Origin of the sequence: Marinococcus halophilus (assembly GCF_900166605.1) — a bacterium.
GTDB classification, from domain to species: domain Bacteria; phylum Bacillota; class Bacilli; order Bacillales; family Marinococcaceae; genus Marinococcus; species Marinococcus halophilus.
Window position 1 is genome coordinate 1,718,627 of the sequence record NZ_FVZD01000006.1, and the last position, 56,936, is coordinate 1,775,562.

The window sequence follows — 56,936 nt, forward strand, 5'->3', positions numbered from 1 at the left end:
CATACCGCCCGCCTGAATTATGCATATCTTCCGCACAGTCGTGCAGAGCCTGTGTACGTCTTCTTTTTAAATCTTCAACGCTATGAATGTAATCCCATTCGTAATTACCTTCGGCCTTCGTTATGTGTTCCGCCGCGTGCTCGATATCCTGAAGTCCTTTGTGTTTCAGATCTTCGCCACGGTGATCGTACGCAACATCACAGGCTGTCACCTCTGCTCCCAGGCTGTTTGCGATGGCTGTAAATGAACAGGCACCGGCCGGGCAATCAAGAATGCTCCTTCCCTGGATCCTTGCTTTGGAAAGTGCAAACATATCCAGGTATTCGTCGAATGTGCGTCCGATAAAAACAATACGCTCCAAATCAAGCTTCGTTTTCTTTTCTCTGCTCAACTCTGCTAACCTCAAATAAAAAAGATTACCCTTAAGGTAGCATACGATCTGCTCCCAGGGTAAGCTATTTACGTATTTTAGGTTCTCTGCCTACGGGCAATTGCGATAACCGTATTTAAGATGATTTCCAGAAATTTTATTAGTGTTACATATAATCATTCACCGGGTATCGATAGTATGATCAACAAAATTTTTCGCGGTTTAGAAATACTTATGGTCTGAAGAAAGGAGTAAATTTTAATGAAACAGTGGCTTAAAATCATTATGGTTACTCTTCTTATGATCGCCCCCTTAAGCTCTCTTTCAGCCTGCGGGGATGATGAGGAGTCCGACGGTATGCCGGAAGAAATTCCAAATAATGAAGATGAATAACAACAAAAATGTTCTGCGTGTCTATGTACGCAGAGCATTTCGTCTTTAATTTACAAACGAAACGAGGCTGGAGATTACGCTAACGAGCCTCCGTCAACAACCATCTCGTCCCCGGTTACAAACCGGGATTCTTCGGAAGCATAGTACAGGGCGGCGTAGGCAATGTCCACCGCTTCCCCGTGGTGAGGCGGAAGAGGCACAACGTCCTGATTATCCTTTGAAATGGTTTTCTGCCGCTCGCCCATGATTGGCGTCCGGATCGGGCCGGGATGAATGCTGTTCGCCCGAATGCTTTCTTCGGCAAAATGAGCAGCCACGTGCGTCGTCATTGAACGTATCGCCCCTTTGGCCGCGCTGTAGGCTGTGCCGTTGCCGCCAGCCGCTCCGGAACCGGTTAAGGCAGCCATCGATGCTATATTAATAATCGATCCCTGCCCGGCCTTCTGCATTTCCGGAATAACCTCGCGCATGCCGAGAAAGTACCCGGTCGAATCTACGTTCATGACTTTATTCCATTCCTCCAGGGAGGTTTCGAGAATCTTGCTCGGATAGTGGATGCCCGCGTTGTTTACCAGAATATCCACCTGCCCGTAGGTATCCACCGCTTGTTGCACCGCTTTTTTCCAGTTTTCCTCTGAGGTGGTATCCAGTTCGAAGGCAGTGATATCCGCCCCATCTTCCTGTATTTTCTTTACTTCCTCCTGCAGCAGGTCGAGCTGAACGTCGGCTGCTATAACCTTCGCTCCTTCTTCTGCAAACAGTCTGGCAGTGCCGAGGCCAATCCCACCGGCTGCCCCGGTCACAATTGCAACTTTGTTTTGTAAACGTGCCAATCTATTTCCTCCTTCGATGCTTCAGGCTCCTCCGTTTTCTCTCGTATAAATACCCATTATGCGCGGCGGGTAATCAATACCCTTTGAAATGGTATAATTTCTACAAACCCGTAAAGTCTTAAGGAGGGATTTTCCCATGGTGGAGAAAAACGATACATCCAAGCAGCTTACTCCCGAACAGAAGAAAGCCATTCTGGCAATCCTCGAAGACCGTTTCGAACAGCATATGCACCGCCATGAAGAGGTAACATGGTCTTCTGTCCTGAAAAAGCTTGAGGCAGACGACGAAAAGCTGTGGTCATTAAACGAGATGGAAGTGACCGGCGGAGAACCGGATGTGATTGGCTATGACCATAAAGAGAATAAATATTTATTCTGTGACTGCTCGACCGAAAGCCCTAAGGGTCGCCGGAGCGTCTGCTATGACCGCGAAGCACTGGAGGCAAGAAAGAAGCATAAGCCTGAAACAAGTGCTGTCGACATGGCTCAGGCTATGGGCATCGAGCTTTTAACCGAAGAGCAGTACCACACTCTTCAACAGCTGGAAACAGTCGATACGAAAACATCCAGCTGGATTCAGACACCTGCGGATATAAGAAAACGGGGCGGCGCTTTGTTTGGTGACCACCGGTACGGCCGCACGTTCGTCTACCATAACGGCGCCGAATCGTACTATGCCGCGAGAGGCTTCCGGTGCATACTGAAAGTATAAAACACTATTTCAATTCTTCGGCACTTCCTTTGCTACGGGTGTTTACAATTTGATTATCTTGTACAAACGTTTCCGATTCAATCATGCTCGGCTTCCCCATAGCGACTCCCTGAATGATGCGATAGGTATTCCATCCTTCCTCTACTGGAGGCAAAATCTTATGAACCGTTAAATAGGCGCCTAATGCCGAGGCAGCTACCCCGGTGGCCGGGTCTTCCGGATACCCGGCTCTTCGGGGAAACTGGCGCGCCTGCACGTATTTTTCATGTTGTTGTGAAATAGCGAAAGGATAAAAGCCGGTCGTGTTGAATTCGTCACATAAATCCCAAAGATAATTAAAATCAGGACGAAGCATGTTCAACGTCTCTACACTATTTAAAGGGATAATTAATTTATAACGGGACGTGGAAACGGATTGAACCGGCCATTTCGCCAGTTCCTCTGTTTTAATATTCAGTGCCCTGCCTATTTCTTCTTTCGACGGAACGGTGTTCAGAAACCCGGGCGAAAACTGTTCGACACTTATTTCCAGCTTTGAATCATGCTTTTCCCATTTTACATTTACAGGCCCAAGCATGGTCTCTACAATGACCGGGGAGTGGCTAATGGCCCCTTTGTTCACTAAAACCGTGATGCTCCCTATGGTGGCATGAACGCACATTTCCATCTCATGGGAGGGAACAAAAAAACGAAGCTTTAGATCACAGTCCGGGCGGGTGGAGGATATAACGAAGGCTGACTCATGCGCAAACTCCTTTGTCATCTGCTGCATTGTTTTTGTGGAAAGATGATCCGCGTCTAAAACGACAGGGCACGGGTTACCTCCGCCCTCTTCCAGAGAAAACACGGTGGTGTGTACAACCTGATAGTTCACTTTTCTCCCTCATTTCGTTAGCTTTCAGGTTTATTATAGCACTCAGGAGGTATTTAAAATCCGCCCCTTTTACACTTCTTTGTTAAACGCCTCCTGTATCTGCCCCGTCATCATGAATCCTGCAACTTCCCCGCCGTTCGCCGCTGCCGCTATCAGCTGGCTCCCAAAATTGTCCTTTGCTTCGCCTGCCACATACAGGCCTTTCACGGAGGTTTCTCCGAATTGACTGAGCACAAATCGGTTGTTTTCATCCCACTCCACGTCCAGACCGCTTAAAAATTCATAGTTGGTGTTCCAGTGCACGTACGTAAAAGCAACCTCTACCTCCACCGTTTCCCCGCCGGCCATTCTGATCGCCTTCAGCTGTCCCTTCTCTCCAGACATTTCGTCTATTTTCTCCAGATGATAAGGGATATTTTTATCCTCGAGTACCTTTTTGCTTTCCTTCGTCAAATCGTCGTGGCCGTCGGTGAATACTTCGAGCTGGTTTGTCCAGTTGGAGAGAAGCATAACCATATGCAAGACCCGTTCATCCGGATTGATGACGGCAAGCTTTTTGCTTCTCATTTCCCAGCCGTCGCACCACGGGCAGTAAAAGACGCTTTGTCCGTAATAGTGTTCGATATTTTTAATCGCTGGCAGCTGTTCGATTAATCCGGAGGCGACCAACACCTGCTTTGATTGAAACTGACCCGCTGGCGTTTGGACGATAAAGCCGTCATTATGCTGTTGGATTGCAGTCACTCTATCATTTAACAGCGTATTGCCCTCGTACTTCAGCGCATCCTCCCTGGCCCGCTTCCGGAACGTCTGCGGAGTCACTCTGTCCTGGGTTAAATAGGAATGCGTTTCATGCGTTACGATATTTCTCGGCTTGTCCTCGTCGATAATCAGCGCCCTTTTTAATCCCCTTCCAAAATAAAGCGCCGCACTTAACCCTGCAGGTCCTCCACCAATAATAATTACGTCATAAATCATTTTAAAACTCCTTTCTGTATATTAAAGATTCTTATTATCTATAATTATAATAAAGCAAAAGAATCTGCTACACCGTCAAATCCTTCAGCTTTTTGTTTTTTAGCGTGTTGATTAAATTTTCCTGTGCTTCCATCATAGTCGCCTGAATTCTGCATTCTTCTCCGTGATCAAAGCTGTCCTCAAATAGCGTCTGCACGCCGTCGATCGCAACTACAATATCGTACACGCTCACGTTTTCCCAATTCTGCTGCAGCCTGTATCCGCCCTTGGCACCGCTCGTCGAACTAATGTAATTCGCCTTTACGATACGCGTTAATACTTTGGATAAATACGTGGTAGAGACATTCAGCGCTAACGATAAATCCTGGACCGGGATTTTGGTTGTCTCCCCGTCACGATGAATCATATACACCAGCGCATGCAGGGCATAATCGGTGGCTTTTGAAAATTTCATTCCGTTTTTCACTTCCAATTATAGATATTATAAATCTATTATATACTGTTATTTTTCAATTCACAAGTTTAAATGCTCAATAAAGGGGCACAACCGATAATTCGACTAATCAGGCTCTTATTTTTGTCGTTTTCTGGGAAAAGATATAGAAGTTCCTTATACAACCGACAGCTATAAATAATATGAGTAAAAAGGAGAAAAACATGAAATATGACATAGTCGTCATTGGCGCTGGCCATAACGGCCTCGCAGCTGCCATTCAGTTTGCCAAGCAGGGAAAGCAAGTACTGGTGCTTGAGAAAGAACCCCGCCCAGGGGGAGCTGCTAAATCCGGTGAAGTAGCCGCTCCGGGCTTTATTCATGATTTATTTTCCATGAACGTCAGCCTGTTTTTAAAATCCCGTTTTTATTCGGAAAATCAGCGGGAGCTCGAGGCGAATGGCTTCACCCCTGTTTACGGACCCCACCCGTACGCAAGCGTTTTTCCCGAGGGGCATGGGCTCGCCATTAACAAAGACCCGGCCAAAACACACCGCAATATCGCCAGCTATTCCCTTGCCGATGCGGAGACCTGGAAAGATTTTGATGCCTTATACGACCGTGTCTCCCCTTATTTATATAAACTGATGCACCGGGAGGTTCCCTCGCTCCGTGCCGGTCTTGTGGTATTCAGGGCGCTGCTTGATTTAAAAATCAAATCCGCCCTGGAGGTCTCCAGCCAGCTCGCCAAGACCCCGCGGCAATTTGTCGATTCCTGGTTTGAAAATGATAAAGTAAAATCACTGGTCGTTCCGTGGGGCTACCAATTGGACTACGCCCCGGATGTCAGCGGGGGTGCTGCCTTTCCATTAATAGAAGCCATAGGACACTACCGGGAGGGGATTCCATTTGCCCGCGGCGGTATCCAAACGATGATCCAGGCGATGGTAACGATGCTCGAAGCAAGAGACGGCGAGCTGCAAACCAGCACCTGGGTAAATGAAGTTTACGTTGAAGATGGCGCAGCCAAAGGAGTGATTCTGGACGACGGAACGTATATAGAAGCCGGAGACGTCATTGCAACCGCTACGCCTACCCAGATCATTGATCATTTAGTCGATACGGCCCGTTTGCCGGCTTCCTTTGTCACTAAAGCAAACAATTACCAGTACGGACCGAAAACGATGGTGATCCACCTGGCACTGGACGAGCCGCTTCAGTGGAGCGCCGGGGAAGAAATCGGGCAATCTGCTTATGTCCACATAGCGCCGTATGTGACAGACCTCGCCCGCACGCATACCCAGGCGCTGAATGAGACGCTTCCGGACAGCCCCCTGCTGATCGTCGGACAGCCAAGCGCCGTCGATCCAAGCAGAGCTCCGGAGGGAAAAGCGGCGGTATGGATTATGGTTCGCTCCCTTCCCGCTCATCCTGAGTATGATGCACTAAATGAAATCGAGCCGGGCCCCTGGTCCTCCATCAAGGAACAATACGCCGACCGTATTATCGATAAACTGTCGGAATACGCTCCTAATGTGAAGGATACTATTGCAGGCCGGCACGTCTTTTCCCCGGAGGATCTGCCCCAGGAGGATCCGAATCTTGTCGAAGGTGACCATATGGCGGGCAGCCACCAGCTGTTTCAGCATTTTCTATTCCGCCCCTTCGTCGGCCACTCCCGCTATCAAACACCGATCAGCCATTTTTATATGATCGGGGCATCCACGTGGCCCGGCGGAGGATTAAACGCCGGCTCCGGGTATTTATTAGCAGAAAAGCTTAAAAGTAAATCCTTTTTTAAAATTTCGCCTTTGTGATCGGATTAATAGTCTTTTGATGTTTTTTCCTTAGTTAGTGTCAGCACATTGTTAAATTTTTATATGTGAGAATCACAATTTATTTGAATGTGGGAAAAGGATCTCTATGTTTTGACGACTCTCCGATGATAAAGGTAATGATAGCACTTGGCCTATCTCAATTAAGGTGCCTACACTTAGCATCGTTGAACCCGATTCGATACGCCGAATCGTGGACACCAACATTCCTATTTGTCCAGCTAGTGCTTGTTGCGTACACCCCTGGGCGTTTCGTATCTGTTTGATTTGAATGGCAGGCGTCCCCGAATTTTCGCCTCCTGCGCCTGGAAGTTTGACGTTTGTATACGGCTCTCCTCAGGGTCCTGCCTCGTAATAAACATTCTTGATAGAAGCTTTGTTTTCGCGGACTTCTAAACAAAACTAAAAGCCTCACCAGGTTGGATTAATGATAAAAGTAAATGAGATTTCGGGTGAACTCGTCCAACAACATTGACATTTGGATCAGCCGGCAGATCCTTCTTCGTTATTTGAAGCTCTCCATGGTACCTGCCGTATCGTTCGTTATCAACTGTAATCGTTCCAACAGGCCGGGGTTCTGCTGAATGAGAGGGTGAAATTTGAATTTGATTTTTTGCAGTGAAAGAGCGGGAAGGTTCCGACCGGATCACATCTCTTGCCGGGTCTGGCCGCTGCCAGTGTAGCATGCGAAGTATATCTGAGATACCAGTATCTTTCACAAAAAATGAAGAGCGAATTGGTATTTCATTCGTTTCTTCGTAGGTTTTAAAAAGTGAAGCTTCTTCAGAGGACAGCATGCTGTCCCCTATACATATATCATTGACAGCGCAAGTCCGCCATAAATCTAAAGCGGCTGCAAATGGAGCTGCTCCCCGGTGTTCTTCAAGTGTGGGAAGAAACTGATATAAAGGGCCCCGGGGCTTTTCATCCCCCGGTACAAAGGCGCAGGTCTGAATGTTTTCTGATTGCAGCCATTTATTCTGTTGGATGATTTGTTGTCGGTCGAGCCCAGTCTCAGGCCGGGGATAAAAGTTGTGCCAAGCAGCTAACGAGGAAAAATTAATGTCCCAGTCTTTCAAATCCTTGATCATAGATTCAGTTATTGTACTGGCGTTTAATAGCACACTGACATGTTCGGCAAGCGAGGCAATTTCAGGGGCCTCAATGCCATAATCCATCCTCACGCCGGTAAGGCCCCACTCCTTAAGCTTTTTCCCATCTGCATCTGAAAGATTCAGCAGCTTGAAGGATTTTGGTGATATATCTGCATATAATTTGAGTCCGAGCGACTCCGTCTGGCGTGCGAGCATTTGAAGCTGTTTTTTATAGGAAGAAATTTCGTCTTCTGGTATATGAAGTGAAGTAAAAACGTAAGAAAAACCACTGGTTTTCATGCGCGCTAAATAAGAGAATTGTTCCTCAGCAACATCAGTAAGATAAACGCTAAACCCTCTCATGGATGCCCTTCTTTCTGTGTAAAAGGAAGTTGCAAAAAAGCTTCCTTACCTTATTGAATATTTTCAGCCATTTTTTCGTTGTATCCGAAAAGATAAGTGAATAAAAAACCAAAAAAGTAGGCTGCCAGAAGGCCTAAAAAGTACATGACATATTGGCCATCGATAAGAGGAATCAATGACAGACCCGAAACCCCAATACCAGTCGAGGCTGTACCCATCACTGCCTGAAAGGCCCCTCCTACTGCCGCGCCCAGGCAAGCGGTTACAAATGGACGTCCAAGCGGCAGAGTCACGCCGTAAAGGAGAGGCTCACCGATTCCTAGAAAGCCGACTGGCAGAGCCCCTTTTACTGTATTACGAAGCTGCTGATTTTTTGTTTTTACAAAAACGGCTATTGCGGCACCAACCTGGCCGGCTCCAGCCATTGCAAGAATTGTAAGAAGCGGCGTAGCGCCCATGCTGTCAATAAAATCTAAATGGATGGGTGTCAGTCCGTGATGCATTCCCACCATAACAAGAGGAAGAAAGAAACCAGCAAGGGCTGCTCCTGCTACCGCCCCACCAATATTTAACACAAAATTGATAGCAGCAGTAATACCGGTAGAAATGAATCCCCCGAGTGGCTGCAAAAGAACGATTGTAGCAATACCTACAATTAGTACGGTAAAAAATGGAGTGAAAATCAAATCGAGTGTACCTGGAATAAATTTTCGGATAGTACGTTCAACAAAGGCCATCGCCCAGGCGGCCAGAATAACTGCAAAGATTCCGCCCTGCCCGGGTACAAGAGCTTCTCCAAACAGCGTAATATCGGCAAGGGCAGGATTGATAATTAAAATACCAGCAACAGCGCCAAGAGCCGGGGTCCCGCCGAACTCTTTTGCGGTATTCCAACCTACAAGAATGCCAAGATATGTAAAAATTCCTCCGCCGATCACAAGCAGAATCTGCAGCCAGGTCGTTTCCGGATCGACACCGGCATTTTGTGCAAAGTTGGCTGCACCATTAATTAACCCAGAAGCGATTAATGCAGGAATTAATGGAATAAAAATATTTCCGATACGTTTTAAGAAGTTTCGAATCGGCGTATGCTGCCGTTGTTTGATCCCAGCCTTAACATCTTCAACTGTGTGATCATCTCCCTGCACACTACCTGCTGAAAGATTTGTTATTTTTTCCAGTTCAGCCGCTACTTTGCCTGCAGTGCCGGGCCCGACCACAATCTGAATAGTATCCTCCTCTACGACCCCCATAACATTTTCGACCTTTTTTAATTGTTCGATGTCAACTTTTTCCGGATCGCGCACATTCAGACGAACCCGCGTCATACAGTTGTATAAAGAAACGATATTTTCACTACCGCCAAGGGGCTGAAGAACATCTTCAGCAATTTGTTGTTCTTTTTTCACCAGAAACACTCCCTTTTATGCAATTATTTGTTAATAATAGCTTCCCGGACCCTGCCATGATTTTGTTCAAGAAGTACAGTTGCTTCAGCAGGAGTGGCATCAGCCAGAATCATGACCACTGCTGTTTTCACATGCCGGCCGGAAGCTTCAAATATGGACGCGGCTGTTTGTTCATCCACACCGGTGACCTCCTGTATTATACTCATTGAGCGACGGGCCAGCTTTTGATTCGTTGCCTGTACATCTACCATGAAATTTTCGTACACTTTGCCAAGTCTGATCATCGTTATGGTAGATATCATATTCAATATGTTCTTTTGAGCAGTGCCGGCTTTTAAACGAGTAGAGCCAGTAAGTATTTCAGGGCCTGTTTCGGCTTCCACAGAATAATCGGCAAGTGCACTGATGGGGGCATCCTTATTACAGGAAATGCTTCCGGTTACGGCTCCGATTTCTTTAGCGTAGCTAAGAGCACCGATCACATACGGCGTACGGCCGCTTGCTGCGACTCCGATAACGATATCCCGGGAAGCCAGATGAATTTTTTTCAGGTCAGAAGCGCCAAGGTTTTCAGAATCCTCTGCTCCTTCCACTGCGGTAAGCAAAGCTTCTTTCCCACCAGCGATGATTCCCTGCACCGTTTCCGGTGTAGTGCCGAATGTAGGAGGGCATTCGGCAGCGTCCAGAATGGCGAGACGTCCGCTTGTTCCAGCGCCTACGTAAATCAAACGTCCCCCTTGGCGGATAGAGGTTTCTGCTTTTTCCACAAGAGGCTCAATGAAAGGAAGAGCTTCTTCTACTATGTTTGGTACAATTTTGTCCTCGTAGTTCATAAGTTGAAGTATTTCCCTGATGCTTAAATTGTCGAGTTCGTATGTATCCGGGTGCCTTTTTTCTGTTTTAAGTTTATTCATTTTCATCCCTCACGATCTTTATGGAAAACGCTTACAATTAATTATAATAACTATGAAATTTTAAATCAATATATAAATTAAAAAAGTGAAATTTAATTTTAAAAGGTAAAAAAGAACTTGAGTAGAATAAAAAGCATAAAAATTATAATTTCCGATGCTCTTCTGTTGTCTCTCTTGCTTGTTCGAATGCTTCTACCAGTTCTTCGCCAATAAGATGAAAAACAGCTACATATAAGGCATCAATATAATTCAACTGGCTGGTCCGTGAAGCAATGCTTCCAATTCTTCCTGATTGTTCGATATCTGGAATTGCCAGAACATAATCCGAATGCTTAACTAAGGGGGAATTGGCGTATTTAGTAATGCTAATAACTGTTAAATTCTTTTTTTGGGCATAATTGGCTGTATCAACCACTTCCTTCGTATAACCGGAAGTACTAAAACAGATTAAGACATCGTGTTTCTTCATCATTGTAATAAATGGAATTATGTAATGATAATCAGAAGAAGCAGAAGCATGAAGGCCGAGCCGCATAAATTTATACTGGCCGTCCACCGCTGGAGTGAAAGAACCGCCAACGCCAAATAAGCCAACAGTTTTTGCCTGGGAAATCAGTTTTACAGCTTTTTCAAATGATTGGTGATTGACGGTTTTTGTCATCATGTCAAGTGAAGCCCGGTTCAAAGAAGTAACTTTTTGAAATAAACTGTGGGAAGTATCACTGCTTTCAAGGAGGGACAAACTATTAATGGAAGCATCCATCTGAGACAACTCCTGGGCAAGGGCAACTTTAAGCATACGAAAACTTTCCATACCTATACGCTTGCAGAAACGGACAATACTTGCTTCACTCGCATTTGCCTGAACAGCCAATTGCTTGGTAGTCATTGTAGGCACAAATTCTGCGTGAATAAGCACATACTCTGCTACTTTTCTTTCAGAATTAGTGAAACTATTATATTCGGAACGAATTTTAGACACTAGTCGTGTTTGCATCGTGTGCTCCCCTTTTAATTATGATCATTCTATTATGAATATACTGAAGTATTTTTAGCAAATAAATCAATAAATATTGAAAAACCGCTATTGCCCTCGGCAAACATTTGCTTTTCCCCTGTTTTTACCAGTTATCGCCAGCATAAAAATTTCTTAGTTCATATACAAATATTGCAAATGTAAAGAAAATATAACAATATGCTGTTATGCAATGCTTTTTATCAAGCTTTCCCAACTCTTGCACTTACTTTAAATATTCTACCGGATCTAAATACCGAAATTTTTGTTTACGTATAGCTTTACGTTATATTTCCCGGCCCCCTTTGCATTAATCCGGTACGCTCATGCACTGTTTCGTTTCTTTCAGGACTATAAAGATTCTATCCAGGATATCTATTATAAGCCGGTCATGAGAAGATCTATATCGAAACGTCCAACACCCATGCACACAATTGTTGGAAAGACTTGGCAGCTATTCATGAACACCTGAACATTTTTTCTGGCTTAAGTGAATCAAATACTAAAAGCAAATAATTTTCAACGCTGTTATTTTTCCATAAATTGTGATATTTTAACAGAAGCTCTAATGTTGCAGTTTTGAAAACAAATGTTGGTCATGGATTTAAATATTGGAAATCATCGACAATATCATCCAACCGATGGCTTTGCGGGTCAGGCCACACGGTAAGCGTCATACACACTTTCCAGGGTGGCGCCCGCACGGGCGCGCTGATAAATATCCGCAATCTCTCGCCGTCGGTGATCCTGGTGACTGGCATGAAAGGCTTCACTGATGGTGCCCGCAAATGCCCACGCAAGCAGCAGCCAGGCGGTTTGGAGGAGAAGCAGGTAGCGTCGGATGGCCGGGGCGCTCCGCAACCGGTATCCGCCCATCGACAGCTTGCCCTTGGCTTCCTGGAAAAAGGTTTTAATCGCCCACCGGTGCTGATACCAGGATAAGACGTCCGCCGCGGTCATCGAGGGGTCGGTGGAAAAGAAAAACCGGTACGCTTCGTGGGAAGCAGAAGCCCGGGAACCAACGACTACGCCCGAGAGGCCACCTTTCAACCGACCCTGAAACCGGACCATTTCATACGTGGTGCTCCGGACGGTCACAAGGTCCAGATCTTCCACCTGCCGGGCCCGTTGGGCCCAGTCTCTGGCTGGTAACGGCATGGGGGCCGTGTCGAGCACGCGGTTGCTTTTGATGGCACCGATAAAATGCCAGCCCCGGTCCCGGACAGTACGGATCAGTTTTTCCGATGCGTACCAGCTGTCAGCCAGGACATACACGGGACGATCGCCCACGTCGATAATACGAAGCTGCTGAAGGGCCAGATCGATTTTACTGGGTCCGTGTTCTTTCTCATACCGTTCGATATGATAAGGATACAGGCGCTTGTTCGTGCCTGCCATGATGGTGAGCCATTGATGCCCGTAAACGGTCGTCCCGGTCTGATGATCAAAATGGTATCCGCCGTCGTCCATCGGGTGGTGCGCCTGTGACGAAGGTTTCGATTTGGGAACGACGGTATCATCGATGGCGATCAGCACCGGGTTGGTGGAGGAGGCCTGCCGCCGGATGTGCTGCAGTACCGAGCGCTGGAGCTTACGCTCCAGGGCATGGTCATCCACCCGGGACGTGCGAAAAAACCGGGTCACCGATGAATGGTGGGCGTGATGATTCGCAGCTTCCTGCAGGGCCTTCACGCTCCCGTTACGGTGCTCCCGGGTCCAGCCTTCCAGCAGCTTCTGCATATGCCGGGCAGCTGGGGAGGACATAAAGAACCGGAGGTTCCATTGATCAAAGGCGTTGGCGATGCAGGAGGAATATGATACGGTAGACATGAGGCAGAATCCTTTCTCGATGGTGTTTTGGTCGATGTCATCGTACCGTATCAACGGGGATTCTGTCTCTTTGTTATTGATAATGGAAATAATTGTTAGCAAACCTGCAACATTAGAGCAGAAGTTAAATCAACATTAATGCAACATTTTATCCAATAAAGCACTTTGACGAAAGGACGAAAGCCCATGTAGGCAGCTCATCTTTTTCCCATATAAAAACTAAATACTAGTGGGTGATATGATGGGCCGTAAGCGTTCGTTCTTTTTGTTGTTGAGTAATCAGTCTATCGCCAGTGCTGGCGATATTTTTTATCTTGTAAGTATTATCAGTGTCGTTTACGAGCGCACTTCTTCCGTGTTTCTCGTTTCTCTTATTCCTTTTATCAATACATTTTCCCGGTTTCTTGGCGGACTGTTCGCTCCCTGGATACTGGAAAAAGGGAGCCTGAGATCGATTTTAGCTTCGGCGTCCATTGGCAAGGGGCTGCTGTTGGTGATCCTGCCTGTGCTTCTCCTGCGAGGTATCGGGTCTTCATTTTTAATCTGGGCGCTGACGGTTGTAGGCCTCATTGCCGTACTGGACAGCTGGATCACCCCAGCCCGGAATGCTTCTCTCCCGAGAATCGTCCCCCGGCATTCGCTGGTTCGGGCAAACAGCCTGATGGCCATGTCGGATCAAACGATTCAATTAGCCGGATGGCCTGTTGGCGCTCTGTTCATCGTACTGTTTCCACCAGGCGCGGTGCTTATGGGCACCTCCCTTACCTTTATTGTGATTTCTTTTCTGCTTCTCGGCGTTCATATTGAGAGAAGCGACGCTTCTTTTCAAAAATCGTCAGCCTCCTCGATGATCGAAATCCTTCAATCGGGATGGAAATATATTTGGAAGCATCGTCCGCTGCGCACCATGTTTTTTGTCGACGGCATTACTTCTTTAACAGGAGCCATCTGGATCGCCGCGTTATTGTATGTGTATGTTGCCGACGTGCTGCAGGAAAATGAGTCGTGGTGGGGGTACATCAATGCTTCTTTTTTCGCCGGCCTGATGATTGGAGGCATGCTCTGCTTCCGGTTTGAAAAGGCACTTCAGATAAAAGCCCGGTATTTTTTAATCGGCAGCTCCTTTTGTGTTGCGGTGTTCACCTTTTGGTTCGCGTTTCCGGCTTCCAGCGTTTTTGCCCTGCTCATTTCCCTTTTGATCGGTATTCCGACGCAGGTTCAGGAGGTTACACAGATTTCTCTGATTCAAACCCATACGGAGGAAAAACAGCTAGCAAGGGTGTTTTCCGCCAGAGACGTAATTTTAACCAGCTTTTTTGGTTTTTCTTCGCTGCTGGTTGGCGGAATCGCGGAAGTAGTGGGAGTCCGCAGCGTTTTTATTATGGCTTCGCTCCTTTTGACTATCAGCGGCCTGATATATGTACGGCAACGGAGACTATTATCGGTATCTGCCGAAGAGGAAGAACTCTCTACTTAAAAATAAACAGCGGCGCTTTCTTTGTTTAGAGGGCGCTGCTGTTTGCATTGAAGTAAATAAAACTTTTCATTTTAATCGTAGAAAGGAGAATCTTAATGAATGTAGTTGACATGATTGTTTACGCTTCGTGCTTTCTATTAATCATGACCGCCGGCGTTATTATGTTCAGAGAGTTCAGAGAGTTCAGAAAATCAAAAAAGGTAAGCCGGCAGCCGAAGTTCACTATATCTATATACCTTTTACTATCGGCTTCTTTACTTCAGCTGATTTATGGTATCACCACTAATTTCTAAGAGCACAATCCCGAACGTGCACTGAGTGATTTCAAGTATTATTAAAAATTGATGACAGCACAGTTTAATAGCGCTTCAAGTATGTCCAGATTCATTTTCAAACACCCCATAAATAATTTAAGACCTTTTGATACGCAAAAGTGCTTTTTTAAGTCGATATATGGAATGACTAAAAATGTTTATCTTTAAAACAATAAACATTTCCCTATTTATGCCCACGAAAATAGCATGGAACGTCCATCGATAAATTTTTCATCCGTTCGTTGAACAAAAAGCGTTTAAAATGATCTCGAAGAGGAAAACCTAACACGCATACGTTTCTACTGCCTCTTGATCAGTAGCTACGGAAGAGACTATACACCGGTGAAAAAGGAGAGAGAGTCATGACAACATCACGGCGATGGGCTATCGCTTACCTGCTCGTTTTTGGCTTTATGATTTTTTTAAATTACTGGAGCACCACCAATGTTGGGACTGTAGCAAACAACAACCAGGCGATCATCCAGCCTGCCGGCTTTGCCTTTTCCATCTGGGGTCTGATTTATGTGCTGCTATTGGCCTGGATCCTCAAGCAGTTATTCACCAGTGGCCGGAAGGAAACCGTAGTGTCCCAATTGACATTCTGGCCGATCCTCAATTTCCTGTTAAACGGATGCTGGATCATCGTGTTCACCCAGCAGTGGTTGGTCACTTCTACCCTAGTCATTGCGGCCCTCCTCTATACATTAGGCGTCATGTACACCCTCACAGCCAAAGCCGGTTATCGAGGGTTCGACCGGCTGCCTTTTTCCATTTATTTTGCCTGGGTGACGGTCGCAACCATCGTGAACGTGTTTACGGTAATGGTCAGCGCGCAGGTCACCACATTGCTGGGCCTGCAGGAATTAGGCTGGACGTTGATCCTGCTTGGAGCAGCGACCGGCATTGGCGTCCTCATTGCCGCGCGATTTCGCGACTGGCTGTATCCCCTTGTTCTCCTCTGGCCCTACTACGGCATCTATGCGGCAAATGATCGGGCCTACGCAAGCCTAGACCTGACCCTGCTGCTTACCAGCATTCTCTTAGTGTTCGTAGCGCTTATCGTGGGAATCTATCAGCTGCGTCTTCAGCAACGGACGAGCCATCCACAATCCTTGTAAGTTCTGCTGGAATCGGTGCTTCATGGTAGTCGGTTTTCTGGAAGAAGACATTAAAGTCTCCTTCTTTGATGTTGGTTGTTGGTTCTGCAGTGTATTATGCTACTAGGCAGCTTTTTTCCTAGATGGACAACCAAAGTCTGTGCTTCTCTCACAGTACAGGTTTTTTTGGTCATAAAAATAGAAAAAACCGCTACTCGGCGGAGCAGCGGGACGAATCGTCCTGGTTCTACATCTGATCTTACAGGGACATCGGACTTAAGCGATTGATAATGTATTCTTTTTGTCTTTATGTTTGAATACCGTGAAATAGCTCCTCCTTATAAAAAGGAAGCAGACTTCTACTCTGTTTCCTTCTTTATATAACATTCACTAAACTACCCTTTAAGTGTAACTTTTGGGGAGGAGCACTAAAGAAAGATTCATACAAAAAGAAATATTTCGTATCACCTAACCTTTCGGACTAGAATTGAAAAACCCCGTCTTCCATTAATAAGACTTCTGTTCCGTCATCTTCGGTTCCCACCACCTTCATATCTTCAGTGCCAAAAGCCACATTAACCGACAGGAGAGACATGTTCAGTCCTGCTTCCTCTAACGCTTGCTCCGATAGAAGGTTGCCATGTTGAAGGTTAGTTGGGGAGGCGTTGCCGAGGCCAATATGGCAGGCCGTATTTTCATCAAACAAGGTATTGTAGAAAAGCGTATTCGCCTTAGCAAGAGGCGAATGAGGGGAAACCAGCGCAATTTCCCCTAAATACGAAGCACCTTCGTCGGTTTCGAGGAGACGTTGCAATGCTTCCTGGTCGTTGGCCGCAGCACAGGAAGTGATTCGGCCATCTTGGAAAGTAAGGGAAACATCGTTGATCACCCTTCCTTCATAGACAAGCGGTTTTGTGGCTACAAGCCTGCCATGGACCTCATGCTTATGCGGGGCCGAAAATATTTCCTCCGTAGGAATGTTTGGAAAGAACGGGATCCCCTTGGTATCTGTCACTCCCCCACCGATAAAAACATGATTGTCCGGCATGCCGACGACCAAATCGGTCCCCTGGCTATTCGTAAAATGCAGAGCGTCCAACTGGCGATCATTGAGAAACTTTTTCCTGGATTCGAAAGCTCTGTTATGATTTTCCCAGTCTTCGATGGGGTGATTTCCATCGGCCCGGGCCCCGCGTAAGATGGCTTGCCATAATGACTGCAGCGCTTCTTCTTTCCTTAGATGAGGAAATACTTTCGTCGCCCAGGCAAAGGACGGAACAGCCAACAGACACCAGCGTACCTCATGAGATCTCATCTTTGCGTAATACTCTTTGAACTTGGTGCGAGAGGCGTTTTGAAAGCGGCTGATTCGTTCGGGGGGGACATCCTTGAAGACTTCGAAGTTTTCAGCAATGACATGGATGTACGCAGCACCGGCAGCGTCCCACTCGTTCATACGAGCCTGTTGCCAGTCGGGAATCTGATCGACAGCCTCCTCGTCGGCATAGAAATAAAATGCTCGGGTGGACTCTTCATCAGTCCAATTCATGACCACATTTGAAGCTCCAGCCTCGTAAGCTGCCGTTTGGACGAAACGAGCAAATGGGGCATGCTTGATATCACTATGTATTACCACTAATTGATCCTTCTGTACATTGATCCCTATTCGTACCGTGAGTTCGGCATATTTTTTCAACGATTCGTCACTGATAAGCTCCTCGATGTTTTCCAACGTTCTTCACTCCTTTTCGTAGAAACTGTTACATCCCTAATCATTGCCTGCCCATCATGATCAGCATCAGCCAGACGAAGATTCTTCCTAAGATCCACCAGTCATGTCAATAATCCTCGTTTTTATTTTCATATCAGGTTAATGTGTTGCTTACAGCGGGAAAGAATTTTATAGCGTTAATAGGCAAAAAGGAGTTGACCATTTTGCAAAAACAAATTATTACGATGAGTACAGCTCTGCTATTGAGCGGCGGGCTTTTAGCGGGATGTGGCGGAAACGAAGAAGAAACGCCCTTCAGCTCGCAAAATTACGAAGGAGGCGAAGAGCAGCAGGACGACCGCGAGGTAAATATAATGAGTCCTGGTGACACTGCTACAGCAGATGGTATGGACATTACTATCGATTCTGTAGAGTTCACTTCCAGTGAAGAAAATGCCAACGGAGATACCAAAGATCTTTTAGCAATAAACGTCTCTGCGACAAATACAACCCAAGAATCAAAAACGCTTTCTCAAGAGAACTTTGAACTTTTTAACGAAAGCGGGTATACGCGCCCGGTGCATAGAACTGGGGATTCTATCCCTGCCACTCTCAGCCCAAATGAGGAAGCCAGCGGCACCATTTATTATGATGCTAAAGAGGGGAACAGGTTCCAAATTGAATACATGAGCCCTTCTACAGAAGAATCGACCCCCGTTTGGGAGGTGCCGTCATAGTTAGCCAAGGATATTAAATTTTCACTTTTTATGAAGGCTCTTTTGGCTTAGCGGCACGGTCGAGAATCACTTTCACCGTGTTTGCCAGGCCCTTATTTTTTGTAGTTTAGTTGCTCTTTCTTTTGGCTCGTGATAGCACAAATAAAGAGCAACCCTTTCATGTGCCATTGGAACATTACAACTTTGTTCTAAGGTTCCATAGCTCTGGAAAAAATTGCTGTTCCAGCACCTTTTGTAAATAACCTACACCTGACGAACCGCCGGTCCCGCTTTTAAACCCGATAACCCTCTCCACCGTTTTCATATGTCGAAAACGCCATTGTTGAAAGCAATCTTCGATATCTACCAGCTTCTCCCCAAGTTCATACAAGTCCCAATATTCATTGGAGTTTTGATAAACTTCAATCCAGGCGCCTTCCACCGTTTTATCAAACTCGTAGGCTCTGGTAACATCACGATTTAAAACCTCTTCAGAAATATGAAAACCCGCCCGGCTCAATGCATGGATTGATGCATCATAAATACTGCCGGAATAGTACCCGGCTTCCAATTGTTTTAATAGTTCAGGATCTTTTTCATAGATCTTTAAAATAAAATCTGTCTTATAGCCCAGGGCAAATTCTATTAATCTGTATTGATAGGATTGGAAACCGGATGAACTTCCAAGCGCCTCTCTAAACTCTAAGTATTCAGCCGGAGTTAACGTCGACAGCACGTCCCAGGCCTGAATGATTTGATTTTGGATTTCGGAAACCCGGGCCAGTTTTTTGAAACTTACAGATAAATCCCCTGCCTCAATAGCATGTTTGGCAGCATGAAGCTCATGGAGGATTAACTTCATCCATAACTCGCTCACCTGATGAATGATAATAAATAACATTTCATCGTGATGGCCGGATAATCTATTCTGGCTGGAAAGAATCGTGTCCAGATTCAAATACTCGCCATAAGTCATTTTCTTTTGAAAATTTGTTTCAATATTCTCTTCTCCACTTGTTGGATTAGTCATTTTAACACTTCCCGTTCATCTATTTTTTCATAAGCCTACGTATAACAGAATGGAGAGATTAGTTGGTTATATTCATCTGTCTTTACACAAGTAAGCTCTAAATCATGAGCAGCAGCTTCCGTCCCAAAATAGTGCCTGCGAAAACGGGGCATCTCCGGCTCAGTGCGCAATATCAGGCTGCAGAGATTGAAAGAGGTTTATTTATTCGCAAGAACCAGGCATTTAGCAGGTGCTCTTTTCTAAGCGATAATATTACGCTTGTTTTCATATTTTTTGTATGTTTCCTCAGTCATAATGCGCTTTAACACGTTTACGGTTTCCCATATATCATAGAAAGAATTGTATAGTGCCACCGGTCCGATTCTAATGAAATCCGGCGCTCTAAAGTCTGGCACAATTCCTTCGGCGTTCAGTGCTTTACAAATGCTTGCGGCATGGGTATGCTGCACGAGCAGATGCCCCCCGCGCTGCTTATGGTCCAAGGGACTAACAATGTTGAAATGAAAACCGCTTAATTCATGGGTTATTAGCGTAATCATATAATCGGTAAGCCTGAGCGATTTTTGTCTAATCTGTTGAATTCCAGCTTCATTAAACATAGCAAGTGAGCCAAGCAGCGGTGCCATACTGAGTATGTGCGGGGTCCCGATTTCATAAGCTCCGGCATCTGCGTCTGGAGTCAATTCATGGCTCATATCAAACTGAACCTCTTTCTTTGAGCTGAACCAGCCTGCGAGTCCCGGTTCCCGGCCAAAATGTTTTTTATTAACATAAAGTCCGCCAACGGCCCCCGGCCCCCCATTTAAATGTTTATAGGTACACCATACTGCAAAATCAACATCCCATTCGTCGAGCTGGTGCGGAACCGCTCCGATGGAATGACACAAATCGAACCCAACGATAATGCTGCGCTTATGTGCTTCGGCAGTGATTCTTTCCATATCCAGGATTTGCCCGCTTCTATACAGTACGCTTGGTAAAAATATGAGGGCGACATCGTCGCTCATGCTTTCAATAATTTGCTCTTCAGCAAGCATGCCTTTCTCACTCTGAACTCTCACTAATGCATTTGCCGGGTCATACCCCTTAAGTTTCAACTGGCTTTTCAATGCATAAATATCTGACGGGAACGTAGCATCATCTGCTAAAATCTTATATTTAGCTGCCGTGGGCTGATAAAAAGTCGATACTAATTGATGAATATTTGTGGTGGTGGAGCCAGTAACTATCACCTGTTCTTTTTCTGCTCCAATTAATGGCGCCGTCATTTCACCTAATTGCTGGGACATATAGAACCAGGGGTTTTCTCCCTTGCTCCAGCCATCAATCCCTAACGTTTTCCAATCGTTTAATCCATTCAAAAGTGCTTGTTCTGCTCTTGTAGAAAGCAGCCCGAGGGAGTTTCCGTCCAGGTAAATCATGTCTTTATTCAAATAAAACTCGTTACGATAGGAACACAAAGGATCTGACTCATCCATCATTGCTGCATATTCTTCTGTACATTCGTTTGGCTGCGTCAACCTCGTTCACCTCTATATGATATTTTTTTCAGAATTGTCATTAAATTAATACTATCATTATGTGACACTATGTCAATGACACAATGTCATTAAAAACTAATTATTTTATTCTATTTTTTCTTTTTCATGTTACGGTTGTTATATAAAAAACCAGTAGGAGAGCTAAAATGAGTAATAATAGAAAACAACAAGCAATGGAAACAAAGCAGAAACTACTTTATGCCGCACGGGAGGTCTTCTTTGAACATGGCTTTAAAAGGGCAACAATACGCCAAATTAATCAGAAAGCGGAAACCGGACACGGTACAGCATATGTATACTTTAAAAATAAAGAGGATTTTCTGGTCGAGCTGATGCTCGAAACCATGGAATCCTTCCATAATATCGCGGCCATTCCTTTTCGGCCTTCCTCCCAGAGTGAAGCACATAAGCTAATCGCCCACCAGGTTGAACAATTTTTATCATTAGCGCTTGAAAAGAAACAAATAATGAAAATTTTTAAAGAAGCAATCGGTATTTCAGCTAATGTCGAATCGAATTGGCAGCATATTCGTAACAAGTTTATAGAAAGTATTACAAAGGATATCGTTTATGCCCAACGGTATGCCCTGGCACACCAGCATCTAAATCCTTCTATCACTGCCCGGTCCTGGTTTTACATGAACGAGATGTTTATGTGGGAACTTGTCGAGGATCAATACACAGATGATATTGAAGAGATTATTGAACATATGACAAGCCTTTATATGAATGGATTATATATCAGTACCTCCCATGGATAAACGGCCCGTACGCAGGCCTGTACTATTATGAATTCTCTTTTAATCGTTATCGCATTTGATCATTAATATATTTCCAGCTGCCTCTACCAAAAAAAGCAGAAGCCAAGCAGCACCTTGAGTGGCTTTTGCCATGATCGATTTGGCCGCAGCTATCCTTTAAGCTGGTATTTTTCTTCCCTTTGTGTCCCTGCTCTCCAAATAATGCTATTATTTGGAGACCTGCTTTTTAGAGCAAGCCTTAGTAAAAACATGGATTTAGAAAGGAGTAGAAAAAATGGGCATTGATATTATATCTATCTTATTCGCTGTGCTGCTGGTTTTTAATGTTTTTTCCGCTTTTGTGATTGTATTTCTTGAAAAACGGCATCCGACTACCGTCTGGGCCTGGCTTATGCTGCTGTTTTTTCTGCCGGTTTTAGGCTTCGTACTGTATTTAATTTTTGGGCAGAATTTAACCCGGAAGCGGTTGTTTGATACAAGCGAAATGAAAAGCATCGGCATCGAAGATCTGATTCAGGAACAGCTCGGAGCCGTAAAGTCCGGGTCTTTCTCCTTTTCGGATGATATTGCGGCCAAGCACCGGGATTTGATTTATATGCACTTAAAAAATGACGGAGCTATTCTGACCCAGCAGAATGACGTTCAGATTTACACCGATGGCCAAAACAAATTCGACGCTCTGCTGCATGATATTTCCCAGGCCCGGGATCATATTCATCTGCAGTACTACATTCTCCGAAATGATAACCTCGGCTCTCAAATCATTGAAGCTCTCCGACAAAAAGCGGCCGAGGGCATCACCGTCCGGGTGCTCTATGATGATATGGGCTCAAGAACGTTAAGCAGAAAAGATCTGAACGGCATTTTGGCGGCTGGCGGGGAAGCCGCTGCATTCTTCCCCAAGCGCCTGCCCTTGATTAACCTGCGGCTTAATTACCGCAACCACCGGAAAATCGTAATCATTGATGGACAGATTGGTTACCTCGGCGGCTTCAACGTAGGCGATGAGTATGTTGGCCTAAGCAGCAAGTTTGGTTATTGGCGTGACACGCACTTGCGGCTGGAGGGGCAGGCTGTTAAAGCAGCGCAGACCCGGTTTGTTCTCGACTGGAACCAGGCCCATTCCCACTCGAAGATTCGCTACGACGACCGCTATTTTCCCTCTCTCTTTGCGTCCGGACCCTGCAGCACCCAGATTGTATCGAGCGGCCCGGACTCCGAATGGGAACAAATTAAAAATGGGTATATTAAAATGATCAACTCTGCCAAGCACTCTGTCACCATTCAAACTCCGTACTTCATTCCGGATGAAAGCCTAATGGATGCGATACGCATCGCTTCTCTTTCCGGCGTTGATGTGCGTATCATGATCCCTTCCATGCCGGACCACCCTTTTGTTTACTGGGCAACGTACTCCCATGTGGGAATGATTCTCCGGGCCGGCGCGAGAGTCTATATATATAATCGCGGGTTTATCCACGCCAAAACGATCACGGTGGATGAAGAAATCAGCTCGGTCGGCACTGCTAATATCGATGTGCGCAGCTTTCGCTTAAATTTCGAGGTGAATGCCTTTATCTATCATGCCGCCACCACGAAACGTCTGGTTGATGCGTTTCATTACGACATGGGAACTTACGCCTCTGAACTTACTCTTGAAGCTTACCAGCAGCGCTCCCTTTGGATTCGAAGCAAAGAAGCGGTGTCCCACCTATTGTCACCCATTTTATAGCGCAAAAAACTTTTTAGATATGCTATGATAAAAAGACAAACATCTTTTAAAATGAAACGAAGCAGGAACAGTACTTGCCTCCAGCTTAATAAAAGGAGTTGATGTTGGTGACAGGATCCCAGATTACTTCCATCCTTTCCTATATCAGCGTGTTTTTTGCCCCAATCTTTGTGCCATTAATCGTGTTAATCGCTGGAAATAATTATTCCCGGGCCCATGCCGGGAAAGCTCTGGTCTCTCATTTGATTCCGACGCTCATGATCCTAGCCATCGGTATCTGGGTGTATTTATCCAACGGTATGTTTGCGTACTCGAATTTTTTCTGGACACTTTTATCTCTTATTGCGCTGGTCCAAGTCATCATTATGATTTTAAACGTGCTCTGGGCCATACGGGTGGCAAGAGAGGAACCCCAGGAATAAGAAGAATAATAAAGACGGGCATCGTAGAACAATACGACGCCCGTCTTTATTTCGTTTATTTAAAACAAGAAACCGTCCGGCTGCTTTTATGTAAAGAATGGCTCTAATTAAAAATGCTGATGAATCCCTAAGTATAGAGCATTTGCCGCCTCGTTCCGAAACGCACTGTCTTTCATGCGTTCTGCTTCCTGCTTGTTTGTCACAAATCCAAGCTCGACAAGAGCCGCCGGCATTTCTGTGTTGCGCAACACACTGAAATTAGCGGTTTTGACGCCCCGGTCCTCACTGCCGAATTCATCCACCATGTGCTCCTGCAGGTTGAATGCCAGTCGTTGTCCTTCTTCGCTTGTTGGGTAATGATAGGTTTCCGTTCCTTCTGCATAAGGAGTGGCAGCCGCATTGGCGTGAACGCTAACGAAAATATCTGCATCCTTGCGATTTGCGATCTCCGCCCGATCTTCTAAGGGAAGGTATTCATCTCTCTCCCGGGTCATGACCACCTCAGCACCGGCCTGCTCCAGCCGCTGCTTGGTCCGGTACGCTACATCATATACCAGTTCTTTTTCATGCAGACCATTATCCAATGCGCCTGGGTCTTCTCCTCCGTGTCCCGCATCCAGCGCGACTGTTTTGCCTTCTACAGAGGCTTCCGCCTCATTAACGAAAACACCGCCTCCCAATAAGAAAATGGTTAACACGATGCCGATGTATTTTTTCATGTTCAAATCCTCCCAAAGAAGTAATTATCATACATGTCGACTGTACTAATCGAAAGCGGAAACGACAAGCTGCAAAAGTCGATCCTACCAATCCCCTTACCAAATAGATTTGGCCTAAACGACAATGTTTGACTTCGCATATAAGTAGGAAAAATGTGTATGATAGAAAAGGATTCTGTACGGGGCGGAGTACTAAAAGCGTTGCTCTTTTTAACCAGGCTTTATTCATTTAAGGTGCTTCTCCTACCGGCCCTGGTTTTTCTTAAACATTATAAAATATACCAAGTTAAGTTGCTGCCTGCGTCAGGAAAGACCATAATACCACCTTAATTTCGATCGAAGGTTTTATAGTAAACTAGCAGGAAAAAGAAGATGACAGGCTTGCGAAAGCAAATAGTTACGATAACTTCCCCTCTGTTTTTAAGCGTAGGGATCTTAGCGGGAGCCAGTGAAAATGAAACAGAAGTGTTTTTTAGCGCTGAAAACTATGAGGGGCGATGAACAGCGGGAGGACCGTGAGGTCAATATCATAAGTCCTGGCGACACCGTTACGGCAGCTGGCATGGATATGGCGGTTGACTCTGCGGACATCTCTTCCAGCGAAGAAAATGCTGACAGCGAAATGAAAGCTCTATTAAAAGTGATTCTCTCTGAGACAAACCAAAACGGGGAATCAAAAACAATTTCGCAGGAAGGGACGTCTTGTTTGCTTTATGTGCATATTCTGTCGGTTCCTTATTTTTCATGCGGTTGGAGTCTGGCTGACGCTGGGTGTCATAACGCTAAAAAAACGCCGGTTCAGTGGAAAAGCCGGCGTTATGATTAAGCAACGAGTTTCAGTCCTACTGCTGCGCCTAACACCATAAGGATGAACAAGAGCCGCTGCCAGTTTTTCTTTTCTCCGTACAGAATCATCCCTGCCAGCGCACCTCCGGCTGCTCCAATGCCTGTCCACACTGCATAGGCTGTCCCCATTGGCAGGGTCTTCATGGCTTCAGATAGAAAAAAGAAACTTGCCCCGAATCCAATAATTAGCCATGCCAAGGATCTCCAGCGCCGGTCTTGATGCATTTGATTAATCATCATCACACCAAACATTTCAAATAATCCGGCTAACACGAGCCACGCCCATGCCATTAGGAATCAGCTCCTTTCTCTTTGCTTTCCGTCGTCACCAATTTCAAACCTACCACGCCGGCCAGAAGCAGCATAACTAAAACGATCTTTATTATACTGAATGCCTCGCCAAAAAAGACAATTCCTGAAAATACCGTCCCTGCTGTCCCGAGTCCGACAAATACAGCGTAAACCGTGCCTACTGGCAGTTTTCGGCCTGCCATGATCATAAGGTAAAAACTGATGATAATACAAACCACCGTTCCGCCCCACGTCCAGACGCTTTCGGCATGCTTTAATCCAATAACCCAGCCTACTTCAAAAATCGCGGCAATCACCACTTTGATCCAGTTTCCGTTCATCTTAATGGTGCCTCCTTTTCCTTATTTCGTTCACAAATCAAAAAAAGCCCGGGAGACAGCTGTATACAAACAGCATCTCCCAGGCTTTTATCCTTCCGTGTGCACGGTGTGTTCTACAAGAACCGTGTGTTTTCTCTCGGACCAGCCAGTCTGAACTGCGGAACCCTAGAAAACATTCCCTTATTTGATTAATTTCATTATATATTATAAGAAACACCAAGGCAACCCTTGAGCTTATTTTATGTCTAGTAGGTACCGGCGATCAGTAAAACCAATATAAAAAAAATACTCAAGCCTAATGTTAAAATAGTATAAAACTTACATCGTTTCCACATGACATGTGCCTCCCACAAAAGCTGGCGTACTTATGATCTATACAAAAAATAAATTGGCGCATAGTATTGTTTCGCTTTTCGCATCCATCTACCCCCCCCCGCTATTAAGCAATTTAGAAGCCATTCTTTTTTATTAGTCCCTCAAAAGAACATTCATTACTCAAATAACCACCTACTGCATTTATGATAACTTGAAAAGTGTCTTCAATATTTGTACCTCCTGGGTTCAAACCCAAATCTGCTATAATATTTCTTTTTCACTGCTTTTTCTTCTACAGAGCTTTCTTCTATCAACCAATGTTAAGAAAGGCAAGCAATATTTTTACGACAAATACCAACATATTGCTTTAAACTTGCTGCCTCCTCTTTTATCTTCCATCATCGCTCCCTGTTCCAATAGTGTTTTTGAATTTATAGTAATTTTTCATCGTTACTGCTGGCACAACGCGGACGTATGTATATGACACCGTCCCTGACCCGTACAATTTCTTCAAAGATTACTTTTCCAGAATCACAGAGTTTATAAAAAGCTGCTAAATCTCCTGGTTCTGAAGGCTGCCATTCATCCGGCTTCGTTCCAAAAAATTGAAGCAGCCTTTGTTCTTGAGTTGTATGCTTCATCATGACTCCCCCTCTTTTCTATACTTGGTTCTGTAGCCATGGCTTCACATGCTGATCAAATAACGATTGATTAATAATGATGCGGTTCATGTAGTATGGATAATCTTCAGGACCAATAGTTCTAGGTGCTAAAATTCCGTTCGTTTCAAACCCGGACTGCCGAATTTTTTCATTTAAAGCATCTGAAGTGTTTCCATAAGGAATCGCAAAAGTTTCCGGCTTCGTCCCAGTCCGATCTTCAATTGTACGAACGCTTTGATCCAGGTCTTCGCTAAAGCTTTGATATGAATTTTTAGTGGCAAATACCGGCGTTTTTCCGTCGTTCTGAAGTTCATGCATATCATAGGTGTGGGAACCCAGGACAGCTAGTCCCGATTGGTGCATCGTCCGCACTTCATCCCAATTTGCCATCGTCATGTGTTTATAATTACCCTGGCCGATTCGGCCGACAATTAAATAAATAGTGAACGGAATGTTTTGTTCTTTCAGGATTGGATAAGCATTGTTATAAACACTTTGATCGATATCATCGAAGGAGACCCACACACATTTCTCAGGAAAATCACCTTTCTTCTGATATTCCTTTATTTGTTGAGGTGTTACAAACGTCACGTTCTGCTCTTGCAAGTATTTCATTTGGGAATCAAACTCTTGCGTAGATACGCTGTATTTTGTCAGTTCATCCGATTTAGTCACCCAAGCAATAGACTGCTCCAGCAAAGAGGCATTACGTACACGATGATAATTCATTCCCAAACAGCCAGAGGTATCCAATTCTTTGTCAATCATCATCGCCGGCTGTGAGTCAAAAGCTTTTCCTTCATGCAAATTAAACGCCACAACTGTACCAACACCTAACAAAATTATTAATCCTAATACACGTTTAACCCATTTCATTGCGATAACGTCCTTTAACACTTAATGATTGTTTGCTTTTGAAAAGCTTGAATCTGGTCCTGGGATAGATATTTCAGTTCTTTTAAATAATCCGCCGAAGCAGCTTTTCTGTCAGCATCGCCCTGCGGCTGTCGTGTGTGTCTTTTTCTAGTCCTATATATATAAATGCTGATGAAAACATACCGCCAAAAGATCATCAAAAGAAAGATTGTAAAAAAATATCCGCTTACTATAAATAAAAACTGCCGGATTTCATTATCCGAAATTTTGAATGACAATTTAAGAAGCTTCATAGAATCAATCTGCCATACCATCCATGGGCTGATAAAAAAAAAGATGGTCGAAAAGGCATATATCCATAAAATTGTCGTTAGTATCAAGGGGCCTAAGGCTTTCCACGACGCATCATCATTTGTAACGATTATTTCCTGTTCTTTGCTCCACGGTCGGGACTTTCCCATACCGCATCTCCTCCCTTCCAACGTGCGTAGATGCTTTTAGGCAACGCAACCACAGCGACTACTGCGTTGATAATCCAATAAATCGCTGGGTACCACGGAGCCCACAGGTAGTATTTCTTGATATTGTCATACCGGGCATCAATGATTAGTGCAATAAACAACTGAGAAAAACATAAAAATGCCAGCGCAAAAGAAGAAAAGGCCAGCCATATGAGTATTGGCTGCAGTGCTGTCGCCGTTAATATGGTCCACCCTGTTAAACTGACCCACCCCAAAGCCCAGCACAAGCTGCATACTTGCTCCCAATACAAAAACCATAATGATCGATGTCTCCACTGAAATGGAACCCGCCAGTATTTCCACAACACTTCCTGCCCGCCCTGGGCCCAACGGACCCGTTGTTTCCACAGCCCCTTTAATGTTTCCGGCACCAGCATCCAACAAAGAGCATACGGTTCAAAACGAATATCCCATCCGTTGGTTTGGAGATTCCAGCTAATGGCAATATCTTCTGTGATCATATCAGTATCCCATAAACCAACTTGAGCCACGGCGTTTTTGCGAAAAGCAACAATTACTCCAGAAACAGTATTAATTTTTCCGATAATCCGTTGGGCTCTCTTGATAGAACCTATGATAGAAGCATATTCCACAAGCTGTATTTTACTTAGAAGTTTATGCCGGTTTCTTACTCTCGGGTTTCCGGTCACAGCCCCCGTCCCTTCGGACTCCAGAAAATGCTTAATTAAATAGAACGGAGCTTTTGGGCTCAACACGGCGTCCGAATCAATACAAATCAAATATTCAGACCGGGCCGCGTGAATAGCCAAATTTAATGCATGGGCTTTTCCTCTGTTAGTTGCGCTGTCAATCACACGCAGGCCTGAATACTTCGTTGTCAGCATACGCAGAGTTTCTCCTGTATTATCTGAGCTCCCATCATTTATGGTAATAATTTCAAAATCAGGATAGTCGCTTTGATGTAAATGCTGGATCGTTTCTTCAATCGTATCCTCTTCATTAAAACAGGGGACGAGAAATGATACTTTCGGCCAATTTTTATCATCGACCGGCATAGGAAATTTTCTCTCACGGTACCACATGAAAATTAATGCTCCTGATAACCAAAGTAACGACATGGCTATGGGGTACCAGAAAATATAATTTGTAATGACGCTAATAATGAATCACCCACTTTCTCTTTCATATTCAATCTTCCGTACACATTTAGTGATAATAGCACAGTCCCCATTTTTACCAAAGATAGTATATAGTTAATTTATAATGATATTTTGATATTTATATTTGTTTTCAAATCTCAAAATATACATACTTATGATGAAAAATATAAAAAGAAAGAACTGCCAATTTTTTAGCAGTCCTTTTCTGAATTAATTTGTTATTATATTGAATTTGTATTGATCTTGATTTCATTAATCAAGGATTGACGATACTGTTTAGGGGTGATGTCGTAGCGTTCTTTAAAAACTTTGATGAAATAGCTCCCATTAGGAAATCCTAATTTGGAAGCTATTGCATTAATAGATTCGTGGTTATTACGCAATAAGTTGAGGCTTTCTTCTAATTTTTTTCTTTTTATATACTGCGTACCGGATACGCCCAGGTGTTCCTTTACCAAACGGGACAAATAACCGGCAGACAATGAGAGGCTTTTCGCTGCCTGCTGCACGTTTAAGCGCTCATAAATGTGATGCTCTACGTGATGAACGAACCTGATGATGTGTGGATGATTAACAATTTCAAAATCACGGGAATCCAGTGTTTTTATAAACGTATCAGTGATGAACACCATTCCTTCAATATATTCCTCTTCCGATCTCCACGTCTCTATTATCTTCATCATGGTGGTAGCTGTCGCTAAAAATTCCCAGGAAAAAGAAAGTTTCTGAGAAAAACGATCAGCGAAGGAACCTGCTAAAAATGTAAAATAACGCTGAAGATCTTCTATACGTGCCGCAGGATCTGGTTCGGCTGCCGTTATTTGCACTATATGATGCAGATGCCGGTTAGCTTTGTCACTCTGGCGATGATAGACCGCTTCAAAAAAATGCGTCCCTTCTTCAATGATCTTTCCGTAGGCTCCCTGTCCATCATGCTGCAGAGCATATAACTCCTGTTGAAATAATTGATTAAACAGTTGATAATTTGTCTTTTTCATTCATTTCTCCAACTCTCTCAGGGTATTTCAAGTTATTGACGTTCAGCTTAATATATAAATGATTATCTGTTTTGGTATATCATTCGAACAACAAGGCAATTGGAGAACTTCATCGGTTTTCTTTCGTTGGATATTAATTTGATTCTACTTCAGCTGTTTCCCGCATCTCCTTTTTGGATAGTAAATTAACTTCTTTACTAATGGTCGGGATAAATCATATTGATAGCTTATCTCAAATGCGGCTTGGTGCATGGTACCAAAATTTCCATGTTTAAATGGTCGTTTCCAGACTTCCTGCTACACTTTTTATACACGGCGTTCAATAGCATGGCTTGAATTTCTTCCCATGCTGGATAAGGGAGTTGTTGAAAAATTGTTAGAATGTAATTTTCCAAAACAGCTGTCCTCTTCCTTTATCACAATTGTTGACTTGTTGCTAAGGCTTTGGAAGGATTTTAACGGAGCATTCCGGAAACTGTTTTTTGCATTTATCATAAAATTGTTGAGCCTTTTCAAAGCTCGAAAAAGCTACCGAAGCCCCTGTCTCCTCTGTCGTTGCTGGCGTCCCCATTTCCTGGATGCTAGCCACTTCTTCTCCCTCCGTGTCTAGTACAACTACAATGTACGGATACATTTCATCTTTCATGTTTTCCCTTCTTTCATTCATTATTGATGCTTAGTATTTTTTCGAAATAAAAATAAATGCATAAGCATGATTATATATCGTAACAACAGAAAGAAAATCCGACTAACTCCACCTGTAGATTCTGTACATTTGTATGCGGCTTCCAGTTCCTCAAAATGTATTAAAAAAAGTGAAACTCCAAATTTCAGCTTTATTCTTTATTTTTCGCTTTTATTTTTTACTATTGCCATTCATTTTAAATTTACTATGTTAGAATTTTTTATATTCATCATTATTTTTTTATACAGTTTTAATCATGATATTGATGTATTAATATACATAATTTGCTTCTTACTCTGTTTCACACTTCGTTTAGCACAAGCTGAGAATATCGATAATAAAAACCTAGTTTAATATCTTATTATTTTGTAAATACATAATTATATACTGGAAGCATATGCCAGTATGAGTACTTTATTTTATTTTTTAAAGGAGGAGTAATGTATGAACGCATGGCAGAATTCTCTCACTAATTTTCTGAACCAGATCGCCAATGCCATACCAGGAATCATTGCCGCACTTTTGCTGCTTGTGGTTGCCTGGATAGTCGCTAAGGTGGGCAGTATCGTAATTCGCAAGCTGGTTCAAAAATCAGGATTGGAACGCCGGCTTTCATCTAAAACAGAGGAAAGATCATCCAAAAATGAAGGCCCTGCCGCTTCGGTCGGCAAGGCTGCTTATTACTTGATCTTTATTCTATTTCTTCCGGGGATTTTAGATGCCCTTGGCATGGCTTCTGTCTCAGAACCCATCTCCAATATGATGGATAAACTGCTTGGCTTTTTGCCGAACATTTTAGCAGCAGCCATCATTATTGTAGTAGGCTATTTTGTAGCTCGTTTCGTTCGTGATCTCATCGCCGGGCTTTTAAATAGCTTGCAGCTCGACCAACGATTTCGCCGCATAATGAAACAGCCGGAGAATGCAGACGACAATGTCTCCCTGTCCAGCCTGCTGGCGAATATTCTTTTTGTTCTCATACTTTTGCCTATTATAACGACCGGGATCGATGCTCTCCAGATCGAAGCTGTTTCCGCACCAGTTTCTAATATGCTGAACATGATACTTGCAGCGATTCCAACCATAGCTGTCGCGCTCATTCTGCTTGCCATAGGCTATCTAATTGCAAAAGTCGTTGTCGATTTGTTGTATAGTTTATTAAAAAATGCAGGAGTCAATTCGCTCTACCGCAAATACATTGGAGAAACATCCAACGCCGTCACTCAAGTTGACGCAGCGAACATTATCAGCCAAACAGTACGAGTACTCATTCTTCTCTTCTTTGTGGTTGAAGCGCTGAATACTCTTCAATTTGAAGTATTAAATCAAATTGGGAATACCATTCTCGGCTACCTGCCGTTAGCCTTTAGCGCCTTGATTATTTTTGGGCTCGCTGCTATCGGTGGCCGCCTGATCGCTTCAATGATTCAGCGTACGACAAACAGTGCTGTTTCCGGGCTTATTGTCAAATATGTCATTTGGGTGGTAGCTGGCTTCATGATTTTTGATCAGCTGCAATTCGCCTCAATGATTGTCAATACAGCTTTTCTGCTCATTCTTGGTGGACTGTCGGTGGCCTTTGCTATTTCTTTTGGAATTGGCGGACGCGGTTTCGCCCAACGTCAACTCGAAAAATGGGAAATAAAAATGAAAAAAGATCAATCTGGAGAATAATTTATTCCTTACCGGCAAAGACTAAACGAGTCTTTGCCGGCTTTTCGCTTAAAAACGAAAGAAAGGTAGTGTAAGGATTTGTACTAACATCAATGAAATAACATCGAAATAAGTCGAACGCTGCAATGCAAAAAAGCCCTCTTCTAAAAAAGAGAGCTTCTGGTCTGCTATTTAAAATCGTCCCCATATTTTTCGTATTCAGTGCCTTCCAGTTCATCAGCCGGGATAAACTCCATCGCTGCTGAATTCATGCAGTATCTGAGGCCTGTCGGCTCAGGTCCGTCTCGAAAAACGTGTCCTAAATGTGAATCTGCATGTTTGCTGCGAACTTCCACATTCGTTCCAAGAATACCGGTGTCTTCTTCATACGTAATATTTGTGAGCTCCAATGGTTTCGTAAAGCTCGGCCAGCCTGTTCCGGAATCATACTGGTCAAGCGAGCTGAAGAGAGGCTCACCGGATACAATATCAACATATATACCCTCTTCCCCGTTATCGTGGTAGGCATTATCGTACGCAGGCTCCGTTCCGTCTTCCTGCGTCACTTCATACTGCATGCTGTTCAGTTCCGATACGGCCGCTTCTTTATCATCAACGGCAAATGGGGATTCCGTGCTTACCTCATATTCTTTATCCTCTCCCCATACCTTATCTAAAAAGGCATCGCGCCCGGAATTATTTCTGTAATATTCATATCTCCCCGGGTTTTTCTTATAGTAATCCTGGTGATAGGCTTCTGCTTTGTAAAACGTATCATATTGTTCAATGGAGGTTACAATGTCTTCATCAAACCGGCCGGACTCTTCGAGCTCCATTAACGAGGCTTCCGCTGCCTGGCGCTGGGCCTCATCATGATAAAACACTGCCGATAAATAAGGCTCTCCCTTATCCACAAACTGCCCTTCGTCATCCGTCGGGTCAATCTGGCGCCAGAAAATCTGCAGCAGGTCCTCGTAGCTGATCTGCTCCGGATCGTACGTAATTTGCACTGCTTCCTGGTGTCCTGTCTGCTTGCCTGATACTTCTTCATACGTAGGATTTTCCTCCTCGCCGCCCGTGTAGCCGGAAACCACACTGACGACGCCGGAACGGGATTCAAATGGCGGCTCCATACACCAGAAGCACCCTCCAGCGAACGTAGCCTGCTCCATCCCTTCCAGATCCCCCTGCAATTCCGATTGCTCCGTAGCAACCACTTCTTCGTATTCATTAGCCGTAAACGCCTGGTACAAATACCAGCCGCCTGCCAGCAGAATAACCGCCGCTATACTAAAAAACCACCGTTTTTTATTCATACAGCACCCCTTTTGTATCTTTTCTTTCATTATAAGGAAAAGGGACCGACTTTAACATCATTCCAACTTGTCCGCACTTATATTAGTGAATGTTATTCGAACAAAAGGCACCAAACAATGTTTTCAATGTTTAGTTATTACCTGCTCGTTAATTTACCAGCTGTAGCAATAATACGCCCACAAGCATTCCAATGAGAAAATATGCCAGAAACCGCACGAATTTATTCTTCACCTTGAACCACCACCTCAAAAATGTATAGCCGTCTAGGCTGTAAATAATCTTAATGTGTTCAATATACTGTTCGAAAAAGCAATTGTATACTAAATCTATACTCATTTATAAAAATGAACTATCTTGCTGTTCGATCCAAAACTTGAAGAAAAGGAGACGAAGAGTGTGAATCAGCGACTGATTAAAACAGAAGCATTTATGGCAGCCGTCCTGGCGGGTGCTTTGTATTATGCAAGCGGGTACTCCTGCCAGACCTTTCCATGATCGGGTATGCGGTTAATTCCATGATTGACGCTTATGTCTACAATGTCGCTCCCACGTACATTCTTCCCTAAAATTTTTAAAATGGCAAAAAAGAAGGCCAGCTGCTATAGCAGCTGGCCACCAGTGTGGGTATTAAACGATAAGAGTGATTCCTGGGAAAACGTCCTCTTTACTAATGATGAGTGCTGCTGTGCCCTGATTCGTGTCCGCCTCCCAGCATTTCCTGCTCCTCAGAGGTTAAATCCCCTACGCCCACTTGTTTGGCTGTCTGCAGCTCGCTTTTGTGTTCTTTTAACTCCGCTTCGAACGTATAAACGCCGTCGTCCGGCACCCGTACGGAAGCCGTATAGACGCCCTCACCCGATGAGTCCGCTCTCTTTGTCTCAATCTTTTCCTGCTCGGCGTCATATACTGTCAGGCTAACGTCTCCCTGAACCGAATACGGCTGCTCATTCTGAAGTACATGAATCTGCACAGGAACAGCATCTCCTGGCGCCACGTTTTCTTCCGTATGAATGTATAAACTAGCAGGAGCACTGGTTCCGTAATCCTCATGGTTACTAGCATCTATCGCTGAGCATCCACTTGCCAGCAGCAGGACGGTTATTCCCCAAAGCATGATTTTCATTATTACTGCTCCTTCTTATGAGGCATGGAAAAATGATCGTAAACGCCGGCTTTGGCGAATCACCAGCCGATCAACCGCAAAGATAATTAATACCGATAAACCGAAGAGAGGAAAAAGGATCTCAAAGCCGATGATAAGCACGACAAACCCCCGGAACCTCCAGCTGCTCATGCTTCTCGGCGCTCCAAGCTGACCTTCCGGACGCCGGGACCACCACAGCCAAATACCGCTCAGGATCATCCCGATCAGTCCCAGGCAGATGAAGAGCCCGGCCAGCTGGTTCCAGATGCCAAACTGCAGACCTTTATGGATGGTAATACCCATGGCCATCGTTTTGGCGAGCGGCGGATACTGTTCCCACCTGTAATCCGCTAGTAGACTTCCAGTATACTGATTTATATGCATCGTGACTTCCTCCTGGGCCTGGTCCGGGAAAGCAGATACCGTGTAGACCCCTTCACTCGAAGAAGGATAAAACACATCGTATCCGGAAGTCACATCGGTTTGTTCCGCCTGGTCTACGACCCGGTCGATCGATATTTGTTCATAATTGTTGTCTGCATATGATTCCGGCACCGGCATCTGCTCGGCAGCCCAGGAAACATCCCCCGTTTCTTCGGTAACCTGGTCGGACACCGGAGCGTCTCCGACCCAGATCGACGGCGGATAGCCAATGCCCTGGCTAGTCGTCAGCTGCTGAAACCCGTTTCCCCAAAAGCCGGTCCAAAGCATTCCGGTCAACAAAAAGAATGCCAGGCCGCCGGAAATCCAAAAGGCCGGTACCGAGTGCCAGCGCTTGCGTCTCTCACGGTCTTTATTCGATTTTCCCGGCAGAAAGCTTTTCCGGGAGGCCATCTGTTGTCGGGACGGCCACCAGAGATACAAGCCGCTGATCAGCATAAAAATGGTCCAACAGGCAGCGGTCTCCACAATACGGTCTCCCGCGGTACCAGCCATTAGTTCTCCATGTAATTCTTCAACCCGGTCCATGATCCGGTTTTGGTCCATCAGTGTGCCGGTGCTCTCCAGGGTATAGGGATTCACAAACACCGTCATTCCCTCCCCAGAGGCGTTGGTCATTCCCACTTCTGCCGCTTCGCCCTCCCCGGCCGGCGGCTGGTAGCGGGTCACCGTACCGTCAGGGTGCTCCTCCATGGCAGCGCCGGTAATCGCAGAGGCTTCCTGTTTCTCTCCTTCTGCGGCCACCTCTACATAGTCCTGATACAGCCATTGTTCGATATTGCCGCGGAACAAATAGGTAGCTCCCGTAATGGCCAGCATTAATAAGATTGGCGTCAATATAATACCGGCATAAAAGTGCCACCGCCAGAACACGTTATGATGCTGCCGGTTCATTCTATTCTTTTGGCTCCTCTGTTGTTTCATGTCTTCCTCCTGGTATAAGTTGCTCCGCGTCCGTTCTTTCTCTAATTCTGGCCGGGGTCCGGCGTGCAGCAGGACATTGCCGAAGCGACAGCTGTCACAGCCTGAGAGAAATCGTATAATTCCCCGCCAAATCCTGCTTGGAATTTGACTGCCTGAGCTTGATGTTGAAATAGTAATACCTGCGGGGCACAGCAATGCAAGCATTCATCGGCTCCAATTAAAAAAATACCCAGGCGCGCATTCATGGTGGTCCCCCGCAGGAAATCACGCCCTATCACCTGTTCTTCTTCGCTGCCGTGATGGGCCATAAACATCAGCAAGCAATGCGGGCAACAGAAATGAGCCATCGATCCATCAGCATGCATGAGCTGCCCTGCCTGAACCGAGAATGATTCCTGAAAGCAGACGCCGCATTGTCTTGATTGCACCGAAGGCTGAAGGTATTTGACACCTCCAGGCACCCGTTCAATTTCTTCATCCTGAATCAATTTTTGGATATCCCGGTAAATGGTCATTTCGGATACGCCCAGCTCTTCTTTCAAAAAAGCAATGCGGACGGATCCATGCTGCTTTACCCAGGCCAGGATTTGTTTTTGGCGTTTTTCAGGAATCACCGGCACTCCCTCCTTATGTATTCTTCTGTGAAGCAATTAAATGATACACACCCACTGGTCGGTTCATCCCACATATACAATGGCACGTCAGTCACATTTGTGTACCATCATCATATCCGTTTTCAATTATTATTGCTGTGAACATTGTTTGAAAATGTTAAAAATCATCAAATTTTAACATGACTGACACATATACCGTTTTCAAAACCGAGGCTTTTAATTATCTATTTAGATCACGTAAAAAAGCCTTCATGTTTTTCACTAAACATAAAGACTTTTGTCGTCTTCTGAAATTCTTGATAAGAGCTTCACTCTCGATCGTTGGTGGTTTCCTCTTCTGTTCCGTAAACAGAGATATAATCCCCGTTCTGGTAGACTTTAAACCGATCTACGGTTCCTGTGCCTCCGGCTTCTGAAAGGGCTTTTGAAGTTAATTGGACCGTATAATAAGCTCCCTGTTCATCTTCCCGGAGGACGCCGCCCAGGTCATCAAGCCGGATGCCTTCGCCAACGTCCTCCTGTTGTTTAACTATGTTAATGGCTTCCTCACCTGAAGAGACTATCACTGCCTGATCTTCATCTGTTGATGTTTGACTCCGCTTCTGGTTGGGGGGCTTGCTATCAGTCTTTTGATTTTCAGCAAGCAGGTCCCACGTATTTAGCCCAGGCATGGCCTCAATAGTCAAAAAATACCCCTGCGCATTCAGGGCGGCCCGCGTGATCGCTATGCCCCTCGCTGGATCCCCGCCTGTCGCTGCCAGCTCTGACCCTACGGCATCATGTATACTCGTCTGAAATACTTCTCGTTCGTCGCTGCTATTGGAAGCCACAGCTCCGATTGGCGCCAGAATCAGACCGGCAGCACTTATTATAAAGATAGTCCATGTTGAAATACGCTTCATGATAGATTTTCCTCCTTCATTTCACAACCACCTTTTTCCATAAATAGGGCATTCCAAACGTATCAGTTTTTTATAATATAACATTGCCTTTTTTCGAAATTAGGTTACATTATCTTGCCTGTGATGGGCTTCATTGTTTCAGAAAGTAGCGAAAAATATGTCGTATTGCATTTATATTATTTTTGGAAGAAAGCCGAGCAGCACTCGGAACGTAAGCATATGAAGAAGCTGAAGAAACAAGCAGGCAAAGTTTGGGCTGTAACTATAAAAAGAGCTTTTCATAAAAAAGAACTCCCAATATTATTAGGAGTTCCAGTCGCCAATTCAGGAAGCCTTATCTGGTTTATCGGCATTTCTGCTTTTATCCTTTGTTTCAACGTCTTTTTCTTCCCGGAGTGCTTTAAACAGCGAGTACACCATTAATATCATCACAATGGAAAATGGAAGGGCCGATATAATCATGACGTTTTGCAGCGCATTAATTCCTCCCGAGTACAGCAGCACGGCCGCTGTAGCAGAAAGCATGACTCCCCAGATGAACTTCACTACAGCAGAAGGGTTCATCGAGCCGTTGGAGGTCTGCATGCCGAGTACAAATGTAGCGGAGTCAGCCGAAGTGATAAAGAAAGAAACAATTAACAATAGTGCAATTGTGGACATAACGGTGCTGAGCGGGTATTGGTCAAATACTCCGAAAATCGCTTCTTCGGGAGCCAGCGAGGCAATATCTGCCATACCGCTGCTTTGTACGTTTAAGGTGGCCCCGCCAAACAGCGAAAACCAGACGAAGCTGACAATTGATGGTACCAAAATGACACCGATCGTAAACTCCTTCAGAGTACGCCCTCTCGACACACGGGCAATAAATATTCCTATAAAAGGCGTCCATGAGATCCACCAGGCCCAGTAGAAAATCGTCCATGTATTAATCCACTCTCTTGTATTTTCAGATGTGGGAGCGATTCGGAAGCTCATCTGCGGAAGCGTCTGCAAATACGTACCGAGTGTATTTGTAAACAAATTCATGGAAAATAATGTTGGGCCGACAAAAAGCATTAAGACAAACAAAATAATCGTTAAATATATGTTTGCGTTACTCAGGAATTTAATTCCTTTGTTCAAGCCCGTATACGCTGACACTAAAAACATGGCAGTAATAACAACAATGACTATCAACTGCATCGTATAGTTGTTCGGGGTGTTAAACAAATAGGACATACCACCGGAAACCTGTGTTACGCCAATACCAAGGACGGTGGCAATCCCCGAGACTGTTGTAATCAGAGCGATAATATCTACAATTTTTCCACCGATGCCTTTTTCGTTCATAATCGGACTGAGCATGGCGCTTACCATGCCGGGCGCACCTCGGCGGAACGTAAAGTAGGCAAAACAAATACCTGTAATCCCATAAATCGCCCATGGATGTATGCCCCAATGCAAAAACATGTACCTCATTGAATCGAGAAGCGCCTGCTCCGTTCCTGCATCTGCTTCCGGGGCGCTTGTGGCATAGTGCGACACTGTTTCCGCCCCGCTCCAGAACACAAGACCGACTCCCATACCCGAGCTGAACAGCATCGCAAACCAGGTGGGATAGCTGTATTCGGGGCGGTCCTCCGGTCTTCCGAGACGAATGTTGCCATATCTGCTGAAAATAAAATAAATACATAAAAGTACACATGCTGATACAATTAAAAGATAGTACCATCCAAAATGAGTCGATACAAACGACCTTACAACAGAACTTGCGTTAAAAAACGATTGCGGAATTGCGACTCCGACAATCGCCATGATAAGCAGTATCACTAAGGCTCCGTAAAACACAAAACCTACTCTTGGTTTTTGATTATCCACGACGGGGGCTCCTTCCTCTTTTCACAGCGGCTCAAAATATGGAACTAATTGCTCTAGAAACCTTCTTATTAACGTTAAAATAAGTGATTCCCGCCGCATTTACAGCGTAAACCCCCTGTCTACAGATCTAATTAATAACCCAAAACCGGTGAAAATCAAGGAAGGGCGGGCGCTTTTCAAATATAAATTAGAGGAACATAAAATGAGTAATCGACTCCGCCAATCCAAAATAGGTACCACGGCTTCCCAATAGTTATGGTGCTTATAAGGCTTATAAACCCAGTATTCAATTAATTTATTCCGAGTAGCTGAAAGAATATTTAGGAGAAGTTGCTATACTAAAATACTTTTTCTCTATCAAAGAGCCTGGGTCCATTTTTGGTACGTACTAACATTTTTGAGTGCTTTCCTAGATAATCCTCTAACGCTATAGCTCCGATTTCAGCTTCGAGCAGTACATCAACACGTGCCGAAAGGTTTTGAATTTTCTCTCTTAAAGTTTCCATCTTTTTTATATTTTGTTCATCAACGCGAATAATAATGTCTACATCGCTGTGCATATTTATTGTATTCATTTTTGACACCAGTTCAAACCCTGTACTGCCGCCCGGGCCCCAGGCCAATCTTTCTCTTCGGAGCAGCTTGTCCAAAGCCAGCATCGCTTCTATCTGGGGCAGTACTCTTCTATTTCCCTCTAATTCTTTCCACATTTTCTGATGAATAATCTCTTCCGGTGGGATAACCTTTTCTGCATTTTCTTCATCTACCCAGGCCGCCATTCGCTCAGCCCGGTTTTCACCACGTATCCCGACCGGAATTTTCTTATTCACAATCTCAGCTCTTCGTACAACGACATAGGGAGCTTTCTTTAATGAAAAAATTGCCCAGGCAGGAAGAGGTTCACTTGTCTCGAGCGCCTGGGCTCCATTAATTTTTACTAAATCATGCACGTTTATATCCATTGTTCCTCCATCTTTTCCCGAACGTTGATGGAAGCTATGCGTCCTTCTTTCACTGCCTGGGCTGTCTTCCAGCGGTGATTAATATCTAACCCTTTTTCCTGGACGTCTGCAAGCTGGGAAAGAATATGTTGTTCTATCAATTCCTTATCTTTTACATCCGGTGTTCCCGGGGACTCTGTATGCACCAGCTCGTCCAGGGCCCCCAGCTTCTTAAAGGAATGAATATCATAGCCAGTAGCTGGAACAGTTTCCGACGCCCGCTCTACTTCTTCAACAGTCCGCAGGGTAACCCGTGCTGCCGATTCTTTAGACATTACCTGTACTTGAACGTGGTCATCGTCTAAGGCAATTATTCTATTTCCCTGCATTCCATGGGAAAGAAAAGCTCCAGATATAGCTTTCCCCACTATCAGCGTTATGATGGGGTGTCCTTCCATACGGGCTGTGGCATAGGCATCTACAGCGGCTGCACAAGAAAGATGAATACCTGCCATCTCTTCATTATAGCCATAGGCCTGACTTGGTGTATCCACAACGGCTACAATAGGCCTTTTCAGACTATTTTTGTCTTCTTCAACAATACTATTAATGTATTCCGCTAGTTTCCATCCTTCTTCAAGTCCAAATTCTCCGTCTGTGGCCCTGCGGTATTTTGCTTCTGCATTTGGAACGACCGCTAAAAAACAAGCTTCTTGCTCTCCCACTTTTCCGCTTCCGTATAGTACAGAAGGAATTTCCTCCATATGGGCGGCATTTTTTCCTGTAAATACCTCAAACCACTTTTCTCCCCTACTTTCAGCAGACTGGTTAACAGGGCCAGAGTTTTTCTGCACGCTACTATTATTGGAATGAGTTATTTCTCTAAAAATTTCAGGCTGGATTCTCTTACTGGGATCGTGCTGATTAACAATCTGCCTGTAACGGTATATTTGCCTGCTTCTGGGTTCTTCTGCAGAATCGCTTGTGAATAAGGCATTTATTTTCGCTTTGAAACTATCGATATCATCTTCAGATAATGCATCTGCTAAATTTGTTTTTACGCGTTGCTCTCCGCCAATAACTCTCCATACCAACCGCCGATCGGAAGAATCAAGCTCCGTAATACCTGCTTCCTGCTCAATAACTTCAGGCCCGTTTAAACACATCCTGCCTTCTTTAGTCATAATAAGTTTACTGCACAGGCCGGCACTAATGGCCATACCTCCAAATACGCCGATTTTTCCAGGAATAATACCGATTACAGGTACATATTCCCTAAGCGCTATTATTGCTGCATGAATTTCAGCAATCGTCAGTAGACCGTAATTTGCTTCCTGGAGCCTGACGCCCCCTGTATCCAGAACCAGAACTACCTGCGTAGAAAGGCCGTTTTGATTATCACGCAAAGCAAGCTCCAGGGCTCCGGCAATTTTTGCCCCGGCTACTTCCCCGATACCCCCGCCCTGAAATTGGCCCTCTGTCGCAATTATAACGGTTCTTTTTCCTTCCAGTAAGCCCTTGCCAATCACTACTCCATCATCACTTTGTGGTACGATTCCCTGAGCCGGAAGGTGTGGAGACTCTATTCCATCGAAAGGGCCCAACAGCTCTTCGCAGGTATTTTCATCTAATAAAGCATGCACCCGGTCTCTTGCATTTAAGTCTGTGAGGCTCTGTTTATTGGTTAACTTCATCGTTTCCCTCCTCTAGTGCTTGTTCAAGTCGAAGCTTTACTACCCCGGGGGTAGCGCCGAAATCGTTTACTTGGATATGAACTGCCGGCTCGTTTTCTTCCATGAATCGATCAAGCACATACCTCCACATGTCTTCAAATCCGTCTAAACTCGTTCTTATTTCCACAGTGCTCTGTTCGCCAGCAGCAGGCCGCATCAATACTTCCAGGTCCCCAGAACCAACAATGCCTGTGTGAGCTTTTTTTTGAATAGATTTACTAGCGGGATACTCCAGCGTGAGTGTATTCATGGATATGTTTCTCCTTCCGCAAATATTTTAAGTCATTAGAAGTTTTTAATGAGTTGAAGCATACAGCGTCAATGTATAGCGTGGCTGCCAGCATATCAGCACATCCCCCCGGCGAAGCGTTTTTTTCGATAAGCTCTTTATCAAGCTCCAGCAATAGATCCCGTCCGTCTTTATATGCCACTCCCCCCGATAACAGGATCAGGGAAGCTTTGTCATGCATACTTGCAAGCGCCTCAGAGCCTGCCCGGTGCAGCACACAGGTATCAGAAAGGGAAGCCATAATGGCAACTAAAGTGTTCAAGCGGGAGGTTTTCTCTGTAAACCCTTTTTTTCTGCTGTTCCAAAGCATTGGAAGCCCTACCTCCGTCACGTGAGGAAATCCAGACCCAGCCTCCCCTTTCGCGCCAGAAATATTATATTGGATTTCTGCCTGTCTCCCATTGGTTTTAGCCGCTCCTGCGCTGGGATCCTTAAGAAGTGCCAGTCCGCCGACCAGCCTGGCCAGTCTTTTTCGGGATATTTCTTCTGAGTTCATCGAAGCCATGACGGCAGTAAAAAGACCAAGCGCCCAAATAGCTCCTTTGTGTGTATTTACTCCTTCGGTAGCCAGAAACATATTCTTTTCCGCAACCCGCCCAATTTGACCAATATCCTCTCGCAGCGCTTGATTTAACTCAGCCTCATAAGCCCTTTTGGCAATATGATAAAAGGGATTCTGCAATGCTTCTGCGGAACGGTACATCAGCCTGTAATTCAGGTCCGTGTGCGAACCGTTTTGGTATTTGTCCACTAATCCAGGCTTGGGTGAGAGAGCCACTTCCTGAATTAAAGCCTGCGTGGCTGCTTCTGAAAGCATTTCACCGCATTCCGACGCGCTTTGCCATTTCATTTGTTTGTCCTCCCTACCACGTTTTAAATTTTTCAGGCGGCTCGTACAAGCCATCCGACCACTCCACCAGCTCATCAATATTTTTTGCTGCGAGCAGAGAACGGCTTGCCTGGCTTCTTTTAATCTCCATATCCTCTGGAAGAGCTAAAATGCCTCTCTTTCTTAGTGCTTCTGTTGTTTTCTTGTCAGCTTGTCTTCCAAGCGGTGTAATGCCGGCAATGGCTGAAATTGCATCTTTCTTTTCTTCCGGGCTGTCCGAGCGGTACAAATAAGCAATACCCTCTTCCGTAACAACATGGGTGACATCATTTCCATATATCATTACCGGAGCGTTAGGCAGGCCGGATTCTTTTGCCACTTCTGCTGCGTCTAGAGAATCAACAAACACCGGCTGATTCCCTGACTGGTGCGTTTCCACCATTTGAACTACCAGCTTTTTTCCTTTGGCCAGTGGGTCCTCAGATGTTCTCATGTTCAGCCATGCCGGAGTAGCATGCCTTCTGCCTCCAGGATCATGACCCATGTTCGGAGCGCCTCCGAATCCTGACAACCTTCCGTTGGTTACGGTGGAGGAATTCCCGTAGCTGTCCATTTGGAGTGTGGAGCCGACAAACATATCCACAGCGTACTGTCCTGCTAATTGAGACAAGGTCCGGTTGGATCTCATAGAACCATCTGCGCCAGTAAAAAACACGTCCGGACGCTGTTCTATATATTTCTCCATCCCCACTTCTCCCCCGAAGCAGTGTACGCTGTCGACCCAGCCGCTTTCAATAGCAGGAATAAGAGAGGGATGAGGATTCAGGGCCCAGTGCTTACATATTTTCCCACGCAGGCCGAGGCTCTCACCGTAGGTAGGGAGCAGCAGTTCAATTGCTGTAGTATTAAACCCAATACCATGATTTAGTGACTGAACTTCGTGTTTTTGGTAAATGCCCTTTATCGCATACATCGCCATCAAAATTTGTATTTCTGAAATATGCCGAGGGTCTCTTGTAAACAGTGGCTCTAATTGGTACGGTTTATCCGCTTCAACGATATAATCCACCCATGACCCTGGTATGTCTACCCGTGGCAGTTCGTCTGTAATTTCATTTACCTGCACTACTACAAAACCATCACGAAATGCAGCAGCTTCGATCAATGTCGGCGTTTCTTCAGTGTTAGGCCCTGTATACAAATTCCCGTGTTTGTCTGCTTTATCTGCAGCCACCAACGTAATATTTGGGGTTAAGTCGATAAACAAACGACCGTACAGTTCAATATACGTATGAATGCCGCCTACCTTCATGGTCCCGTCCTCTATCATTTGAGCTGTTCGAAGACTTTGCGGCCCTGCATACGCGAAATCTATATTTGTAGCAATTCCTTCTTCAAAAAGATCCAAATGCTCGGGTCTTGAAATGCTAGACATAATCATATGAAGGCCGTGGACCTTATTTTTATTCACATGCATCAGCGCCTCGGACAAAAAAGATGCTTGTTTCTGATTATTTCCTTCCATCACGACCTTGTCCTTTGGCTTAATTAAGTATTCCAGGGCACCTACAATATTTTCCGTAGGAATAATTTTATTTCCGGTAATCGCTTTCATTTTTTCTTTTGTTTCATTTTTAGCATCTCTTCTTTTTGTCCAGGAAGTAATTGTTGAAGTATTCATAGCTTGGACCTCCTCTATACTAATTCATTATTAATTGTATCTTTTTATAAGCTCCAGACAGTTGTCTGCTCCCTGCGTTTGAATGGATAATCCTCTGGCATCTGTGAAGGTCTGGTTAATGATATTCGATAACACTGATCGCGGGGAAAGCTCGATAAAAAGCCGGGCTCCCCTCTCATAATACATACACATAGCGTCATGCCAACGCACCGGCTTTTTAATACTCTCTGACAGATCCTTTCTTATTTTTTCCGGATCCGTTACAGCTCGTGCCGAGACATTGGCGGCATAGGGAATGCTGGCTCTCTGTACAGAAGCTTTTTCCAGCTCTAGCCGCATCTGTTCAGCTATTCTTTCCATAAACGGAGAATGGGAAGGCACCTTTACATTAAGCATTTTCGCAGATGAAGCGCCTGCTTTCGACAATGCTTTCAGGGCTTTCTGAACATTTTGTATCGTCCCGGAAATGGTTATTTGTGTGTTCGAGTTAATATTTGAGATAAACACACTTTCCTGTAATGAGAGCGAGGATATGATACTTTGCACATGCCTTTCCGTCATCCCATTCACAGCTCCCATTCCAAAACCACTTGAAAATTCACTTTCCATTAACTCCCCCCTTTTTGCCACTAAAGTTAGTGCTTTACTAAATGGCAGCGCATTCGATAGTACAGAGGAAGTAAAAGCTCCAACGGAATGCCCTGCTGTAAAATGGGGCTTTGCGCCGCTCTCTTTCAGCAACTCCCCCATAGCTATACTCCAAATAAATAATACTAATTGGACAGCGTAGGTTGAGGATAATGCCGATTCTTTGTCAAGATTCCGGACGTTAAGCTGCAAAACATCGCTTGCTTCTTCGATGGTGTTATTAATAATTTTTTGATCTGGCAGCTCATTTAACATATTTGATTTTTGGGAGCCCTGGCCGGGACATAAAAACACTATGCTCAAAGTATCACCTCTATATAGTCGATTGTCGACAATTCTCTAACGAGACTTTAATTTACGTCTCGTTAGAAGATGTTTTAAATACATTTTCCTTTATATTTTTTATTACGTCAGCGTTATGGGTCTCTAATAAATCAGCGGCTTTGTGCCACTCTTGCTGTTCAAGTAATTTTAAGAGTTCCTCGTGTTCTCTTATAGACTTTTCGATGTTTCCTTTCAGCGAAAAAGATAGATTTTGTATGGTTAACAAGGGTTGGCCAAGCCTGGTGTAGGTTTCTTTAATAACTTCGCTTCCACTCATTATAACCATGCACATGTGAAAAGAGTGGTTCAACTGCGTATACTCTTCTTCTCTTTCCATGTTTTTCATTTCTGAAAGGATACGCTTCATCTCTTCTAATGTATTTGTGTCAGTACCGTTAGCCATGATCCTTTTCATTACTAATGCTTCTAAATTGTTCCGGATTTCCAGTAAATCATAAATTTCGCTTTCTGTGTAAGTTTTTACCACCGCTCCCCGGCGCGGGATTTTTTCTACCAGGCCATCTACTGTAAGCAAAAAGATTGCTTCTCTTACAGGAGCTCTGCTTGTACCGTACGCTTCAGCATAAAAAGCTTCATTCAGCTTATGTCCTGGCTGCAGCTGGCCGGCTATAATCTTTTTTGAAATATGCTCAGCAATCTTTTGAGAAAGAGCGTTATTCGATAGGTCTATTGAGCTCATAATAAAAACTCCTAAATTTTTATTTTCAAAAATTTTTGAATTGTTATTGCATTCTTACTACTTGCATTTTATTATAAAGCAAACAGTAGATTGTCGACAATATTTTTTTTAACATTTTTGTAAGCGCTTACTTATTTTAAAATTTTTATTAAGGAGACGATCACATGGTTATTTTTGGTGTAGCTCTACTGGCTTTTTGTATGCTGCTCGGTGTCTACTTTGGAGATCTTTTAGGAATAGTGATGGGGGTAGATGCAAATATTGGCGGTGTCGGAATCTCGATGGTCTTCCTTGTGCTTATCGTCGATTATTTAAAGCGAAACAAAAAAATCACCCAGAAATCTGAAGACGGAATGGCTTTCTGGGGTGCCATGTACATCCCTATTGTCATTGCCATGTCTGCTCAGCAAAACGTAGTAGGAGCCATTTCCGGAGGGCCCATGGCAATCACAGCCGGTGTGCTCGCGGTTGCTGCCAGTTTTGCCCTCGTACCGGTAATTACTAAAATAGGCCAGCAAAAAGATGAAGAATACGTGACGAAGAAGATCTTTAAATAAGAGGAGGAATGGTTAATGATAGACTCACTGCAATCCATATTAGCAGAAAATGGGCTGATTACTGCCTTCGCTGTCGTCGGCATCACAATGTACCTCTCTTACTTTCTCTCTGACAAGCTTACAAAAGGGCGTCTTCACGGGTCTGCTATCGCTATTCTTTTAGGTCTTTTGCTGGCCTATATTGGAGGGGTTGTTACAGGCGGAGAATCCGGTCTGGCCGATATTCAGATATTCTCAGGGATTGGACTTATGGGAGGTGCTATGCTCAGGGACTTGGCTATTGTAGCTACAGCTTTTGGAGCTAGTATTGAGGAGATTAAAAAAGCTGGCTTCAGCGGTATTGTTGCTTTATTTGCCGGCATTGTCGTTTCTTTTCTCATTGGGGTAGTAATTGCACTATTATTTGGCTACACCGATCCAGTCGAGATTACTACGATTGGCGGCGGCGCTGCTACTTATATTGTCGGTCCGGTTGTTGGGACAGCCCTGGGAGCGAGTTCAGAGGTTATCGCCCTCAGCATAGCCGCCGGTTTGGTAAAGTCTATTCTCGTTATGATCGCCACACCATTTTTCGCAAAGCTTATTGGCTTAGACAACCCACGGTCAGCGATGGTTTTTGGAGGGTTGATGGGCACGACCAGTGGGGTAGCAGGCGGTTTAGCTGCCACTGATCCCAAGCTTGTTCCCTACGGAGCCATGACTGCTACTTTCTACACAGGCTTAGGCTGTTTGATCGTCCCTTCATTTTTATATTTTCTTGTTCGAACATTTGCCGGGTAAATTGAAAACATGCTTTTATATAAAATGATGAAGATCGCCTGTGCTTCCAGGGGATCTTATTATTTTGCCTGAAGTGTCAGTTTAAAAATGTATTTCCGTATTTTTCATCGTATTCGTAAAAACCATATCGGTATATACACATTATAAAGATATACCCTTCTTCCGGGCACAGCTTTATTGGTCCAACCGTTTTATAAAACCGGCCGGATTACCACCTACAAGCGTCCGGGCAGAAACATCCTTTGTAACGACTGCTCCCGAAGCAATTACTGCGCCGTCTTCAATGCGAATGCCGGGATTAATAATGGCTCCTCCCCCGATCCACACGTTATCCCCTATCGTCACAGGCGAACCGTACTCCTGCAGCGTAGCCCGTGCTGCTTCCCCCATCGGGTGATTGACGGTGTATATGTGTACCCCGGGCCCTAGCATTACTCCGTCGCCAAACGTAATTGGCGCCTCGTCGAGCATGACGCAGTTGACGTTGGCAAAAAAGCGGTCCCCAAGGTGGATATTGTAGCCGTAATCACACCAGAACGGCGCCCCGATACGGGCTTCCTTTCCCATCGTCCCTACAATTTCCTGTAGTATCTGCTTGCTTTTTTCTTTTCCGCGTATACTGATGGAGTTATAGTCTTCGAGCAGCAGCTTCGTTTGGAGCCGTTCCGCTGCAAGCTCCGAATCGTGCGGGAGAAAAAGTTCTCCATCCATCATTTTTTCTTTCTCGCTTTTCATTTGCACACCTCTTTTAGTTCACTTCTTAAGTATTCAATGCTTTTATATGCCCACTATACCATTATTCATTTGAACCTGGAGACTTGTTTTGCAGAATGTTCCAGAAAATGCTTTTCTTTTTAACACACTTGTATTAAAAAGTGCTATACTTGCATTAATTTCTAAGTATTGAGGTGTACGATGCCAAAACTCATTGACCACAAAAAGAAAAAAGAGCAGATTATTGAGTATACATGGCAGTCCATTGTGAACAGCGGTGCGAAAGGCGCGACGGTAAGAAATATCGCAAAGCTGGCGAAAATGACGCCGGGACAGATCCGTTACTACTATCCCACCCATAGTGCACTGCTGGATGCGGTTATGGAAAAAGTAAATCATAAGGTGAGCCAACGAATCCAGGAGATTTTTGGGCAAGAAACGTTACCCGAAAAGGAGCGGATCATCCAGGCGATACTTGCGGTTCTTCCTTTAGATGATGACCGGTACGCGGACATGGAAGTGTGGATGGCTTTTCAGTACGAAATCCATCAGGCAGGAACAAATTCTATGGGAGACGAGATACGTATGCTCATTCAAAAATCCCTACAGCATTTAAATGAAAAACAAATGCTCCAGAAGGATCTGCCTCTAGAGTTCACTACAATGCGCGCTCATGCTCTGGTTGACGGTCTGGCACTGCATAAATTGTTAACTCCTGACCGCATAGACAATAAAGATGCCATTAAACTGATTCGTGCCGAAGTGCATTCCTGGCTGAAGGAGGAGTATCAATGAATTTCATCCTGCTGTTGATTATTGGGATCGAAATAGCCTTTTGGGTTGTTATTGCCGCCGGGTTAATCGCTCGCTACGTGTTTCAATTACCGAGATTAGGGCTGTTTCTTCTCGCTTTAACCCCCGTACTGGATTTGATTCTTTTGATTGCAGCTTCAGCAGACCTTTTACGAGGAGCAGCCGCGACCACGGCTCATGCCATTGCTGCTATTTATATCGCGGTCTCCATTGTTTTTGGAAAGCATATGATCCGATGGGCCGACGAACGCTTCAGGTATTATATTATGAGACAGGGCAGCAAGCCCTCCAGGCTTTACGGCTATGCATACTCCCGAAAGTACTTTAAGGACTGGCTCAAGCACGTATTGGCGTACGTTTTAGGCACGGGACTTTTGTGGGTAGTAATTTTCCTTGTAAATGATGCAGGCAGAACCGGAGCATTGAGCGGCACTATTAAACTTTGGTCGCTCGTCGTGATGATTGACTTAGTTATTTCCATTACGTATTTCATATGGCCGCGCGAAGCAAAACATAGAGAGAAAATTCATGAATAATATGCACGGCTGAAATGTTGCCGGGTTTTGTATTGAAAAACCAATGAAACGTAACCAATCATTGCAGCGGCAAGAAAGAGCATATGGTATCCAAACAGGCCAGCGAGGATGCCGGAAACAACAGATCCAACAGCCTGGCCCAGGGCAAGCACTAAAAACGGAAGCCCCAGCCCAATAGATGGATTTGTCCGGAACACCGACACCCCCCAAACGATTAAAACTCCCGTGATGAAAACATAAGAACTCCCAAATAGAAACGGAGATAAAATCCCCACGATAGAATTGCCGGGCCAGCCTCCCAAAAGTAAAGAGGCGGTGGATAACGTCACTACCGACATCCTGAACGCCTTCATAATACCAAACCGGTTAATGAAGATACCGGCGGTGCCGCCCAACAAGCCTGCCAAACCAATGATAACCCAGAACCAGTCCCCCAGATAGGCAGGTACGCTGGCTAAATTCACTATAAAATCCCGCGAAAAGGTCCAATACGCCGCCGAAGAGCCTCCCAAAAGCAGCGAGGCCAGTATCAGCTGCACAGACTGCCTCCACTCCTGCTTCACGAACCCAGTCGGACTCTTTTCTCCATACGCCTGCGTACGGGGAAGTACTTTATAATTGGCAGCAAGCACCATAACAGCAATAATCATAAAGATCACATATGTTGCACGCCAGCTGTCCACCATCATAATTGCAACCACCCCAGTGAAAGCCGTACCTATGCTTGTGCCGGAATTAATCCAGGCATTCGCCTGGTTTTGCCTGTTGGATTCGACGTTTGTATTTACAATACTAGCGTACGGTGGAGAGGATAACCCCGTGCTCATTCCTGCTAAAAATATTCCTGCGCCAAGCCCCACCGGCGTCAAAGAAACAGAAATGACGCCAAGTCCAACGACCGACAAAGCCCCCGCCGTCACTAAAATGAGCCTCGAAGCCACCGTCCGGGAAAATACCATCGCTGCGACAATCGCTATACAGTAAGCCACGTAGGATAAAGAGGATATGATCCCGCTCGTAGATTGAGTCATATTAATTGCTTCATTAATATAGGGAAGCATCAGCCCGTAGCTGAACCGGGACAGCCCGTAAGTAACTGCAATCATAGGCAGGCCGGCAAGTATTAATTTATTCGCATTCATGTTCGTTCGCTCCTTTTTGCTTATTTATTGATTGTTCATTCAATAAATGTTAAAAATAAGAGCCATAAGGCTTACCATAGATGCCTATGGCCATTATTACTGGCTGTCTGCCCGCATGTTCTTCGCTATACGGAAAGCCGCCTCTTCCACTTCCTCCATGGCCATAACCTGAGCCGTTGAAGTGATGCCCTCCAGAATCATTACCAGCTGCGTTCCGGCCTGCTTGGAAGAATTAAAGGTTTTGAGCTCCTGTTCAATCTTTTGCTGCAGGGTTTTTTTATGCTCCTTACTCAGGGCGGCAATTTCCTCATTCACCCCTTCATACTCCTGCTTCGCTCTTAAGAACAGACACCCGTTCAATCCGTCTGTTTTCATCCAGTCTGTATGCGCTTTGATAAGGGTTTCTGCATACGCGGCGAGACCATTGTCTCTATCGATTTCCTTTTGTAAGAAATCAAAATACCGCAGCTCTCTTCGCTTCAGTATTTCCACAATTAACGTTTCTTTAGAATGAAAATGATAGTACATCGTCATAGGGGCCACACCGACTTCATTTAAAATACTTTTAACCCCGACAGCATGAAACCCGTGCTGATAAAAGAGATTTTCTGCAGTGTTCAATATAACCTCTTTTTTCGATACACCTCTCATGGAAAACCCCCCTTTATTTATTGAACGTTCATTATAATAAATCATAACATATTTTATCGCTTAATGTTACTTTATTGTTTTTTCTTCCTGATTTTCTCTGCTGTATCGTCTAAAAATTCATCAATATTATATTCTTTATAATCGTCCCGAATTTTATCTATAATAATATTTTTTGCTTCCTGTTCTGTATAACCTTTTTCTATGATATTCAGTAATTCAGCATGATACGTATGCTTGTACTCCTCTTCCCCGGCTGAAATATTTCCAGCATCCCTGCCCCAGATAATACCGACAATTTCTTCTAAAAACTCCCGATATTCCATATCTTTTCCCCTTTTCAAGTAGAATGTGGTAGTTCCATTATACTTCATCCTTTTAGAAATTTTGACTTTATTTATTAGGTTAACCTGATAAATAATTTAAATATGCAAAGTCTCATCAACATCAAAATTGGCAGACACCAGTCAACCAGGTTTCTTATAAGTCTTTAAAGCTGTTCGTTTGGTCCGAAAACAATTTTTAAAATAAAAAAGTAATTAAATTTTACTTTTATTACAATAAATGGTTTTCATTTTATTTCATTTTCGTTATACTTAAGCAACATTTTTGAAAAGGGGGGAAGAGAGCGTATGAAGATGCTCACTACTACTATTTTAAGCCTACTATTTGCATCAGCAGTGTGGGCTACACTGGAAACGCCGGCCAATGCCGCTAATGTTGCCGTTGTCGGCGGCGGCAGTCTGGGGTATCAACCCATTATTCAGAAACAAACGCAAAACGGCCAGCACATCCTGCGCACTGAAAGCTACATTTCAGAAGACCAGCGACGGCCGTGCGGCACTTCTGAATGCCGCGCGATTTTTCAGCAATACCATGAGCGCATGAACGAAATATTTAATCACACTGATCATGTGCTTACGTTCGATTCGTTTGAACAGTCGCTGGTGTACCAATTATCCAACGGCGATTATTTCATCGTCTCAAATTACACCAATGAAGTCACCGGGGATTATCGCCACATTGAAGTCATTTTGCACCAAAGTCTCAATTATATGCAGGATATGTATATCGATAACGAAGCCTCGTCTTCATACGACTCTCCCATGGTACCAGGAGAGAACCGGTGGGCAAGAAACACCGGACAGAGGGATGAATAACCACCACAAAAAGGCTGTCTCTTTAAAAGGGAGACAGCTTTTTTGTGCTTCATGATTTAAAATTATGTTTGATTAGCAGCACCCAAAACGGAATCACGATGATAAGCAGTAAACCAATGGCAAGAACCGATAACAAATTGGCAACGAGAGAGGATTTGACAATAATTAAGTAGATATTGAAAAAAATAACGGCCGTAAGAAAAATGCCGCCAATGACAGAGCCCATGTTCATCTTTTGTTTCAATCAGACACCTCCAACTATAGAAAAGAACGAACCACGGGCAGGTTCGTTTCATCCATTCTGAAAAATTATAGGAAAGCTATTAGCGAGCCAGCGGATATATTATTCTTTTTCATTATAGCATTGGCTCCCCATTTTGATTAAGAAAAACCGCTTATTCAGCTGAAAGATATATGTTTTCCCATAAAACCATGCCTCGAGGTATTGGTCAAAATCATGGGGATGATGTTTGATGCAAGCACCCAGACGGAGATACAAAACTATAATCACCATTTCATATACAAGTCTCTTCTCTGCTTCACTCTTAACAGTTAAGTGGCTAAAGGCCTAATCACTGATGTTTTTTGTTAATTCATCCGGAAAGGAACAAAAAGCATAAACTAAATCATAGAGAGGGCAACCGATTACAGGCGTTGGATCAATCACTCCTATAAACTCTGCGCCATTAAAGATAAAATAATGAAGGAATAAACGATATAACGAGGTGACGAGTCAGCGTAAAGCAGTTTCGGAATTAGGCTTAAATGGTTATAGCAATTCAGAAAAGCCGCTTGCGCTTCTAAAACCTCCGGCTCGTTGAACTTAACTACGCAGTTCGAATTATTATTGCTCTGAAGAAGATACAGTCTGCTGGAGGTGCCTCCAGGTAACACCTCGTAATGCCCCGTTTCCAATTAATTTACGTCGTAATAGAATAACTCTTCAACAGCCTTTTCAATATTCATATGTCTACCCCGGTTTTATCTTTTTTATAATTTTTACTGAGCTATAAGACTCATTTTTAATTTCACCCTATTTATATTTGCTTCTATTATATAAGTAGACCACCGTGTGTGTAGCATACGCTAGGCCGAAGCCTACCAAAATAATAATTATAAAATTCACTATCACCTGCCAGAATCTATCGGAGGGGAAATAGAAAAAAAGGAAAAACATGGGAAGGACGTATAGAAAATCATAAAGAGTCATTCGATCCAGCGCTTGCTTTGTGGTCTCTTTTTCATTATCCATCACTACATCATGCTCCTTGAAAATATTTGGAACAGTTTTTCAACAATAAACATTTAATTATTATAGTTATTTTCACCTATCGATCTGATCACCGCGGATAGGATCCGGGCTATGCTTAAAACGCATACGAATGGACGTTCCTTGGAGAAAATCCGGCCGGTTCGACAGCTGCAGATGCAAATGCGGTTCGGTGGAATTGCCGGAATTGCCGCATCTTCCTATCAAGTCTCCTGCTAGGACCTGTTCCCGTTCCCGGACCTGAATCGAGCCGTACTGGAGGTGAGCTAAAATGCTGTACTCCCGGAGAGCATGGCGAATAACAACTGCATTACCTGCGGGCTCTTCTTCATTCATTATCCCCGGCCTGTTATCCAAAATACCGTCCACAACCAATGCCACCTCTCCCTTGGCTGGAGCGTATATTGGCTCGCCGTAGGCAGAATAATTTTCATTTTTAACTGACGAACCTTTGTAGGTTTTTCCAGACGTTTGTATCACCAGATCATACGCGTGACGTTGATTCGGGAGGGGATGATGCGCATTAGCCATCGGATGGTCTCCTCCCCAGGCGACCGTCCATCCTTTGCCCGTCTGAATCGGCCAGTCATACTGCTGCTGTGAATATTTCTTTCCTCCTTCCGCATCAATAACTATGGGATGCATAGCAAAACCATGGATAATATATTGGCCATCCATATAAACTTCAAGCGCCCGTTCATTCTGGTCATCACTCCACACATATTGCACCAAATGATTATTTATGTCATATGAAAATAGAAGATTATATACTGTTACCCCGTTATTAAATGTTTGAGCCATATTCTGGAATTCATCATACCCAGCAAGCCGCTGAAAATCATTTGTGGTTTGCCGGTAAATGCGGCCGAAATCGCCCTGAAGAAATGCTTTTCCAATCTTCTCCGGCACTATAGGCTGTTCCGGGAACGAAAACATCATTTTCCTTCCTCCTTATCAATTATTTCAACTGCCATTTTCTAGCTCCCTCTCGTCTCCTTCGATGCCCGGCGCCTTCCTTCGTACCACGCGGCCAGCAGCAGACACAGCACAATCACCCCAAAAGAAATGGAAGAGGGTCCTATTTCAACCCCGAGCCCCAGGCTTCCGGCCATAAGCACTGCCATTAATAAGAACAACACCGTGAATGTCCGTTTTTCTTGCATCTTCTGCCTCCAATTATTACCAATATTTTATTTCTATTCTTTCCTCGTATCAGGCGTCAGTAATAAAAGGAATATTATGGATAATACTTTTTTCATTTTCACTTGTATGCACAATGAGCTTCTTTTAACATAAACATACACTTATAATGTTTTTCATACTAGATTTTATTTCAATTATAAATACCGGTTTAATAACATCCTTCAGTTGTACGTATCTGTATGATACGATAAAAAGAAAACGAGGTGCATGATGGTCTCAAAATATAAACAGTTAAAGCAGCATATCCAATCCAAAATACTGGACGGCAGCTTCCGCCCTCACCAGAAAATTCTATCCGAATATGAATATGTGAAGGCGTTTGAGGTTAGCAGGCACACGGTACGCCAGGCTATCGGCGAATTGGTGAGCGAAGGTTGGCTGTACCGCGAGCACGGCGTGGGCACGTTCTGTGCGGACCGATCCAAATTTTCCTCTCCGTCTGCCCGAAAAAATGTAGCCATTATTACTACTTATATTTCTGATTATATTTTTCCATACATTATCCGCGGTGCTGAAAGGTACTTAAGCGACAAAGGCTACAACGTTATTCTCATGAGCACGAACAACGATTTTGAAAAAGAAAAGCAGGCGCTTGAGAATATTCTGACCCAGCAGGTGGACGGCCTCATCATCGAACCAACACGCAGCGCGCAGGCTAATCCAAATCTTAACTATTACTTGAATCTTGAGAATGCAGGCATTCCTTATGTCATGATGAATGCGTATTATGAAGAGCTCGAACCGCTAAGCTTAACGCTAAATGACCAGGAAGCCGGCTTCCGGAACGCGGAGCATTTAATTCAATTAGGGCACCGGCGTATGATCGGGCTGTTCAAAAATGATGATATGCAGGGCGTACAGCGAATGAAAGGCTTTCTTAAAGCCCA

62 protein-coding genes and 1 riboswitch (2 of these 63 running past the window's edge) are annotated in these 56,936 nt (G+C 44.5%); of the genes, 19 read left to right on the plus strand and 43 right to left on the minus strand.

The features are described 5' to 3' along the window. Positions 1-391, minus strand: the 5' portion of a protein-coding gene (locus tag B5066_RS14745; RefSeq protein WP_079476659.1) for a class I SAM-dependent methyltransferase. The gene continues 323 nt to the left of window position 1, outside the view; only the first 391 of its 714 coding nucleotides appear in the window; it begins with the start codon at positions 389-391; its stop codon lies off the left edge, out of view. A 240-nt stretch (positions 392-631) separates the two neighbouring features. Here B5066_RS14745 and B5066_RS17010 point away from each other — a divergent pair, with 240 nt between their 5' ends. Continuing rightward, positions 632-763: a hypothetical protein gene (locus B5066_RS17010; RefSeq protein WP_261763919.1), complete on the plus strand. Its 132-nt coding sequence runs from the start codon at positions 632-634 to the stop codon at positions 761-763. A 74-nt stretch (positions 764-837) separates the two neighbouring features. On the opposite strand, the gene B5066_RS14750 is transcribed toward B5066_RS17010, so the two are convergent. After that, on the minus strand, positions 838-1,596 hold the full coding sequence (locus B5066_RS14750) for an SDR family NAD(P)-dependent oxidoreductase (RefSeq protein WP_079476660.1): 759 nt from the start codon (positions 1,594-1,596) through the stop codon (positions 838-840). 136 nt (positions 1,597-1,732) lie between these two features. Between B5066_RS14750 and B5066_RS14755 the strand changes: the two genes are divergently transcribed. Further along, positions 1,733-2,308, plus strand: a complete 576-nt coding sequence (locus tag B5066_RS14755; protein WP_079476661.1) for a DUF4256 domain-containing protein — start codon at positions 1,733-1,735, stop codon at positions 2,306-2,308. Positions 2,309-2,312: 4 nt separating this feature from the next. Here the strand turns inward: B5066_RS14755 and B5066_RS14760 are convergent, their stop codons facing one another. The 3 genes from B5066_RS14760 to B5066_RS14770 all read right to left on the minus strand — a co-directional run bounded on the left by B5066_RS14760 (position 2,313) and on the right by B5066_RS14770 (position 4,614). Then, complete coding sequence (locus tag B5066_RS14760; RefSeq protein WP_079476662.1) at positions 2,313-3,182, minus strand: PhzF family phenazine biosynthesis protein; 870 nt, start codon at positions 3,180-3,182, stop codon at positions 2,313-2,315. A gap of 69 nt (positions 3,183-3,251) precedes the next feature. Next, positions 3,252-4,160, minus strand: a complete 909-nt coding sequence (locus B5066_RS14765) for an NAD(P)/FAD-dependent oxidoreductase (RefSeq protein WP_079476663.1) — start codon at positions 4,158-4,160, stop codon at positions 3,252-3,254. Positions 4,161-4,227: 67 nt separating this feature from the next. Continuing rightward, positions 4,228-4,614, minus strand: coding sequence for an RrF2 family transcriptional regulator (locus B5066_RS14770; RefSeq protein WP_079476664.1), 387 nt, complete (start codon positions 4,612-4,614; stop codon positions 4,228-4,230). A gap of 182 nt (positions 4,615-4,796) precedes the next feature. Between B5066_RS14770 and B5066_RS14775 the strand changes: the two genes are divergently transcribed. Further along, positions 4,797-6,410 (plus strand): phytoene desaturase family protein, encoded by a 1,614-nt coding sequence (locus B5066_RS14775; RefSeq protein ID WP_143745447.1) that lies wholly within the window; start codon positions 4,797-4,799, stop codon positions 6,408-6,410. 72 nt (positions 6,411-6,482) lie between these two features. Here B5066_RS14775 and B5066_RS17105 read toward each other — a convergent pair whose 3' ends face one another. The 6 genes from B5066_RS17105 to B5066_RS14805 form a co-directional block, all read right to left on the minus strand. Continuing rightward, complete coding sequence (locus B5066_RS17105; protein WP_079476666.1) at positions 6,483-6,701, minus strand: helix-turn-helix domain-containing protein; 219 nt, start codon at positions 6,699-6,701, stop codon at positions 6,483-6,485. 119 nt (positions 6,702-6,820) lie between these two features. Further along, a complete protein-coding gene (locus tag B5066_RS14785) occupies positions 6,821-7,885 on the minus strand; it encodes a MupG family TIM beta-alpha barrel fold protein (protein ID WP_079476667.1) in 1,065 nt (354 codons plus the stop codon). A 50-nt stretch (positions 7,886-7,935) separates the two neighbouring features. After that, positions 7,936-9,294 carry a PTS transporter subunit EIIC gene (locus B5066_RS14790; RefSeq protein ID WP_079476668.1) on the minus strand — a complete coding sequence of 453 codons (1,359 nt, stop codon included), beginning with the start codon at positions 9,292-9,294 and terminating at the stop codon, positions 7,936-7,938. 23 nt (positions 9,295-9,317) lie between these two features. Then, complete coding sequence (gene murQ / locus B5066_RS14795) at positions 9,318-10,208, minus strand: N-acetylmuramic acid 6-phosphate etherase (RefSeq protein WP_371862245.1); 891 nt, start codon at positions 10,206-10,208, stop codon at positions 9,318-9,320. Positions 10,209-10,350: 142 nt separating this feature from the next. Further along, entirely contained in the window at positions 10,351-11,205 is an 855-nt protein-coding gene (locus B5066_RS14800) for a MurR/RpiR family transcriptional regulator (RefSeq protein ID WP_079476670.1), read from the minus strand. A 672-nt stretch (positions 11,206-11,877) separates the two neighbouring features. Further along, positions 11,878-13,053 carry an IS701 family transposase gene (locus B5066_RS14805; protein WP_079476671.1) on the minus strand — a complete coding sequence of 392 codons (1,176 nt, stop codon included), beginning with the start codon at positions 13,051-13,053 and terminating at the stop codon, positions 11,878-11,880. Positions 13,054-13,294: 241 nt separating this feature from the next. On the opposite strand from B5066_RS14805, the gene B5066_RS14810 reads away from it, so the two are divergent. From B5066_RS14810 to B5066_RS14820, 3 genes are all read left to right on the plus strand, one after another. Continuing rightward, a complete protein-coding gene (locus B5066_RS14810) occupies positions 13,295-14,530 on the plus strand; it encodes an MFS transporter (protein ID WP_179124130.1) in 1,236 nt (411 codons plus the stop codon). Between the two features lie 95 nt (positions 14,531-14,625). After that, entirely contained in the window at positions 14,626-14,823 is a 198-nt protein-coding gene (locus tag B5066_RS14815) for a hypothetical protein (protein ID WP_079476673.1), read from the plus strand. Positions 14,824-15,206: 383 nt separating this feature from the next. Continuing rightward, positions 15,207-15,962 carry a tryptophan-rich sensory protein gene (locus B5066_RS14820; RefSeq protein WP_079476674.1) on the plus strand — a complete coding sequence of 252 codons (756 nt, stop codon included), beginning with the start codon at positions 15,207-15,209 and terminating at the stop codon, positions 15,960-15,962. 460 nt (positions 15,963-16,422) lie between these two features. Here B5066_RS14820 and B5066_RS14825 read toward each other — a convergent pair whose 3' ends face one another. Next, a complete protein-coding gene (locus B5066_RS14825) occupies positions 16,423-17,673 on the minus strand; it encodes an aminopeptidase (protein WP_079476675.1) in 1,251 nt (416 codons plus the stop codon). 203 nt (positions 17,674-17,876) lie between these two features. Here B5066_RS14825 and B5066_RS14830 point away from each other — a divergent pair, with 203 nt between their 5' ends. Continuing rightward, a complete protein-coding gene (locus B5066_RS14830; RefSeq protein WP_079476676.1) occupies positions 17,877-18,389 on the plus strand; it encodes a DUF4352 domain-containing protein in 513 nt (170 codons plus the stop codon). 175 nt (positions 18,390-18,564) lie between these two features. On the opposite strand, the gene kynA is transcribed toward B5066_RS14830, so the two are convergent. Then, entirely contained in the window at positions 18,565-19,398 is an 834-nt protein-coding gene (gene kynA / locus B5066_RS14835; RefSeq protein ID WP_079476677.1) for a tryptophan 2,3-dioxygenase, read from the minus strand. Between the two features lie 239 nt (positions 19,399-19,637). Then, the gene (gene kynU, locus B5066_RS14840; protein ID WP_079477047.1) at positions 19,638-20,879 is read right to left on the minus strand and encodes a kynureninase; all 1,242 of its coding nucleotides are present in this window, start codon (positions 20,877-20,879) and stop codon (positions 19,638-19,640) included. 206 nt (positions 20,880-21,085) lie between these two features. Between kynU and B5066_RS14845 the strand changes: the two genes are divergently transcribed. The 3 genes from B5066_RS14845 (at position 21,086) to B5066_RS14855 (ending at position 23,854) form a co-directional block, all read left to right on the plus strand. After that, positions 21,086-21,700 (plus strand): TetR/AcrR family transcriptional regulator, encoded by a 615-nt coding sequence (locus B5066_RS14845; RefSeq protein WP_079476678.1) that lies wholly within the window; start codon positions 21,086-21,088, stop codon positions 21,698-21,700. Positions 21,701-21,980: 280 nt separating this feature from the next. Beyond that, on the plus strand, positions 21,981-23,432 hold the full coding sequence (cls, locus tag B5066_RS14850) for a cardiolipin synthase (RefSeq protein WP_079477048.1): 1,452 nt from the start codon (positions 21,981-21,983) through the stop codon (positions 23,430-23,432). 107 nt (positions 23,433-23,539) lie between these two features. Next, positions 23,540-23,854: a hypothetical protein gene (locus B5066_RS14855; RefSeq protein WP_079476679.1), complete on the plus strand. Its 315-nt coding sequence runs from the start codon at positions 23,540-23,542 to the stop codon at positions 23,852-23,854. A 107-nt stretch (positions 23,855-23,961) separates the two neighbouring features. On the opposite strand, the gene B5066_RS14860 is transcribed toward B5066_RS14855, so the two are convergent. After that, entirely contained in the window at positions 23,962-24,573 is a 612-nt protein-coding gene (locus tag B5066_RS14860) for an N-acetylmuramoyl-L-alanine amidase family protein (RefSeq protein WP_079476680.1), read from the minus strand. A gap of 454 nt (positions 24,574-25,027) precedes the next feature. Between B5066_RS14860 and B5066_RS14865 the strand changes: the two genes are divergently transcribed. Then, the gene (locus B5066_RS14865; RefSeq protein WP_079476681.1) at positions 25,028-25,399 is read left to right on the plus strand and encodes a hypothetical protein; all 372 of its coding nucleotides are present in this window, start codon (positions 25,028-25,030) and stop codon (positions 25,397-25,399) included. Here B5066_RS14865 and B5066_RS14870 read toward each other — a convergent pair. The 7 genes from B5066_RS14870 to B5066_RS14905 all read right to left on the minus strand — a co-directional run bounded on the left by B5066_RS14870 (position 25,396) and on the right by B5066_RS14905 (position 31,190). After that, positions 25,396-25,710, minus strand: coding sequence for a DMT family transporter (locus B5066_RS14870; RefSeq protein WP_079476682.1), 315 nt, complete (start codon positions 25,708-25,710; stop codon positions 25,396-25,398). The two genes, B5066_RS14865 and B5066_RS14870, sit on opposite strands and share 4 nt — an antisense overlap. Further along, positions 25,710-26,051 (minus strand): DMT family transporter, encoded by a 342-nt coding sequence (locus tag B5066_RS14875; RefSeq protein ID WP_079476683.1) that lies wholly within the window; start codon positions 26,049-26,051, stop codon positions 25,710-25,712. Before B5066_RS14875 ends, B5066_RS14870 begins: the two co-directional genes overlap by 1 nt. Positions 26,052-26,125: 74 nt before the next feature. Then, a riboswitch (guanidine-I (ykkC/yxkD leader) is annotated at positions 26,126-26,231 on the minus strand. 566 nt (positions 26,232-26,797) lie between these two features. Beyond that, entirely contained in the window at positions 26,798-27,007 is a 210-nt protein-coding gene (locus B5066_RS14880) for a hypothetical protein (RefSeq protein WP_079476684.1), read from the minus strand. Between the two features lie 18 nt (positions 27,008-27,025). Next, the gene (locus tag B5066_RS14885) at positions 27,026-27,904 is read right to left on the minus strand and encodes a polysaccharide deacetylase family protein (RefSeq protein WP_079476685.1); all 879 of its coding nucleotides are present in this window, start codon (positions 27,902-27,904) and stop codon (positions 27,026-27,028) included. A 421-nt stretch (positions 27,905-28,325) separates the two neighbouring features. Beyond that, positions 28,326-29,549 carry a poly-beta-1,6-N-acetyl-D-glucosamine synthase gene (gene pgaC / locus B5066_RS14895; protein ID WP_079476687.1) on the minus strand — a complete coding sequence of 408 codons (1,224 nt, stop codon included), beginning with the start codon at positions 29,547-29,549 and terminating at the stop codon, positions 28,326-28,328. A gap of 218 nt (positions 29,550-29,767) precedes the next feature. Beyond that, the gene (locus B5066_RS14900) at positions 29,768-30,544 is read right to left on the minus strand and encodes a helix-turn-helix transcriptional regulator (RefSeq protein WP_079476688.1); all 777 of its coding nucleotides are present in this window, start codon (positions 30,542-30,544) and stop codon (positions 29,768-29,770) included. A gap of 436 nt (positions 30,545-30,980) precedes the next feature. Beyond that, entirely contained in the window at positions 30,981-31,190 is a 210-nt protein-coding gene (locus tag B5066_RS14905; protein WP_079476689.1) for a hypothetical protein, read from the minus strand. 483 nt (positions 31,191-31,673) lie between these two features. On the opposite strand from B5066_RS14905, the gene B5066_RS14910 reads away from it, so the two are divergent. Further along, a complete protein-coding gene (locus tag B5066_RS14910; protein WP_079476690.1) occupies positions 31,674-32,903 on the plus strand; it encodes a mechanosensitive ion channel in 1,230 nt (409 codons plus the stop codon). A 167-nt stretch (positions 32,904-33,070) separates the two neighbouring features. On the opposite strand, the gene msrA is transcribed toward B5066_RS14910, so the two are convergent. After that, on the minus strand, positions 33,071-34,198 hold the full coding sequence (msrA, locus tag B5066_RS14915) for a peptide-methionine (S)-S-oxide reductase MsrA (protein WP_079476691.1): 1,128 nt from the start codon (positions 34,196-34,198) through the stop codon (positions 33,071-33,073). Positions 34,199-34,690: 492 nt separating this feature from the next. On the opposite strand from msrA, the gene B5066_RS17110 reads away from it, so the two are divergent. Beyond that, a complete protein-coding gene (locus B5066_RS17110) occupies positions 34,691-34,765 on the plus strand; it encodes a hypothetical protein (RefSeq protein WP_371862280.1) in 75 nt (24 codons plus the stop codon). 101 nt (positions 34,766-34,866) lie between these two features. Here B5066_RS17110 and B5066_RS14920 read toward each other — a convergent pair whose 3' ends face one another. From B5066_RS14920 to B5066_RS14975, 12 genes are all read right to left on the minus strand, one after another. Further along, positions 34,867-35,322 carry a hypothetical protein gene (locus B5066_RS14920; RefSeq protein WP_079476692.1) on the minus strand — a complete coding sequence of 152 codons (456 nt, stop codon included), beginning with the start codon at positions 35,320-35,322 and terminating at the stop codon, positions 34,867-34,869. Positions 35,323-35,337: 15 nt separating this feature from the next. Beyond that, complete coding sequence (locus B5066_RS14925; protein ID WP_179124131.1) at positions 35,338-36,708, minus strand: PepSY-associated TM helix domain-containing protein; 1,371 nt, start codon at positions 36,706-36,708, stop codon at positions 35,338-35,340. A 41-nt stretch (positions 36,709-36,749) separates the two neighbouring features. Continuing rightward, positions 36,750-37,322: a DeoR family transcriptional regulator gene (locus B5066_RS14930; RefSeq protein ID WP_179124132.1), complete on the minus strand. Its 573-nt coding sequence runs from the start codon at positions 37,320-37,322 to the stop codon at positions 36,750-36,752. A 308-nt stretch (positions 37,323-37,630) separates the two neighbouring features. Beyond that, entirely contained in the window at positions 37,631-38,224 is a 594-nt protein-coding gene (locus B5066_RS14935; protein WP_079476695.1) for a hypothetical protein, read from the minus strand. A 324-nt stretch (positions 38,225-38,548) separates the two neighbouring features. After that, positions 38,549-40,081 carry a BCCT family transporter gene (locus B5066_RS14940; RefSeq protein ID WP_280522715.1) on the minus strand — a complete coding sequence of 511 codons (1,533 nt, stop codon included), beginning with the start codon at positions 40,079-40,081 and terminating at the stop codon, positions 38,549-38,551. Between the two features lie 338 nt (positions 40,082-40,419). Further along, positions 40,420-41,043, minus strand: a complete 624-nt coding sequence (locus B5066_RS14945; RefSeq protein WP_079476696.1) for a malonate decarboxylase holo-ACP synthase — start codon at positions 41,041-41,043, stop codon at positions 40,420-40,422. Continuing rightward, a complete protein-coding gene (locus tag B5066_RS14950) occupies positions 41,034-42,716 on the minus strand; it encodes a biotin-independent malonate decarboxylase subunit beta (protein WP_079476697.1) in 1,683 nt (560 codons plus the stop codon). The genes B5066_RS14945 and B5066_RS14950 overlap by 10 nt, the downstream gene beginning before the upstream one ends. Next, positions 42,700-43,005, minus strand: a complete 306-nt coding sequence (locus B5066_RS14955) for a malonate decarboxylase subunit delta (protein ID WP_079476698.1) — start codon at positions 43,003-43,005, stop codon at positions 42,700-42,702. The genes B5066_RS14950 and B5066_RS14955 overlap by 17 nt, the downstream gene beginning before the upstream one ends. Next, entirely contained in the window at positions 42,974-43,894 is a 921-nt protein-coding gene (locus B5066_RS14960; RefSeq protein ID WP_179124133.1) for a triphosphoribosyl-dephospho-CoA synthase, read from the minus strand. The genes B5066_RS14955 and B5066_RS14960 overlap by 32 nt, the downstream gene beginning before the upstream one ends. Before the next feature lie 13 nt (positions 43,895-43,907). Beyond that, the gene (gene mdcA, locus B5066_RS14965; protein WP_079476700.1) at positions 43,908-45,554 is read right to left on the minus strand and encodes a malonate decarboxylase subunit alpha; all 1,647 of its coding nucleotides are present in this window, start codon (positions 45,552-45,554) and stop codon (positions 43,908-43,910) included. 30 nt (positions 45,555-45,584) lie between these two features. Continuing rightward, a complete protein-coding gene (locus B5066_RS14970; RefSeq protein WP_233133443.1) occupies positions 45,585-46,496 on the minus strand; it encodes an ACP S-malonyltransferase in 912 nt (303 codons plus the stop codon). A 61-nt stretch (positions 46,497-46,557) separates the two neighbouring features. Then, entirely contained in the window at positions 46,558-47,226 is a 669-nt protein-coding gene (locus B5066_RS14975; RefSeq protein ID WP_079476702.1) for a GntR family transcriptional regulator, read from the minus strand. Between the two features lie 164 nt (positions 47,227-47,390). Here B5066_RS14975 and madL point away from each other — a divergent pair, with 164 nt between their 5' ends. Together madL and madM are read left to right on the plus strand one after the other, a co-directional pair. Continuing rightward, a complete protein-coding gene (gene madL / locus B5066_RS14980; protein ID WP_079476703.1) occupies positions 47,391-47,783 on the plus strand; it encodes a malonate transporter subunit MadL in 393 nt (130 codons plus the stop codon). Positions 47,784-47,798: 15 nt separating this feature from the next. Next, on the plus strand, positions 47,799-48,563 hold the full coding sequence (gene madM, locus B5066_RS14985; protein WP_079476704.1) for a malonate transporter subunit MadM: 765 nt from the start codon (positions 47,799-47,801) through the stop codon (positions 48,561-48,563). 174 nt (positions 48,564-48,737) lie between these two features. Here the strand turns inward: madM and B5066_RS14990 are convergent, their stop codons facing one another. Next, the gene (locus B5066_RS14990; protein WP_079476705.1) at positions 48,738-49,298 is read right to left on the minus strand and encodes a sugar O-acetyltransferase; all 561 of its coding nucleotides are present in this window, start codon (positions 49,296-49,298) and stop codon (positions 48,738-48,740) included. A gap of 180 nt (positions 49,299-49,478) precedes the next feature. Between B5066_RS14990 and B5066_RS14995 the strand changes: the two genes are divergently transcribed. Both B5066_RS14995 and B5066_RS15000 read left to right on the plus strand, forming a co-directional pair. Beyond that, entirely contained in the window at positions 49,479-50,072 is a 594-nt protein-coding gene (locus B5066_RS14995) for a TetR/AcrR family transcriptional regulator (protein ID WP_079476706.1), read from the plus strand. After that, positions 50,069-50,626, plus strand: a complete 558-nt coding sequence (locus B5066_RS15000) for a hypothetical protein (protein ID WP_079476707.1) — start codon at positions 50,069-50,071, stop codon at positions 50,624-50,626. The genes B5066_RS14995 and B5066_RS15000 overlap by 4 nt, the downstream gene beginning before the upstream one ends. Here B5066_RS15000 and B5066_RS15005 read toward each other — a convergent pair. From B5066_RS15005 to B5066_RS15015, 3 genes are all read right to left on the minus strand, one after another. Next, a complete protein-coding gene (locus tag B5066_RS15005) occupies positions 50,617-51,768 on the minus strand; it encodes an MFS transporter (protein WP_079476708.1) in 1,152 nt (383 codons plus the stop codon). The two genes, B5066_RS15000 and B5066_RS15005, sit on opposite strands and share 10 nt — an antisense overlap. 96 nt (positions 51,769-51,864) lie before the next feature. Continuing rightward, positions 51,865-52,419 carry a TetR/AcrR family transcriptional regulator gene (locus B5066_RS15010; RefSeq protein WP_079476709.1) on the minus strand — a complete coding sequence of 185 codons (555 nt, stop codon included), beginning with the start codon at positions 52,417-52,419 and terminating at the stop codon, positions 51,865-51,867. A 71-nt stretch (positions 52,420-52,490) separates the two neighbouring features. Continuing rightward, complete coding sequence (locus B5066_RS15015; RefSeq protein ID WP_079476710.1) at positions 52,491-52,742, minus strand: hypothetical protein; 252 nt, start codon at positions 52,740-52,742, stop codon at positions 52,491-52,493. A 306-nt stretch (positions 52,743-53,048) separates the two neighbouring features. Between B5066_RS15015 and B5066_RS15020 the strand changes: the two genes are divergently transcribed. Continuing rightward, on the plus strand, positions 53,049-53,576 hold the full coding sequence (locus B5066_RS15020; protein ID WP_079476711.1) for a hypothetical protein: 528 nt from the start codon (positions 53,049-53,051) through the stop codon (positions 53,574-53,576). Between the two features lie 49 nt (positions 53,577-53,625). On the opposite strand, the gene B5066_RS15025 is transcribed toward B5066_RS15020, so the two are convergent. From B5066_RS15025 to B5066_RS15040, 4 genes are all read right to left on the minus strand, one after another. Further along, complete coding sequence (locus tag B5066_RS15025; protein ID WP_079476712.1) at positions 53,626-53,820, minus strand: hypothetical protein; 195 nt, start codon at positions 53,818-53,820, stop codon at positions 53,626-53,628. A gap of 789 nt (positions 53,821-54,609) precedes the next feature. Beyond that, positions 54,610-54,828, minus strand: coding sequence for a DUF6007 family protein (locus B5066_RS16960; protein ID WP_079476713.1), 219 nt, complete (start codon positions 54,826-54,828; stop codon positions 54,610-54,612). A 72-nt stretch (positions 54,829-54,900) separates the two neighbouring features. After that, complete coding sequence (locus B5066_RS15035) at positions 54,901-55,785, minus strand: M23 family metallopeptidase (RefSeq protein WP_079476714.1); 885 nt, start codon at positions 55,783-55,785, stop codon at positions 54,901-54,903. A 38-nt stretch (positions 55,786-55,823) separates the two neighbouring features. Continuing rightward, positions 55,824-56,009: a hypothetical protein gene (locus B5066_RS15040; protein WP_079476715.1), complete on the minus strand. Its 186-nt coding sequence runs from the start codon at positions 56,007-56,009 to the stop codon at positions 55,824-55,826. Positions 56,010-56,256: 247 nt separating this feature from the next. Here B5066_RS15040 and B5066_RS15045 point away from each other — a divergent pair, with 247 nt between their 5' ends. Then, positions 56,257-56,936, plus strand: partial view of a GntR family transcriptional regulator gene (locus B5066_RS15045; RefSeq protein WP_342351587.1) — the 5' portion only. 430 nt of this gene lie beyond the right edge of the window; the window shows 680 of its 1,110 coding nt (coding positions 1-680); its start codon is at positions 56,257-56,259; the stop codon falls past the right edge of the window.

What these genes read in the sequence shown, in the direction of transcription:
- B5066_RS15040 (WP_079476715.1), bottom strand. Translation starts at nt 56,009, where the DNA reads ATGCAAGAAAAACGGACATTCACGGTGTTGTTCTTATTAATGGCAGTG.
- B5066_RS14995 (WP_079476706.1), top strand. Translation starts at nt 49,479, where the DNA reads ATGCCAAAACTCATTGACCACAAAAAGAAAAAAGAGCAGATTATTGAG.
- B5066_RS14990 (WP_079476705.1), bottom strand. Translation starts at nt 49,298, where the DNA reads ATGAAAAGCGAGAAAGAAAAAATGATGGATGGAGAACTTTTTCTCCCG.
- madL (WP_079476703.1), top strand. Translation starts at nt 47,391, where the DNA reads ATGGTTATTTTTGGTGTAGCTCTACTGGCTTTTTGTATGCTGCTCGGT.
- B5066_RS14865 (WP_079476681.1), top strand. Translation starts at nt 25,028, where the DNA reads ATGAAACAGAAGTGTTTTTTAGCGCTGAAAACTATGAGGGGCGATGAA.
- B5066_RS14845 (WP_079476678.1), top strand. Translation starts at nt 21,086, where the DNA reads ATGAGTAATAATAGAAAACAACAAGCAATGGAAACAAAGCAGAAACTA.
- B5066_RS14900 (WP_079476688.1), bottom strand. Translation starts at nt 30,544, where the DNA reads ATGAAAAAGACAAATTATCAACTGTTTAATCAATTATTTCAACAGGAG.
- B5066_RS14935 (WP_079476695.1), bottom strand. Translation starts at nt 38,224, where the DNA reads ATGAAGCGTATTTCAACATGGACTATCTTTATAATAAGTGCTGCCGGT.
- B5066_RS14770 (WP_079476664.1), bottom strand. Translation starts at nt 4,614, where the DNA reads ATGAAATTTTCAAAAGCCACCGATTATGCCCTGCATGCGCTGGTGTAT.
- B5066_RS15005 (WP_079476708.1), bottom strand. Translation starts at nt 51,768, where the DNA reads ATGAATGCGAATAAATTAATACTTGCCGGCCTGCCTATGATTGCAGTT.
- B5066_RS14860 (WP_079476680.1), bottom strand. Translation starts at nt 24,573, where the DNA reads ATGAAAAAATACATCGGCATCGTGTTAACCATTTTCTTATTGGGAGGC.
- B5066_RS14925 (WP_179124131.1), bottom strand. Translation starts at nt 36,708, where the DNA reads ATGAAACAACAGAGGAGCCAAAAGAATAGAATGAACCGGCAGCATCAT.
- kynA (WP_079476677.1), bottom strand. Translation starts at nt 19,398, where the DNA reads ATGACTAATCCAACAAGTGGAGAAGAGAATATTGAAACAAATTTTCAA.
- B5066_RS14950 (WP_079476697.1), bottom strand. Translation starts at nt 42,716, where the DNA reads ATGAAGTTAACCAATAAACAGAGCCTCACAGACTTAAATGCAAGAGAC.
- B5066_RS14820 (WP_079476674.1), top strand. Translation starts at nt 15,207, where the DNA reads ATGACAACATCACGGCGATGGGCTATCGCTTACCTGCTCGTTTTTGGC.
- B5066_RS14765 (WP_079476663.1), bottom strand. Translation starts at nt 4,160, where the DNA reads ATGATTTATGACGTAATTATTATTGGTGGAGGACCTGCAGGGTTAAGT.
- mdcA (WP_079476700.1), bottom strand. Translation starts at nt 45,554, where the DNA reads ATGAATACTTCAACAATTACTTCCTGGACAAAAAGAAGAGATGCTAAA.
- B5066_RS15035 (WP_079476714.1), bottom strand. Translation starts at nt 55,785, where the DNA reads ATGATGTTTTCGTTCCCGGAACAGCCTATAGTGCCGGAGAAGATTGGA.
- B5066_RS14920 (WP_079476692.1), bottom strand. Translation starts at nt 35,322, where the DNA reads ATGAAAATCATGCTTTGGGGAATAACCGTCCTGCTGCTGGCAAGTGGA.
- B5066_RS15020 (WP_079476711.1), top strand. Translation starts at nt 53,049, where the DNA reads ATGAAGATGCTCACTACTACTATTTTAAGCCTACTATTTGCATCAGCA.
- B5066_RS15000 (WP_079476707.1), top strand. Translation starts at nt 50,069, where the DNA reads ATGAATTTCATCCTGCTGTTGATTATTGGGATCGAAATAGCCTTTTGG.
- B5066_RS14755 (WP_079476661.1), top strand. Translation starts at nt 1,733, where the DNA reads ATGGTGGAGAAAAACGATACATCCAAGCAGCTTACTCCCGAACAGAAG.
- B5066_RS15015 (WP_079476710.1), bottom strand. Translation starts at nt 52,742, where the DNA reads ATGGAATATCGGGAGTTTTTAGAAGAAATTGTCGGTATTATCTGGGGC.
- B5066_RS14975 (WP_079476702.1), bottom strand. Translation starts at nt 47,226, where the DNA reads ATGAGCTCAATAGACCTATCGAATAACGCTCTTTCTCAAAAGATTGCT.
- B5066_RS14815 (WP_079476673.1), top strand. Translation starts at nt 14,626, where the DNA reads ATGAATGTAGTTGACATGATTGTTTACGCTTCGTGCTTTCTATTAATC.
- B5066_RS14885 (WP_079476685.1), bottom strand. Translation starts at nt 27,904, where the DNA reads ATGAAATGGGTTAAACGTGTATTAGGATTAATAATTTTGTTAGGTGTT.
- B5066_RS14945 (WP_079476696.1), bottom strand. Translation starts at nt 41,043, where the DNA reads ATGGATATAAACGTGCATGATTTAGTAAAAATTAATGGAGCCCAGGCG.
- madM (WP_079476704.1), top strand. Translation starts at nt 47,799, where the DNA reads ATGATAGACTCACTGCAATCCATATTAGCAGAAAATGGGCTGATTACT.
- B5066_RS17010 (WP_261763919.1), top strand. Translation starts at nt 632, where the DNA reads ATGAAACAGTGGCTTAAAATCATTATGGTTACTCTTCTTATGATCGCC.
- B5066_RS14875 (WP_079476683.1), bottom strand. Translation starts at nt 26,051, where the DNA reads ATGAACGGAAACTGGATCAAAGTGGTGATTGCCGCGATTTTTGAAGTA.
- B5066_RS14910 (WP_079476690.1), top strand. Translation starts at nt 31,674, where the DNA reads ATGAACGCATGGCAGAATTCTCTCACTAATTTTCTGAACCAGATCGCC.
- B5066_RS14810 (WP_179124130.1), top strand. Translation starts at nt 13,295, where the DNA reads ATGGGCCGTAAGCGTTCGTTCTTTTTGTTGTTGAGTAATCAGTCTATC.
- B5066_RS14870 (WP_079476682.1), bottom strand. Translation starts at nt 25,710, where the DNA reads ATGGCATGGGCGTGGCTCGTGTTAGCCGGATTATTTGAAATGTTTGGT.
- murQ (WP_371862245.1), bottom strand. Translation starts at nt 10,208, where the DNA reads ATGAATAAACTTAAAACAGAAAAAAGGCACCCGGATACATACGAACTC.
- msrA (WP_079476691.1), bottom strand. Translation starts at nt 34,198, where the DNA reads ATGAATAAAAAACGGTGGTTTTTTAGTATAGCGGCGGTTATTCTGCTG.
- B5066_RS14800 (WP_079476670.1), bottom strand. Translation starts at nt 11,205, where the DNA reads ATGCAAACACGACTAGTGTCTAAAATTCGTTCCGAATATAATAGTTTC.
- B5066_RS14805 (WP_079476671.1), bottom strand. Translation starts at nt 13,053, where the DNA reads ATGTCTACCGTATCATATTCCTCCTGCATCGCCAACGCCTTTGATCAA.
- B5066_RS14775 (WP_143745447.1), top strand. Translation starts at nt 4,797, where the DNA reads ATGAGTAAAAAGGAGAAAAACATGAAATATGACATAGTCGTCATTGGC.
- kynU (WP_079477047.1), bottom strand. Translation starts at nt 20,879, where the DNA reads ATGATGGATGAGTCAGATCCTTTGTGTTCCTATCGTAACGAGTTTTAT.
- B5066_RS14905 (WP_079476689.1), bottom strand. Translation starts at nt 31,190, where the DNA reads ATGAAAGATGAAATGTATCCGTACATTGTAGTTGTACTAGACACGGAG.
- B5066_RS16960 (WP_079476713.1), bottom strand. Translation starts at nt 54,828, where the DNA reads ATGGATAATGAAAAAGAGACCACAAAGCAAGCGCTGGATCGAATGACT.
- B5066_RS14785 (WP_079476667.1), bottom strand. Translation starts at nt 7,885, where the DNA reads ATGAGAGGGTTTAGCGTTTATCTTACTGATGTTGCTGAGGAACAATTC.
- B5066_RS14960 (WP_179124133.1), bottom strand. Translation starts at nt 43,894, where the DNA reads ATGAAATGGCAAAGCGCGTCGGAATGCGGTGAAATGCTTTCAGAAGCA.
- B5066_RS15010 (WP_079476709.1), bottom strand. Translation starts at nt 52,419, where the DNA reads ATGAGAGGTGTATCGAAAAAAGAGGTTATATTGAACACTGCAGAAAAT.
- B5066_RS14880 (WP_079476684.1), bottom strand. Translation starts at nt 27,007, where the DNA reads ATGAAGCATACAACTCAAGAACAAAGGCTGCTTCAATTTTTTGGAACG.
- B5066_RS14955 (WP_079476698.1), bottom strand. Translation starts at nt 43,005, where the DNA reads ATGAATACACTCACGCTGGAGTATCCCGCTAGTAAATCTATTCAAAAA.